59 protein-coding genes, 1 tRNA gene and 2 pseudogenes are annotated in these 55,692 nt (G+C 66.7%); 34 read left to right on the forward strand and 28 right to left on the reverse strand.

Going from position 1 to position 55,692, the window contains the following annotated elements; all coding sequences use genetic code 11:
- A partial coding sequence (locus NL1_RS25550) for an LLM class flavin-dependent oxidoreductase (RefSeq protein WP_156095038.1) occupies positions 1-464 on the reverse strand: 464 nt, incomplete at its 3' end.
- Positions 465-668: 204 nt separating this feature from the next.
- On the opposite strand from NL1_RS25550, the pseudogene NL1_RS36820 reads away from it, so the two are divergent.
- Positions 669-929, forward strand: a pseudogene (locus NL1_RS36820) (DJ-1/PfpI family protein); the annotation flags it as partial.
- Positions 930-994: 65 nt separating this feature from the next.
- Here the strand turns inward: NL1_RS36820 and NL1_RS25555 are convergent.
- Both NL1_RS25555 and NL1_RS25560 read right to left on the reverse strand, forming a co-directional pair.
- On the reverse strand, positions 995-1,966 hold the full coding sequence (locus tag NL1_RS25555) for an NAD(P)-dependent alcohol dehydrogenase (RefSeq protein ID WP_067844404.1): 972 nt from the start codon (positions 1,964-1,966) through the stop codon (positions 995-997).
- 61 nt (positions 1,967-2,027) lie between these two features.
- Positions 2,028-2,630, reverse strand: coding sequence for a TetR/AcrR family transcriptional regulator (locus tag NL1_RS25560; protein ID WP_067844407.1), 603 nt, complete (start codon positions 2,628-2,630; stop codon positions 2,028-2,030).
- Positions 2,631-2,736: 106 nt separating this feature from the next.
- Here NL1_RS25560 and NL1_RS25565 point away from each other — a divergent pair, with 106 nt between their 5' ends.
- The 4 genes from NL1_RS25565 to NL1_RS25580 all read left to right on the forward strand — a co-directional run bounded on the left by NL1_RS25565 (position 2,737) and on the right by NL1_RS25580 (position 7,676).
- A complete protein-coding gene (locus NL1_RS25565) occupies positions 2,737-4,023 on the forward strand; it encodes an NADH:flavin oxidoreductase/NADH oxidase family protein (protein WP_067844410.1) in 1,287 nt (428 codons plus the stop codon).
- 205 nt (positions 4,024-4,228) lie between these two features.
- The gene (locus tag NL1_RS25570; RefSeq protein ID WP_067844413.1) at positions 4,229-4,942 is read left to right on the forward strand and encodes a type 1 glutamine amidotransferase domain-containing protein; all 714 of its coding nucleotides are present in this window, start codon (positions 4,229-4,231) and stop codon (positions 4,940-4,942) included.
- A gap of 152 nt (positions 4,943-5,094) precedes the next feature.
- Positions 5,095-6,006, forward strand: a complete 912-nt coding sequence (locus NL1_RS25575) for an acetoacetate decarboxylase family protein (RefSeq protein WP_067844416.1) — start codon at positions 5,095-5,097, stop codon at positions 6,004-6,006.
- Between the two features lie 80 nt (positions 6,007-6,086).
- Positions 6,087-7,676 (forward strand): succinic semialdehyde dehydrogenase, encoded by a 1,590-nt coding sequence (locus tag NL1_RS25580; RefSeq protein WP_067844419.1) that lies wholly within the window; start codon positions 6,087-6,089, stop codon positions 7,674-7,676.
- A gap of 49 nt (positions 7,677-7,725) precedes the next feature.
- On the opposite strand, the gene NL1_RS25585 is transcribed toward NL1_RS25580, so the two are convergent.
- From NL1_RS25585 to NL1_RS25605, 5 genes are all read right to left on the reverse strand, one after another.
- Positions 7,726-8,253: a RipA family octameric membrane protein gene (locus NL1_RS25585; protein ID WP_067844421.1), complete on the reverse strand. Its 528-nt coding sequence runs from the start codon at positions 8,251-8,253 to the stop codon at positions 7,726-7,728.
- A gap of 21 nt (positions 8,254-8,274) precedes the next feature.
- Positions 8,275-11,061: a TIR domain-containing protein gene (locus tag NL1_RS25590; protein ID WP_067844423.1), complete on the reverse strand. Its 2,787-nt coding sequence runs from the start codon at positions 11,059-11,061 to the stop codon at positions 8,275-8,277.
- A gap of 145 nt (positions 11,062-11,206) precedes the next feature.
- Positions 11,207-12,145, reverse strand: coding sequence for an oxidoreductase (locus NL1_RS25595; protein ID WP_067844426.1), 939 nt, complete (start codon positions 12,143-12,145; stop codon positions 11,207-11,209).
- A 151-nt stretch (positions 12,146-12,296) separates the two neighbouring features.
- Complete coding sequence (locus NL1_RS25600; RefSeq protein ID WP_067844429.1) at positions 12,297-13,244, reverse strand: sterol desaturase family protein; 948 nt, start codon at positions 13,242-13,244, stop codon at positions 12,297-12,299.
- A gap of 43 nt (positions 13,245-13,287) precedes the next feature.
- The gene (locus NL1_RS25605; RefSeq protein ID WP_067844433.1) at positions 13,288-14,037 is read right to left on the reverse strand and encodes an AraC family transcriptional regulator; all 750 of its coding nucleotides are present in this window, start codon (positions 14,035-14,037) and stop codon (positions 13,288-13,290) included.
- A gap of 210 nt (positions 14,038-14,247) precedes the next feature.
- Between NL1_RS25605 and NL1_RS25610 the strand changes: the two genes are divergently transcribed.
- Positions 14,248-14,577: a PadR family transcriptional regulator gene (locus tag NL1_RS25610; RefSeq protein WP_067844436.1), complete on the forward strand. Its 330-nt coding sequence runs from the start codon at positions 14,248-14,250 to the stop codon at positions 14,575-14,577.
- A 2-nt stretch (positions 14,578-14,579) separates the two neighbouring features.
- Positions 14,580-14,960 (forward strand): DUF1048 domain-containing protein, encoded by a 381-nt coding sequence (locus tag NL1_RS25615; protein WP_067844439.1) that lies wholly within the window; start codon positions 14,580-14,582, stop codon positions 14,958-14,960.
- On the opposite strand, the gene NL1_RS25620 is transcribed toward NL1_RS25615, so the two are convergent.
- The gene (locus tag NL1_RS25620) at positions 14,932-16,059 is read right to left on the reverse strand and encodes a metallophosphoesterase (RefSeq protein ID WP_245673525.1); all 1,128 of its coding nucleotides are present in this window, start codon (positions 16,057-16,059) and stop codon (positions 14,932-14,934) included. The two genes, NL1_RS25615 and NL1_RS25620, sit on opposite strands and share 29 nt — an antisense overlap.
- A gap of 77 nt (positions 16,060-16,136) precedes the next feature.
- A complete protein-coding gene (gene trpB / locus NL1_RS25625; protein WP_067844514.1) occupies positions 16,137-17,378 on the reverse strand; it encodes a tryptophan synthase subunit beta in 1,242 nt (413 codons plus the stop codon).
- Between the two features lie 230 nt (positions 17,379-17,608).
- Here trpB and NL1_RS25630 point away from each other — a divergent pair, with 230 nt between their 5' ends.
- The gene (locus NL1_RS25630; RefSeq protein ID WP_067844444.1) at positions 17,609-19,495 is read left to right on the forward strand and encodes a S9 family peptidase; all 1,887 of its coding nucleotides are present in this window, start codon (positions 17,609-17,611) and stop codon (positions 19,493-19,495) included.
- A gap of 103 nt (positions 19,496-19,598) precedes the next feature.
- Complete coding sequence (locus NL1_RS25635; protein WP_067844446.1) at positions 19,599-20,342, forward strand: MerR family transcriptional regulator; 744 nt, start codon at positions 19,599-19,601, stop codon at positions 20,340-20,342.
- Between the two features lie 118 nt (positions 20,343-20,460).
- Here the strand turns inward: NL1_RS25635 and NL1_RS25640 are convergent, their stop codons facing one another.
- The 3 genes from NL1_RS25640 to NL1_RS25650 are packed head-to-tail and all read right to left on the reverse strand — an operon-like array spanning position 20,461 to position 22,658.
- Positions 20,461-21,483: an alpha/beta fold hydrolase gene (locus NL1_RS25640; protein WP_067844447.1), complete on the reverse strand. Its 1,023-nt coding sequence runs from the start codon at positions 21,481-21,483 to the stop codon at positions 20,461-20,463.
- Positions 21,484-21,513: 30 nt separating this feature from the next.
- Entirely contained in the window at positions 21,514-22,005 is a 492-nt protein-coding gene (locus tag NL1_RS25645) for a DinB family protein (protein WP_067844449.1), read from the reverse strand.
- A gap of 26 nt (positions 22,006-22,031) precedes the next feature.
- Positions 22,032-22,658 (reverse strand): class I SAM-dependent methyltransferase, encoded by a 627-nt coding sequence (locus tag NL1_RS25650; RefSeq protein ID WP_067844451.1) that lies wholly within the window; start codon positions 22,656-22,658, stop codon positions 22,032-22,034.
- Positions 22,659-22,745: 87 nt separating this feature from the next.
- On the opposite strand from NL1_RS25650, the gene NL1_RS25655 reads away from it, so the two are divergent.
- A complete protein-coding gene (locus NL1_RS25655) occupies positions 22,746-23,348 on the forward strand; it encodes a helix-turn-helix domain-containing protein (protein ID WP_067844453.1) in 603 nt (200 codons plus the stop codon).
- Between the two features lie 17 nt (positions 23,349-23,365).
- Here NL1_RS25655 and NL1_RS25660 read toward each other — a convergent pair whose 3' ends face one another.
- Complete coding sequence (locus NL1_RS25660) at positions 23,366-24,037, reverse strand: nitroreductase family protein (protein WP_067844455.1); 672 nt, start codon at positions 24,035-24,037, stop codon at positions 23,366-23,368.
- Between the two features lie 69 nt (positions 24,038-24,106).
- Here NL1_RS25660 and NL1_RS25665 point away from each other — a divergent pair, with 69 nt between their 5' ends.
- A complete protein-coding gene (locus NL1_RS25665; RefSeq protein ID WP_084510943.1) occupies positions 24,107-24,508 on the forward strand; it encodes a winged helix-turn-helix transcriptional regulator in 402 nt (133 codons plus the stop codon).
- 52 nt (positions 24,509-24,560) lie between these two features.
- Here NL1_RS25665 and NL1_RS40300 read toward each other — a convergent pair whose 3' ends face one another.
- Complete coding sequence (locus NL1_RS40300) at positions 24,561-26,045, reverse strand: TerD family protein (protein WP_067844457.1); 1,485 nt, start codon at positions 26,043-26,045, stop codon at positions 24,561-24,563.
- 200 nt (positions 26,046-26,245) lie between these two features.
- Positions 26,246-27,217 (reverse strand): NAD(P)-dependent alcohol dehydrogenase, encoded by a 972-nt coding sequence (locus NL1_RS25675; RefSeq protein WP_067844459.1) that lies wholly within the window; start codon positions 27,215-27,217, stop codon positions 26,246-26,248.
- 182 nt (positions 27,218-27,399) lie between these two features.
- Between NL1_RS25675 and NL1_RS25680 the strand changes: the two genes are divergently transcribed.
- The gene (locus tag NL1_RS25680) at positions 27,400-27,675 is read left to right on the forward strand and encodes a hypothetical protein (protein ID WP_174553468.1); all 276 of its coding nucleotides are present in this window, start codon (positions 27,400-27,402) and stop codon (positions 27,673-27,675) included.
- A 7-nt stretch (positions 27,676-27,682) separates the two neighbouring features.
- Here NL1_RS25680 and NL1_RS39690 read toward each other — a convergent pair.
- From NL1_RS39690 to NL1_RS25690, 3 genes and pseudogenes are all read right to left on the reverse strand, one after another.
- Positions 27,683-27,787 (reverse strand): annotated as a pseudogene (locus tag NL1_RS39690) (DUF302 domain-containing protein); the annotation flags it as partial.
- 1 nt (position 27,788) lies between these two features.
- Positions 27,789-28,058, reverse strand: coding sequence for a metal-sensitive transcriptional regulator (locus NL1_RS25685; protein WP_067844461.1), 270 nt, complete (start codon positions 28,056-28,058; stop codon positions 27,789-27,791).
- A gap of 87 nt (positions 28,059-28,145) precedes the next feature.
- The gene (locus NL1_RS25690) at positions 28,146-30,302 is read right to left on the reverse strand and encodes an MMPL family transporter (RefSeq protein ID WP_084510948.1); all 2,157 of its coding nucleotides are present in this window, start codon (positions 30,300-30,302) and stop codon (positions 28,146-28,148) included.
- A 283-nt stretch (positions 30,303-30,585) separates the two neighbouring features.
- Between NL1_RS25690 and NL1_RS25695 the strand changes: the two genes are divergently transcribed.
- Together NL1_RS25695 and NL1_RS40510 are read left to right on the forward strand one after the other, a co-directional pair.
- Complete coding sequence (locus NL1_RS25695; RefSeq protein ID WP_067844465.1) at positions 30,586-32,214, forward strand: FAD-dependent oxidoreductase; 1,629 nt, start codon at positions 30,586-30,588, stop codon at positions 32,212-32,214.
- Positions 32,215-32,252: 38 nt separating this feature from the next.
- Positions 32,253-32,408: a DUF8730 family Cys-rich protein gene (locus tag NL1_RS40510; protein WP_507763277.1), complete on the forward strand. Its 156-nt coding sequence runs from the start codon at positions 32,253-32,255 to the stop codon at positions 32,406-32,408.
- Positions 32,409-32,569: 161 nt separating this feature from the next.
- On the opposite strand, the gene NL1_RS25700 is transcribed toward NL1_RS40510, so the two are convergent.
- From NL1_RS25700 to NL1_RS25710, 3 genes are all read right to left on the reverse strand, one after another.
- Positions 32,570-33,067 carry an IclR family transcriptional regulator gene (locus NL1_RS25700; RefSeq protein WP_067844467.1) on the reverse strand — a complete coding sequence of 166 codons (498 nt, stop codon included), beginning with the start codon at positions 33,065-33,067 and terminating at the stop codon, positions 32,570-32,572.
- Positions 33,068-33,263: 196 nt separating this feature from the next.
- On the reverse strand, positions 33,264-34,301 hold the full coding sequence (locus NL1_RS40445) for a medium chain dehydrogenase/reductase family protein (protein WP_156095039.1): 1,038 nt from the start codon (positions 34,299-34,301) through the stop codon (positions 33,264-33,266).
- 88 nt (positions 34,302-34,389) lie between these two features.
- Positions 34,390-34,959 carry a TetR/AcrR family transcriptional regulator gene (locus NL1_RS25710; RefSeq protein WP_067844469.1) on the reverse strand — a complete coding sequence of 190 codons (570 nt, stop codon included), beginning with the start codon at positions 34,957-34,959 and terminating at the stop codon, positions 34,390-34,392.
- Between the two features lie 372 nt (positions 34,960-35,331).
- Here NL1_RS25710 and NL1_RS25715 point away from each other — a divergent pair, with 372 nt between their 5' ends.
- From NL1_RS25715 to NL1_RS25725, 3 genes are read left to right on the forward strand one after another with little or no spacing between them, the layout of a single operon-like run.
- Positions 35,332-36,501, forward strand: a complete 1,170-nt coding sequence (locus NL1_RS25715) for an MFS transporter (protein WP_067844471.1) — start codon at positions 35,332-35,334, stop codon at positions 36,499-36,501.
- On the forward strand, positions 36,498-36,914 hold the full coding sequence (locus NL1_RS25720) for a Dabb family protein (RefSeq protein ID WP_067844473.1): 417 nt from the start codon (positions 36,498-36,500) through the stop codon (positions 36,912-36,914). Before NL1_RS25715 ends, NL1_RS25720 begins: the two co-directional genes overlap by 4 nt.
- Positions 36,915-36,921: 7 nt before the next feature.
- On the forward strand, positions 36,922-37,335 hold the full coding sequence (locus tag NL1_RS25725; RefSeq protein WP_067844475.1) for an ester cyclase: 414 nt from the start codon (positions 36,922-36,924) through the stop codon (positions 37,333-37,335).
- Here the strand turns inward: NL1_RS25725 and NL1_RS25730 are convergent.
- The gene (locus tag NL1_RS25730; protein WP_067844477.1) at positions 37,329-39,962 is read right to left on the reverse strand and encodes an AAA family ATPase; all 2,634 of its coding nucleotides are present in this window, start codon (positions 39,960-39,962) and stop codon (positions 37,329-37,331) included. The genes NL1_RS25725 and NL1_RS25730 overlap by 7 nt on opposite strands.
- A gap of 403 nt (positions 39,963-40,365) precedes the next feature.
- Between NL1_RS25730 and NL1_RS25735 the strand changes: the two genes are divergently transcribed.
- Positions 40,366-41,271 carry a DUF6630 family protein gene (locus NL1_RS25735; protein WP_067844479.1) on the forward strand — a complete coding sequence of 302 codons (906 nt, stop codon included), beginning with the start codon at positions 40,366-40,368 and terminating at the stop codon, positions 41,269-41,271.
- Between the two features lie 176 nt (positions 41,272-41,447).
- Positions 41,448-41,521: transfer RNA gene (locus NL1_RS25740), tRNA-Pro, on the forward strand.
- Positions 41,522-41,621: 100 nt separating this feature from the next.
- Here the strand turns inward: NL1_RS25740 and NL1_RS25745 are convergent.
- The gene (locus tag NL1_RS25745) at positions 41,622-42,872 is read right to left on the reverse strand and encodes a site-specific integrase (RefSeq protein WP_067844481.1); all 1,251 of its coding nucleotides are present in this window, start codon (positions 42,870-42,872) and stop codon (positions 41,622-41,624) included.
- Between the two features lie 172 nt (positions 42,873-43,044).
- Complete coding sequence (locus tag NL1_RS25750) at positions 43,045-43,404, reverse strand: helix-turn-helix domain-containing protein (protein WP_067844483.1); 360 nt, start codon at positions 43,402-43,404, stop codon at positions 43,045-43,047.
- A gap of 239 nt (positions 43,405-43,643) precedes the next feature.
- On the opposite strand from NL1_RS25750, the gene NL1_RS25755 reads away from it, so the two are divergent.
- The 15 genes from NL1_RS25755 (at position 43,644) to NL1_RS25820 (ending at position 53,574) form a co-directional block, all read left to right on the forward strand.
- Positions 43,644-43,871 carry a hypothetical protein gene (locus tag NL1_RS25755; protein WP_156095042.1) on the forward strand — a complete coding sequence of 76 codons (228 nt, stop codon included), beginning with the start codon at positions 43,644-43,646 and terminating at the stop codon, positions 43,869-43,871.
- Positions 43,872-44,044: 173 nt separating this feature from the next.
- Positions 44,045-44,998 (forward strand): ATP-binding protein, encoded by a 954-nt coding sequence (locus NL1_RS25760; RefSeq protein WP_067844519.1) that lies wholly within the window; start codon positions 44,045-44,047, stop codon positions 44,996-44,998.
- Positions 44,999-45,005: 7 nt separating this feature from the next.
- Positions 45,006-45,239: a hypothetical protein gene (locus tag NL1_RS25765; RefSeq protein ID WP_156095043.1), complete on the forward strand. Its 234-nt coding sequence runs from the start codon at positions 45,006-45,008 to the stop codon at positions 45,237-45,239.
- A complete protein-coding gene (locus tag NL1_RS25770) occupies positions 45,236-45,640 on the forward strand; it encodes a hypothetical protein (protein ID WP_067844489.1) in 405 nt (134 codons plus the stop codon). Before NL1_RS25765 ends, NL1_RS25770 begins: the two co-directional genes overlap by 4 nt.
- Positions 45,637-45,879: a hypothetical protein gene (locus tag NL1_RS25775; RefSeq protein ID WP_067844491.1), complete on the forward strand. Its 243-nt coding sequence runs from the start codon at positions 45,637-45,639 to the stop codon at positions 45,877-45,879. The genes NL1_RS25770 and NL1_RS25775 overlap by 4 nt, the downstream gene beginning before the upstream one ends.
- Positions 45,860-47,479, forward strand: a complete 1,620-nt coding sequence (locus tag NL1_RS37850) for a hypothetical protein (RefSeq protein ID WP_156095044.1) — start codon at positions 45,860-45,862, stop codon at positions 47,477-47,479. Before NL1_RS25775 ends, NL1_RS37850 begins: the two co-directional genes overlap by 20 nt.
- Entirely contained in the window at positions 47,476-48,831 is a 1,356-nt protein-coding gene (locus tag NL1_RS25785) for an AAA family ATPase (protein WP_067844495.1), read from the forward strand. Before NL1_RS37850 ends, NL1_RS25785 begins: the two co-directional genes overlap by 4 nt.
- Positions 48,832-48,980: 149 nt before the next feature.
- Entirely contained in the window at positions 48,981-49,280 is a 300-nt protein-coding gene (locus NL1_RS25790; protein WP_067844497.1) for a hypothetical protein, read from the forward strand.
- The gene (locus NL1_RS25795) at positions 49,277-49,747 is read left to right on the forward strand and encodes a hypothetical protein (RefSeq protein WP_067844499.1); all 471 of its coding nucleotides are present in this window, start codon (positions 49,277-49,279) and stop codon (positions 49,745-49,747) included. The genes NL1_RS25790 and NL1_RS25795 overlap by 4 nt, the downstream gene beginning before the upstream one ends.
- Positions 49,744-50,133: a hypothetical protein gene (locus tag NL1_RS25800; protein ID WP_067844500.1), complete on the forward strand. Its 390-nt coding sequence runs from the start codon at positions 49,744-49,746 to the stop codon at positions 50,131-50,133. The genes NL1_RS25795 and NL1_RS25800 overlap by 4 nt, the downstream gene beginning before the upstream one ends.
- On the forward strand, positions 50,130-50,336 hold the full coding sequence (locus NL1_RS37855; protein ID WP_156095045.1) for a hypothetical protein: 207 nt from the start codon (positions 50,130-50,132) through the stop codon (positions 50,334-50,336). The genes NL1_RS25800 and NL1_RS37855 overlap by 4 nt, the downstream gene beginning before the upstream one ends.
- Positions 50,336-51,151: a hypothetical protein gene (locus NL1_RS25805; protein WP_067844502.1), complete on the forward strand. Its 816-nt coding sequence runs from the start codon at positions 50,336-50,338 to the stop codon at positions 51,149-51,151. Before NL1_RS37855 ends, NL1_RS25805 begins: the two co-directional genes overlap by 1 nt.
- A gap of 82 nt (positions 51,152-51,233) precedes the next feature.
- On the forward strand, positions 51,234-52,232 hold the full coding sequence (locus NL1_RS25810; RefSeq protein ID WP_067844504.1) for a GAF domain-containing protein: 999 nt from the start codon (positions 51,234-51,236) through the stop codon (positions 52,230-52,232).
- A 226-nt stretch (positions 52,233-52,458) separates the two neighbouring features.
- Positions 52,459-52,839 (forward strand): hypothetical protein, encoded by a 381-nt coding sequence (locus NL1_RS25815; protein WP_067844506.1) that lies wholly within the window; start codon positions 52,459-52,461, stop codon positions 52,837-52,839.
- Between the two features lie 96 nt (positions 52,840-52,935).
- The gene (locus NL1_RS25820; protein WP_067844508.1) at positions 52,936-53,574 is read left to right on the forward strand and encodes a DUF7341 domain-containing protein; all 639 of its coding nucleotides are present in this window, start codon (positions 52,936-52,938) and stop codon (positions 53,572-53,574) included.
- Positions 53,575-53,644: 70 nt separating this feature from the next.
- On the opposite strand, the gene NL1_RS25825 is transcribed toward NL1_RS25820, so the two are convergent.
- From NL1_RS25825 to NL1_RS25835, 3 genes are all read right to left on the reverse strand, one after another.
- Positions 53,645-54,484: a hypothetical protein gene (locus NL1_RS25825; protein WP_156095046.1), complete on the reverse strand. Its 840-nt coding sequence runs from the start codon at positions 54,482-54,484 to the stop codon at positions 53,645-53,647.
- Between the two features lie 199 nt (positions 54,485-54,683).
- Complete coding sequence (locus NL1_RS25830; protein WP_067844512.1) at positions 54,684-54,977, reverse strand: hypothetical protein; 294 nt, start codon at positions 54,975-54,977, stop codon at positions 54,684-54,686.
- A 431-nt stretch (positions 54,978-55,408) separates the two neighbouring features.
- Positions 55,409-55,692, reverse strand: a 284-nt coding sequence (locus NL1_RS25835) for a tetratricopeptide repeat protein (RefSeq protein ID WP_156095047.1), incomplete at its 5' end; no start/stop codon positions are given.

The raw sequence follows: 55,692 nt of genomic DNA on the forward strand, positions 1-55,692 counted from the left end.
AGCTTCAACGGCTTGCCCAGACCGGTGCCCTCGCCCTCGGGCAGCGGGATCCGGTAATGCTTGCCCTGATACTCCAGCCGTTCCCGGCGCCACACCTTGCGGCAGATCTCCACCAACTCCCGGGTGCGTCCGATCGGCGCGTCGTAGGCCACCCCGTGGAAACCCTCGATCACCTGCGGGCCCGACGCACCCAACCCGAGCAGGAACCGGCCCTCGGACACGAAATCCAGACCCGCTGCCGTCATCGCCGTCAGGCTCGGGGTGCGGGTGTAGATCTGCAGGATCCCCGACGCCAACTGCACCCGCTCGGTCCTGGCCGCCAGATACCCCAACGCACTGACCGCATCGAAGGAATACGCCTCGGGCACGAACACCGTGTCCAGCCCGGCCCGCTCCAGGTCGGCCACTTCCGCCGCGGCTTCCTTGAAACCACCCGAGTAGTTGATACCCAATCCGATACGCATGATATGCACCTCATTTCATATGCAACTGGTTGCACACTACCTCGCGTTCCTCCGCATGGCACCCGCGGTCGCGATGCGGGCTGCACGCACCGGGCGTACAGGGCTACGCAGAGCAGCCGCTTCCGCCCAGCTTGCGCACTCGGCAGCCATCGACCTGGCAGGGGCTGATGCCGCCTTCGAGATGGGCCTACCCGCTGTCGGCTGGTGTCATACCGCCGGGTCTCGACGTCGCGCCCGACCGGGACGTGCTCGTCTATCCCGGCGGGGCGAGGCGCTCGTCCGTTGCCGCTGGATCCCGACCATCTCGCATGGGTTCGGGCGCAACGCGGGACGACGCCCCTGATCACCAGTGCGTGCACCGGCGCCCTGGTCCTCGCCGCCGCCGGTCTGCTCGCCGGGCGGTCGGCTACCACCCGTTGGCGCTCGCTGGACCGGCTCGCCGCGTTGGATCCGACGATCGAGGTCCGTTGTGGCGAACGATTTGTCGACGACGGCGACATCGTCACCGCCGCAGGGGTTTCCGCCGGATCTCAGGGCTCCAGGATCAGCTTGCCGGTCATGCGGCTGGTCCGGCTGAGCCGGTGCGCCTCCTCGGCGCTGGTGAGCGGCAGCTTCTCGGCGATGCTCACCCGCAGTTTGCCTGCGGCGACGGCGGCCACCAGCGGCTCCAGTCGCTCACCGGTGGGCTTGCCCAGAATGGTTTTGGACTTGAACGGCGACACCAGCATTTGCACGACGGCGGCGGGGCTGTCGCCGGCCACCATGATGTGGCGCCCGCGCGAGGACAGGAGGGCTCGGCAGTCGGCGCCGGAGTAGTTGCCCACGCAGTCGATGACGATGTGGAAGGGGGCATGCGCCCTGGCTTGGGTGAGTGCATCGCCCTGGGTGTAGTCGAGGACCACGTCGGCCCCCAGGTCGGTGACCATCTCCACGTTCTTCGTCGAGCAGACACCGGCTACGAAGGCGCCCTCTGATTCGGCGATCTGCACCGCAAGCTGACCTACGCCGCCGGAGGCGCCCAGCACCAAGACGCGGCGGTCGGCGGGCTGTGCTTGGCGGATGCGGCCCAGGTCGACCACCGCCATCCGGGCGGTGACGCCGCTGATGGGCAGAGCGGCGGCCGCGGCGATGTCCACCGAATCCGGGATACGGCAGAGCTGGTCCTCGCGGACCAGCACGGTGTCGGCGTAAGAGCCGCGCTGGCCGCGCGAGAAGTTGGTGCCGCCCACCACCCGGTCGCCCGGGACGGCGCGCGTCACCCCCGGGCCGACGGCCTCGACCACCCCGGCGAAGTCCACCCCCACCACGACCGGTGGCCTCGGCCCCAGCAGGCGGGCCGCCAGACGCAGGGGACCGTAGCTACGCATCTTCCAGTCGACCGGATTGACCCCGATGGCCTGGACCCGCACCCGGACCTCGTGCTTGCGCGGCTCGGGCGTGGGCAGCTCCAGGAGTTCCAGCGGCTCTCCGGTCTTCCAGGTGCGCTGTGCCATGGCTTTCATGACCCAGAGCGTAGGGCAAACGAGCCGTCCACCGGCCAGCTCGAGTAGGCGGGGCCGCGCCTCAGGTGCGCGGCGAGACCGGTACCTGACCTGTCGCCCCGAGTACCGCGTCTACTGCCTTGCGGACCCGATCGGCAACGGCCTCGGAGGACGAGGCGTCGAACTTGCCGTCGAGGTGCAAGAAGGCAAGGCCATGAACCAGCGCCCACACGGCTGCTGCCATCGCATCCGGGTCGGCAGTTGGAAAGGCTTGCCGCACAATCGATTTGACGTACTCATTGATCGCCTCCGCCGCGGCCACCCGCTCGGGGCTGTTCGGATCGCAAGGCTCGGCGAACATCGCTCGAAACATTCCCGGTCGCGTCAGCGCGAATTGGACGTAGGCGACCGCGGTGGCGGCGAGGCCTTCGGCCGTGGCCGGTGCGGGATGCGCCGAGGCCAGAGAGGTGGCCAGTTCGCGATAGCCCACCGCGGCGACGGCGGACAGCAGCGCATTGCGGTCGGCGAAATGCCGGTACGGCGCCGCGGTGGACACGCCGGCGCGCCGTGCTGCGGCACGGAGCGACAGCTCGGCCGCGCCGCCTTCCTCGAGAAGCTCCACGGCTGCGCGCACCAGCGCATTGGGTAGATCGCCGTGGTGATACGACGTGGTCGACGTTGCCATGGTCCCAACCTAACAAGCGTTGACATCGCTTACATCTCCCTCTAATGTTAGCACTGCGCACATGATGTGAGCACTGCAAACATTCGAGCTCGAAGGGAGGTCCACAATGACGAGCGGTTCAGCACTGGACGGGTTGTTCTCGCCTCTTCAGTTGCGGTCCGGCCAGGTATTGCGCAACAGGATCGCGAAGGCGGCCATGGAAGAGGGGATGGCGGGGCGGGCGCAACTGCCCGACGAGCGCCTGATCGCGTTGTATCGACGGTGGGGCGCGGGCGGTGCGGGCCTGCTGATCACGGGAAACGTGATGGTGCACGCCGAAGCGCTGACCGGGCCGGGCGGCATCGTCCTGGACGCCGACGCGCCGTTGGAGCCCTTCGTGGCGTGGGCACAGGCGGGCAAGGCCGCGGGTGCGGCCATGTGGATGCAGATCAGCCATCCCGGCCGTCAGGTTCAGGCGCGCATGCCCGGAGTCGTCTGGGGGCCTTCGGATATCGCGGTCGATGTGGGCCGTCACTCCAAGCGGTTCGGCCGGCCGGTCGCGATGACTTCCGAGCAGATCCAGGCAACGATCGCCCGGTTCGTCACCACCGCCCAGCGTGCCGAGCTGGCCGGGTTCGACGGGGTCGAGGTCCACGCCGCGCACGGCTATCTGCTGTCGCAGTTCCTGTCTCCGCTGGTCAACACGCGCACCGACGAATGGGGAGGCTCGCTCGAGAACCGCGCGCGGCTGTTGCTCGAGATCGTGCGCGCCATCCGCGCCGCGGTGTCGCCGAGTTTCGCCGTCGCGGTGAAACTGAATTCCGCGGACTTCCAGCGCGGCGGCTTCGACGCCGATGACGCGCACAGGGTGATCGGCATGCTCGCGTCGCTGGGTGTCGACCTCGTCGAGGTATCCGGCGGCAGTTACGAAAGTCCCGCCATGTCCGGTCGCCCCACCGATGGGCGCACCGCCGCCCGCGAGGCCTACTTCCTGGAACTTGCCACGGAACTGGCCGAGACCAGTGCGCTACCCCTGATGCTGACCGGCGGGATCTCTCGCCGGGAGACCGCCGAACGAGTGCTGGCCAACAACGTCGCGGTGGTCGGCATGGGAACGGCGCTTTCGGTCACCCCCGATCTGCCCAACCGCTGGCGCGAGGGTTTGGCGGCGACCGGAACCATGAAGCCGGTGACCTGGTCGGACAAGTCGCTTGCCTCCCTCGCCGAAATGGCGCGTGTCCGCTACCAGATGCGGCGGATGGCCGCGGGGAACAACCCTGCGCTCGGTGTCAGTCCGGTGTTCGCGCTGATCGCGGACCAGCGAGTGCAGAGTCGCGCACTGCGTCGCTACGCGCGATGGCTCGCGTCGAGGGAACGGCAGGGCGCTCGTAAGCCGAGCGTGGCGGCGCTCTGAGTCGCGGGGCAGGCGTTGGCTTCCAGTGATCGGCAACGCGTCGTCCGCGTTGACGGCCAGCACCGCAGTCACTAATGTAAGCGGTGAATACATTTGGCGAAGGTCCGCGTTTCTCCGACTTTCGGCGCCAAGGTGTCAGTTTTCGCGATGTCGCACGGACCTCGCCGTATTCGTCTTCGCATGACCGCATGAGAGGAATAAGACGATGACGAAGGTTCTGTTCGTGATCTCCGCGGCAGATCGCTGGACGCTGAACGATGGTTCGGTGCACCCCTCGGGCTACTGGGCCGAAGAGGTCGCGGTGCCGCACCGGATCTTCTCCGAGGCGGGCTGGGATATCGCCGTTGCGACCCCGGGTGGCAAGGCTCCGACCCTCGATCGGCTCAGCCTCGGACTCGCCGGTGGAATGCCGTGGAAGCGTGGCGCGGTCAAGAGCTACCTGGACGGCATCGAGCCTGTGCTGGCTACACCGGTGGCGCTGGAAACCGTCGACCCGGATGCGTTCGACGTGGTGTTCTACCCGGGCGGGCACGGTCCCATGGAGGATCTCGCCTACGACAAGACCTCCGGCGCGCTGCTGGCCAATCGGCTGGCGTCGGGCAAGCCGCTCGCGCTGCTGTGTCATGCGCCTGCGGCGATCCTGGCCGCGGCCGCGCCCGACGGCACGTCACCGTTCGCGGGCTACCGGATGACCGGGCTGTCCAACCGGGAGGAGCTGTTCAACCGGTTCGCGAGAAAGGCGCCGTGGCTGCTGGAGGACAAGTTGAAGGAGGCGGGTGTCGAGTACTCCAAGGCGCGAATTCCGCTGCGGCCCTTCATCGTTGTCGACAGGAATCTGTACACGGGGCAGAATCCGCAATCCTCGGAGGAGCTGGCAGGGCGGCTCGTCGCCGACGTCGGCGCCCAGTCCTCGAAGTGAGCCTTTCTCGGCCTGGGCGGCAGTCGATCCTCGCCGCCCAGGGCATCGCAGAGTCCTTGGGTCAGATCACACCCCCGCATTGTTGACAGCGCTTACATAGCGGAATAACCTCATGTTTGCACTGTATACATTAGAGCGAGGGAGAGACGCCGATGTCATCGACCGATCAGGACACAGTCGAGGTCGACCTGGGTGGCCGCACGGTCACGGTTCCGAAAGGCGGACTGTACGACCGGTATCGGATGAACACCGATCTGGACGAAGTCGCCCGCGATCCCCGCGTCAGTAGCGTGGACTTCTTCCGGCGGCTGCCGAAAACCAAGGTCGACTCGCGGATCGGTCCGACGCTGACTCCGAACTTCTACTACCGCGTCTCGACCGCCCGGCTGACGATGCTGGCCCGCTCCCGCACGATCCGTACCCGTCTGCCCGGGGAATTGGCGCCGCTGGAAATAGCGCCGGGTCTGGGGCTGGTCTCGGTGATGTTCTTTCGCTACGACGTGTGCGACATCGACTTCTACACCGAGGCCGCCGTCGGGGTCGCGGTCAGACCGGCACGGCACGGCCGCCTCGGGTTCGTCGATCTCGTCACGGGCCTGAAGAACGACCACCTCGATTCCTACGTGCTGTCCCTGCCGGTCAGCACCGATATCGCCCAGGTGCGCGGTCACGACGGCTACGGCTTCCCCAAATGGGTCACCGAGCTCGAGGTCGACATCGATGCCGGTCGAACCATCGCGCGAGTGGCGAACGATGTCGGCGAGACGGACCTGTCGCTCTCGGTGGCCACGCCCGCCCAGACCACATATCCGACCGGCGAGCGGGTCTCGACACTCACCTCGTACACGTCGATCGACGGCGCGTGGCATTCGACCCTCAGCCAGACCAACGTGCTCTCGGCCGGAAGTGCGTTGCTGCCGCGCAACGTCGACCTCCGGATCGGGCAGGGCCGTATGGCAGACGACCTGCGATCGCTCGAACCGATCAAGACCGTTCGGCTCGATGTGACGACCGAAGGCCAACTCGCCCTGCACATGCCGGTCCCCACCTCGGTCCGCAGCTGACCGACGGCGGGCCACCGATCGCGGCGAAGCCGACCTCCACCTCCAACCCGCCGCCCGCGACAACATCACGGAGCTCTGCCATGCCAACTGACCACGCCACCCTCACCCGCAGCTCGGGTCTGCCTCCCTCGCTGAACCCGGCCCTGCTCGAGCGACTGACCGCACGAGTCGCGGCCACGGCGGACGCCGTACGGGTCACCACCAATGCCCCGTACACCGGTGGGCCGCTGGCCGACCTGCCGGTATCGACGCCGACGGATGTCGAGACAGCATTCGTGCGCGCCCGCGCCGCCCAGGGGGCCTGGGCCGCGACGTCCATGCGTGAGCGAAAAGAGATCATGCTGCGTTTCCACGATCTCGTTCTCGACCGCCGCAACGAGGTGCTCGATCTGATGCAGGCCGAAAGCGGCAAGACCCGTCGTGACGCGTTCCTGGAAATCACCGACATCGCCATCACCGCACGGTATTACGCGCGCAGTGCCGCCAAACTGCTCGCGCCCCAACGCCGCCGTGGTGCGATCCCGCTGCTGACCCACACCACCGAACTGCGCCACCCCAAGGGCGTCGTCGCCGTTGTCTCGCCGTGGAATTACCCCCTGAGCATGGCCGCGGGCGACGCCATTCCGGCGCTCATGGCAGGCAACGCCGTGGTCCAGAAGCCCGATACCCAGACCGCGCTCACCGCGCTGTGGGCCCTCGACCTGATGCACGAGGCCGGTTTGCCGACCGGTGTGTGGCAGATGGTGGTAGGCCGGGGCAGCTCCATCGGCGGCGCGCTGATGGACAACGCCGACTACATGATGTTCACCGGCTCCACCGCCAGCGGACGCCAGATCGCCCGCGACGCAGGCGAACGCCTCATCGGCGCATCCCTGGAACTGGGCGGAAAGAACGCCATGCTCGTCCTCGACGACGCCGACATCGACCGCGCGGCCGACGGCGCGATCGCCGCGTGCTTCCCCTCGACCGGCCAGCTCTGCGTCTCCATCGAGCGCATGTACGTGGCCGAGACCATCCACGACGAATTCGTCGCCGCGTTCGTCGACCGCACCAGGAAACTCCAGATAGGCGCCGCCTACGACTACAGCCGCGACGTCGGCAGCCTCACCAACCCGGCCCAGCTGGACACCGTCACCGCGCACGTCGAGGACGCCGTCGCCAAGGGCGCGACCGTGCTGGCCGGCGGTAAGGCACGACCCGATCTCGGGCCGCTGTTCTACGAACCGACCATCCTCACCGACGTCACCCCCGACATGACGCTCTACGAGCACGAGACCTTCGGCCCCGTCGTCTCGATCTACCCCTACCGCGATGTCGACGACGCGATCGCGCGGGTCAACGCCACGCCGTACGGTCTCAACGCCAGCGTCTGGACCCGCGACGGCGCCAAGGGCCGGGCCGTCGCCGCCCGACTGCACGCCGGAACGGTCAACGTCAACGACGCCTTCGCCGCCGCATGGGGAAGCATCGACTCACCGATGGGCGGCATGGGTGACTCGGGACTCGGTCGCCGCCACGGCGCCGACGGCATCCTCAAATACACCGAGCCGCAAACCGTTGCCCACCAACGCCTCCTGGGGTTCGACGCACCTGCGGGCGTCTCGCACCGAACCTGGGCCACCATCCTGACCGCCACGTTGAAGGTCCTGAAGGGAATCGGCGCTCGCTGAGGCGCAGCGCCTGCCACAACCTCCCACGCACGCACGGACCGGCGCGGATTCAGGCGAGAACAGTGGCGAGGAACCCCGAGATATAGGCGAGAGCGAAGAGGAGGGGGATCCACTGCTCGATGTGGGAGAGGGGCCAGTATCGTGCCCTGTCCTTACCTTCACCTAGCGCCCACCATTCGGCGCGGCAGAAGGGGGAGGCGGGGAGTCGTTCTTCGAGGGCGCCGACGACCTCGTATTTTGCGCTGTTCAGGAGCCGGTAGCTGCGGACCAGGTAGAGCCAGGCGACACATTGGCCGAGGATCGCGGCCAGGGGGATCGCCAGCCATCCTTCCTTGCCGTCCTGTGGGGTCTTCCCGAAGGCGGCGACGAGCGTGAAGATGCCCGTATTGAGGGTGAGGAAGAAGGAGTTGGTCAGGCCCCGTCGTGCGCTCACCCGATCGGCCATCTCCACATAGAGCCGGTACTGGTCGAGCACCGCGGTCTCGTAGGTGGCGGTGCGGCCGTCGGGTTCGGTCCCTTCTTGCGGGTCGTTCCAGAGACGGTGGCGAAGCTCGGATCGGCGATCGTTGTGGTGCACCGTCCACCTCCTGCGGTATCGCTACTCCGAATATCGACATGTCGGTTCCCAGCTGGACGGCATGTATTCCTGTAGCTGGGTTCGGGTCACGTAGGGAGCAGCAAGATCACATGCCGCGTCGGCGTCCCAGAGTCGATCCCACACCCGCACTGTCTTGTCGTAGCTGGCGGAGGCCAGCCGGGCACCGTCCCGGCTGAACGCCATTGCATTCACCCAGCCGGTGTGTCCGGTGAGCGGTGCGCCGATCGGCCGCCCGGTGGCCGGGTCCCACACCCGCACCGTTTTGTCGAAGCCTCCGGAGGTCAGTCGGCCGTCCGGGCTGAACGCTACCGAGAACACTCCGTTGGTGTGGCCGGTGAGCGATTCGCCGACCTGATCGCCGGTGGCCGGGTTCCACAATCGCACGGTGTTGTCCCGGCTGGCGGTGGCGAGACGGGTGCCGTCTGGGCTGAACACCACGACGTTCACCCCGTTGGTGTGGCCGGTGAGCGGCTCGCCGATCGGGCGCCCGGTGGCCGGATCCCACAATCGCACGGTCTGATCGGCGCCGGTGGAGGCCAGTCGGGTGCCGTCCGGGCTGAACGCTATCGAGTACACCCCGTCGGTGTGTCCGGTGAGCGGTGCGCCGACTTGCTCGCCGGTGGCCGGGTTCCACAATCGCACGGTGTTGTCTCGGCTGGCGGTGGCCAGTCGGGCGCCGCCCGGGCTGAACGCTACCGAGTACACCCAGCCGGTGTGTCCGCTGAGCGGTTCACCGACCTGCTCGCCGGTGGCCGGGTTCCACAATCGCACGGTGTTGTCTCGGCTGGCGGTGGCCAGCCGGGTGCCGTCCGGGCTGAACGCTACCGAGTACACCCAGTCGGTGTGTCCGGTGAGCGGTTCACCGACCTGCTCGCCGCTGGTCGGGTCCCACAGCCGCGCAGTCTGATCGGCGCCGGCCGAGGCCAGTCGGGTACCGTCCGGGCTGAACGCCACCGAGAACACCCAGCCGGTGTGACCGGTGAGCAGGTCGCTTACGGGTCGGCCGGAGATCAGATCCCACAACCTCACGGTCTGATCGGTGCCGCCGGTGGCCAGTCTGGCCCCATCCGAGCTGAACGCTACCGAGTGCACCGCGTTGGTGTGGCCGGTGAGTGGTTCGCCGACTTGCTCGCCGGTGGCGGGGTCCCATAGCCGCACTGTTTTGTCGAGACCGGCGGTGGCCAGCCGGGTGCCGTCCGGGCTGAACGCCACCGAGTGCACCCCGTCAGTGTGGCCGGTGAGTGGTTCGCCGACTTGCTCGCCGGTGGCGGGGTCCCATAGCCGCACTGTTTTGTCGAAACTGGCGGTGGCCAGCCGGGTGCCGTTCTGGCCGAACGCTACCGAGTACACCCAGTCGGTGTGTCCGGTGAGCGGTTCGCCGATCGGCCGCCCGGTGGCCCGGTCCCACAACCTCACGGTCTGATCGGTGCCGCCGGTGGCCAGTCGGGTGCCGTCCGAGCTGAACGCTACCGAGTACACCCAGCCGGTGTGACCGATGAGTGGGGTGCCCACGGGCCGGCCGGACATCAGATCCCACAACCGCACGGTCTGATCGGCGCCGGCGGTGGCCAGCTGGCTGCCGTCCGGGCTGAACGCTACCGAGTGCACCCCATCGGTGTGGCCGGTGAGTGGTTCGCCGACTTGCTCGCCGGTGGCCGCATCCCAGACCCGCACCGTTTTGTCGAAACCGGCTGTGGCCAGCCGGGTGCCGTCCGGACTGAACGCCACCGAGTACACCCCGCGGGTGTGGCCCATGAGTGGTTCGCCGACTTGCTCGCCGGTGGCCGCATCCCACACCCGCACTGTTTTGTCGAGGCCGGCCGTGGCCAGTCGGGTGCCGTTCGGACTGAACGCCACCGCGGTCACCGAGTCCGTGTGTCCGGTGAGCGGGGCACGAACCTGCTGAGCATTGCGGTGGCTGAAGGCGATGCGGGCGTTGACCAATGCGTTGGTGGCCTGCCAGAGCGGCGCCGGGGTTGCCAGGCTGCTCTCGGCGGCGAGCGCGAGAGCGGCCGCGGCATTGCCGGTGGCATCGCGGGAGGCCGCGGTCAGGGCGAGAGCGACCGCGTCGTTGCGTTGGCGTACCGCCTCTCGCTCTTTCGCGATCGCGATCGTTGCCGCGGCGATCGCGAGAACGGTCAATAGGACCAGCCCCGCGACGGCGGTGCGCCGCAACCGCCGGAAACGGCGTTGCTCGCGTAGATCCTCGCTGGCCAGTTCATATTTGGGTTTGCCGTGGATCGGGGCTGCGAGGTCGGTGACCTTCTCCCGGAATATCGCAGCGCGCGGGTCCCATGGCGTGTCCTCGGAGACGTCGACGTAGAACGGTTCGGTGGCCAGGGCCCCGGGTTGCGTCAGCACCGGCAGGGCCACGTCGGATCGGTCCGGATCGAATCGTCCGGTGTCTTCGTCCCAGGTCAGGTGTCCGTTGGCGACGACGAAAAGCAGCTGGTCCGGTCCGTGCCGCTGCAGCCAGTGGGTGACTTCCTTGTTGACCCAGCCGGAAGCTGCCGCGTCGCGGGAGAGGACCACGATCAGGTAGCGGGCGCGGTCCATTGCCTCGGTGACTCGGCCCCACAGGTTGGGGCTGGCGGTGAGGTCGGTGGCGTCGCGGAAGACCCGCAGAGCGTGCAGGTGGCCCATGCGTCGGCCGATGCGATGCAGACCCTTCTGGATTCCCGCGGCGACCGGCCGATCATCGTGGGCGTAGGAGATGAAGGCGTCGTAATCGAACGACTCCCTGCTCCCGCGAGCCTGCCCCGGAACCTCCGGGGCCTGAGCACACATGGGTTGACTCCCTGCTCTCCAGCCGAGGTGCATGACCTGGACTGTCCGAGCATGACGCGCACGAGTTCGGACGTCGCGCGTAGTTTGCTACTCGCTTTCGCAGGAAGTCGTGGAGTGGCGCGCAGGGCGTCGAGTTCGGCGGCAGTTACCTGCCTGCCGGGGTGGACACGTCGATCGGCACTCCGGTCTCGCGCTCGGAGACCTCCCACAGTTTGGCGATGGCGCCGCTCATGCCGATCTTGCGGAAGATCGGTTTGCGCACCGGCGGTCCGTTGTTGACGAACAGCGGGCCGTAGAACTCACCGCCGTTCGCGGCCGGGTCGGTCGCTGCGCGCAGCTGTGGCAGCGCCCCGTCGGATGCGGACATACCCGTGTGCACAGCGGCCCAGTGACTGAACCGCTGTGTCGCGCCGCCGCCGGATTCCTGCACACTGACCGCTTGGAGGTTGGTGTTCGACAAGCCCGGATGCGCGAGGAGGCTCGCCGCGCCCACGCCCGCCCGCTCGAACTCGCGCTGCAGTCCCAGGCCGAAATGGAAGTTGGCGAGCTTGGCCTGGCCGTACGCGCGCCACGGCCCGTAGCGGCCTTCGAGGTGCGGGTTGGCCGGATCGACGGCGCGGCCCATGTGATGGGCCGTGCTCGTCACGGTGACCACCCGGGCGTGCGCACCGCGCAGCAGCGCGGGCATCAGCAGCGCGGTCAGGGTCCAATGCCCCAGGTGGTCCACACCGAACTGCATCTCGAAACCGTCGACGGTCTTCGACTCGACGGTCGCCATCACTCCGGCGTTGTTGATCAGCAGGTCGATGCGCGGATGTGCGGCGAGGATCTGTTCGCTCGCCGTGTGGACGGATGCCTGCGCGGCGAGGTCGAGCGCCACCAATTCCAGGGAGGCGTCCGGCGCCGTCGCGCGGATGCTTTCGATCGCGGCCGCGGCCTTGTTCTGATTGCGCACCGCCATCACGACATGCGCGCCCTTCGCCGCCAGTTGCCGCGCCGTCTCCAGCCCGAGCCCGCTGTTGGCCCCGGTCACCACCGCAGTCCGGCCGCGCTGATCAGGGATTTCGGACGTGTTCCAGAACATCGCGAACCTCCTGGCCGAATGGTTCGTTCGGTCACGAAATCTACCAAAACTAGTTCGGAAGAGCGGCGGTTCGGAAGCTGAACCGGAGAACTACTGATCAACCCACTGAACCTCGTCACTCGACCGCTCACCGCGCAATCCGAGGTCGCTTTCAGCCGATCGGCTGGATGGTCTCCCGGTCACGGCCGACCGCCGTTGCGTCGGAAGAGTTTTCGGTGCTATTGCCGGAGGTGGCGGTGCAGGCGCCGTGGCGGGTGAAGGGCTCGGCGAGCTGAGCCAGGTAGCCGACGGGGTAGTCGGGTTTGGCGGCCATCCCGAGGTCGGCGCTGGTGAAGCGGCGGGCGGGGTCGTAGCTGTAGGTGCGCAGCAGGTGATCCCAGAGGAGGGTGAACAACCCGAAGTTGACGTCGCCGATGCCCGCCCATTTGAGGTGGTGGAAGCGGTGGCCTTCGTTGAGCGCCAGGACGTATTTGAACGGGCCGACGCGGTAGTCGGCGTTGGAGTGTTGCAGCAGCAGCTGCACCGCGACCGCCAGCGACAACGCCGCCGCGACCGGCACCGGGATCCCGGCCAACAGCAGTGGGGTGACGCCTGCGGTCATCTCGAGGGTTTGGTGCAGGGGATGTTTCATCAGGCCGTTGAGGCCGTAGAAGCGGGTCACGCTGTGGTGCACAGCGTGAAACCGCCATAGCAGACCGATCTTGTGACTGGCGTAGTGCGTCAGAGTGATGCCGAAATCGGCGACCAGAATGGCGATCAGAACCTGAACGACGAAAGGCCAACCGGTAGGCCAGATCCCGTCACCGGGGACGAGCGCGGCCAAGGCCGGGATGGCGGCGACGCTGGTGAGAATGAGTGTTTCGTTGACGAAGGTATGCGCGGTATCGCGCCCCGCATCGCCGTGGGAGCTGTTCCAGACACTCCGATACGGCAGCAGGCGTTCGACGGCGAACGACAATGCGATAGCGGCAATCAGCAGAGCGAGCAGCCAGGCTTTGTTGGCTCCGCCTGCGGCCAAGGCGATTCCGGCGCCGTTGATACCGAGCAGCATGAGCGGTGCGTAGCCGTAGCGAATGAGGGGTCGAACGATTGTGGACATGGATTCAGCGTCGCCGCCGCACCCCGGTGCGGGCTTGTAGAAATCAGCTGAGCTGCGCGGCCGGTGGAGGTCGCCAGCCGGTCGCGATGAGAGCTTCGGTGGGGGTGATGCCGAACAGGTCGCGACAGGTTTTGGTGAGATGGGCGCTGTCGGTGAAACCCGTAGCGTGTGCGGCCTCGGTCAGCGAGCCGCCCGCGCGCACGGTGCCGACCGCCAGTTGCAGCCGAGTCCAACGCCGCCACGCCGCATACGGCAGCCCTACCTGCTCGGTGAACAGATGCGACAGGCGACTCGGCGACATCGCCACGGCGGCCGCGAGATCGCCCAGCGACGGTGGCCCGCCCGCGGAAGCCGCTGCCACGCGCAGCGCCTCGGCAACCACCGGGTGCGTGGACCGCCACGACGGACGCGACACCGAATTCTGCTGCGGCGCTATCGATGTGGTGCGCGGGATCGCCGCGGTGATCCAGCTGGTGACGTGATCGGCAGGCAGGCAACGCAATCGAGTGAGGGCGGCGCGACCGACGGTGCCCGCGGAGTCGAGGTAGGCGATGAAGCCCTTGGTGGCCGGGGCGGCGCGCACTTCGTGACGCACGCCAGGCGGGATGATCGCCACTTCGGCGTTCGCGGAGCGTCCGGCGGCGTCGATCAGGGTCACCTCGCCCGCGGTGACGAGCAGGACTTGGACGGCGGCATGGGAATGGGCTCCGGTGTCACCGATGTCGCCGGTGAAGGCCATCAGACCGGGGGTGAACACGACCCCGCCGAGCCAGCGCGGCATCGTCACGGTCACCGCGATGAGCTGTGGACGGGCAGGCGAACCGCGATGAGCACAGCGAAGGCTGCGCTGATCGCTGCGCAGACCGAAAACACCGACGACATCGCGTGAGTGTAGGCGACCCCGGCCGCGTCCAGCAGCATCACTAAGTGTTGCTAAGTACCGGTAGTCAACGTTACTATGTACTAGTAGTCAGCAACACTGAATAGTCGAGGGAGGTGCTCCATGGGCAAGCAGGTGACGGAGATGCTCAAGGGGACGCTGGAAGGCATCGTCCTTGCGATCCTGTCCCGCCGGCCCGCCTACGGCTACGAGATCACGGCGTGGCTGCGGGATCAGGGCTTCTCCGATATCGCCGAGGGCACCATCTATGCGCTGCTGGTCAGGATCGAGCAGCGCGGCCTCGTCGACGTGGAGAAGGTCCCGTCCGAGAAGGGGCCGCCGCGCAAGGTGTACTCCCTCAACGCTCAGGGACGGGAATATCTCGAAGAGTTCTGGAGGACTTGGAGCTTCCTCGCCGAACGGCTCGAGCAGCTCCACGAAGGAGGTAAGTAACCATGTCCGATGTCGAAAAGGGCGGCTTCATCGCAAAGGTGATCGGGCCCAAGCGGCGATGGCGGCAGTACAAGGCGCGCGCGAGAGAGCTTCCGCCGAACTACCGCGGGGCGATCGAAGCGATCGAGCGTTACCTGATGCACTTCGTGCCGATCGACGGCGACAGCAATGCGTCGATGTTCGAAGACCTCGCCGACCTGTTCGAACGCGCCGCGGCGGACGGAACGCCGATCCGCGAGATCGTCGGAGAGGACCCGGTGGTGTTCGTCGAGGCGTTCGTCCAGAACTACTCGGAGGGTGGCTACGTTCCCGCCCGTGCGCGGAAGCAGCTGACCGACGCCCTCGCGCGCTCCGCTACTGCGGACGCAGGACCAGCACGGTGATTTCGCTCGGTGCGAAGACCCGCAGTTGCGGCCCCCAGAAGCCGGTTCCCCGGCTGGTGTAGAGCTGGGTGCCGCCGTGGCGGCTCAGTCCGGCGACGACCGGCTGGTCGAGGCGGACGAGATAGTGGAAGGGCCAGATCTGGCCGCCGTGGGTGTGGCCGGAGATCTGTAGTGCCACACCGGCGGCCGCGGCGTCGGTGATCTGCTTGGGTTGGTGGGCGAGCAGCACGACCGGTGCGCCCGGGTCCGCACCGGCGAGCGCGGCGGGAAGGTCCGGGCCATGACCGGCCAGGCCGATGCCCGTCGGGTCGTCGATGCCCGCGATCACCAGGTGGTCGTCGCCGCGGCGCACTGCCACGTGCTGGTTGTGCAGCGGTTGCCAGCCGAGCGACCTCATGTGGTCGATCCAGCCTTGCGCGTCGCCGAAGTACTCGTGGTTGCCGGTGATGTAGAACCGGCCGAGCTCGGCCTCGACCTTGCCGAGCGGATCGACCTGCGCGCGCCGCTTCGCCACCGAGCCGTCCGCGAGATCACCTGCGTGGCAGGCGATATCGGGACGTTGCGCGTTGACCACCTCGACGACGCGTTCCGACCAGCGCAGTCGGTTCAGCGCGGCGAAATGGGTGTCGGTGACGACTACCAACCGCAGGCCGTCCAGCGCCGGGCCGAGCCCGGGGATGGATACCTCGACGGTGCGAACACGCGGTACCCGCCGTGCTTCGATCACGCCCCATACGACGAGCGCGGTTGCGGCGGCGAGCACGCCCGCGGCGACGATCCGGGAGCGGGCAGGATCACCGACACCGGCCACGGCGAGTCCGAGGCGCGCAACGTTGCCGAACACCGACCAGCTGAACACCACCCACATCACGCCGAGCAGCGTGTCGCCGACGATCGAGGCGGCATCCGACTGCGCGGGCCCGTGGCCGAGATACATCGAGGCGGGCAGACAGCAGAACGCCAGCGCGAACAGCGCCGAACCGAGCCAGAACAGCGAGCCGGTTCCCTGCGTGGGCGCCGCCACCAACGTCCACCACGGCAGCAAGATCAGTACAGCGGGGATCGCCAGGAACATGACCAAGCGGGGTACATATCTCAAGAGGGTTCGTCCTCGCGCGCGGGTGTAGCGCGCGGTCCCTCACCCGGCGCCATGAACACTCCCGACGATAGCAGCGGTTATCCCACGCCGAGGCGGTCGGCGGCGACGGCGAGATCCTTGTCACCGCGACCCGACAGGCACAGCACGACGACGGAGTTCTCGACAACCTCGCCGCGGTCGGCCATCTCCAGCAGATGCCCGACGGCGTGGGCCGATTCGAGCGCGGCGAGGATGCCTTCGGTGTGACTGAGCGCCTGCATCCCGCGCAGTGCGACGGCGTCGGTGGCCGCGCGATAGCTCACCCGGCCACTGTCTTTCAGATGGCTGAGTTCGGGGCCGACGCCCGGATAGTCGAGTCCGGCCGCGATGCTGTGGGTTCGCGCAATCTGGCCGTCCTCGTCCTGGAGCAGGTAACTGTAGGAGCCGTCGATCTCACCCGGGCTTCCCATGCTCAGCGTCGCCGCGTGCGCGCCGGTGTCGACGCCGAGCCCGGCCGCCTCGACGCCGATCAGCCGCACCTGCGGATCGTCGGTGAACGGGTGGAAGACACCGATGGCGTTGCTGCCGCCGCCCACGCAGGCGAGAACGCAGTCGGGCAGTCTGCCTTCGGCACGCATGATCTGGTGTCTGGTCTCCGCGCCGATCACCGTCTGGAAATCCCGCACGATCCGCGGATACGGCGCGGGCCCTGCCGCGGTGCCGAACAGGTAGTGGGTGGTGTCCAGGTTCGCCACCCAGTCGCGGACCGCCTCGCTGATGGCATCTTTGAGGCGGCGCGATCCGCTGTCGACCGGTCGCACCTCGGCGCCGAGCAGATTCATCCGGACCACGTTCGACGCCTGGCGCCGCATGTCGTCGGTCCCCATGTAGACCACACAGGTCAGGCCGAGCATCGCGCACACCGTCGCCACGGCCACGCCGTGCTGGCCCGCGCCGGTCTCGGCGACGATCCGTCGTTTGCCCATCCGCCGCGCCAGCAGCGCCTGCCCGAGCGCATTGTTGATCTTGTGAGCGCCGGTGTGGGCCATGTCCTCGCGCTTGAGATAGACCCGCACGTCCGGCACGCCGAGCAACTCGGCGAACCGCCGCGCCTGATGCAGCAACGTGGGCCTGCCGACGCGGTCGCGCAGTAGTTCCCGGTACTCCGCCTCGAAGCTCGAATCGGCTTGTGCCAGAAGGTAGGCCGCCTCGAGATCCAGCAGCGCGGCCATCAGTCCTTCGGGCACGAATCTGCCGCCGAAAACGCCGAATCGTCCGCGCTCGTCGGGAAGCGTCTCGCGCCGGAACCCGCTCGCCGCCATGTCGTGATCAATCCTCATCAACACCAACGCTTTCACCGCCACCGATCCGACGGCTCAGTCTGTTCCGCTCGCACCAGCGCAATCCCACAGACCGGCAACAAGCGAGTTAACAGACTCGATCTTTCGGATGGTCGAGAACTTCTGTTGCGTCGAGATGTGATGTGGCTCATGCCGATATGGCATTGACTGTGCCGTTACGGCCAACGATGTCCTGGGTTCCGAATCGCACACCACACGGAAGGATCGACATGGCAGCGCCGGAATTCATTTCTGTAGAGGACTTTTTCAGACCGCCGACGAGTGCGGCGCCGTCGATTTCGCCGGACGGCACCAGGATCGCCTACCTGGCGCCGCGGAACAACCGGTTGAACGTGTGGATCAAGGACCTCGACTCCAACGAGGAAGCACGCTGTGTGACCGCGGAGGAGAACCGCGGTGTGCACGACTTCCGCTGGACCGGCGATTCGCGGTGGCTGCTCTACACCCAGGACGGCAACGGCGACGAGAAATGGCACCTGTATCGAGTCGATCTCGACAACCCGGGTGCGGAGGCGATCGACCTCACGCCGTTCCCCGGAGCGACAGTCGTCCACTTCGAGCTGCCCGGTGAACGGCCAGGAAAGGCGCTGCTGCACCTGAACAGCAGGGACATCGAAGTGTTCGACCTCTGCGAGCTCGACATCGCTACCGGTGCCATCACGGTGCTGGCCGAGAATCCCGGACATGTCGCCTTCTGGATGTGCGGTCCCGACGGCGACTTGTTCGCTCGCACCCTGACCTCCGCGGGCGATATCGAGATCTCACGATGGGACGTCGATGCTGCCACGTTGCACCCTATCGCGGTGTACGACGGTGCCGACTATCCGATGGGCGTGCTGCCGGTCCGGCTCACCCCGGACGGGTCAGGGGTGTGGATCGGTTCCAACCGCGGCACCGACCGGACCCGGCTGGTCCGGCTCGATCTGACCACCGGTGCGGAGACCGAGGTCGACAGTCACCCGACGTTCGACCTCGATACCCGCGGCGCCGTCTCTCCGGTGCTTCTGTCGCCACTGATTCTCGACCGCCGCACGGGGGAGTTGATCGGGGCCCGCTACCTCGGCGAACGACAGGTCGTCCACGCACTGGATCCACATTTCGCCGCGGTGCTGGAGAACCTGCAGAAGCTCTCCGACGGAGACCTGGCCGCTGTGTCCTCCGACGACACCGGGCAACGCTGGGTCGTCACCTTCACTCACGACCGCGACCCCGGTGTCGCGTACTACTACGACCATTCCACCGGCGCGCATCGGCTGCTGTTCCGGCCGTACCCGCATGTGGATCCCGAATCGCTGGCCCCGATGAGTCCGGTAACGATCCCGGCGCGAGACGGACTGAGCCTGCCCTCGTATCTGACGCTGCCCGTCGGCATCGAGCCGGTCGGGTTGCCGATGGTTCTGATGGTCCACGGCGGCCCGTGGTACCGCGACAGCTGGGAGTTCGACCCCGCCGCACAACTGTTCGCCAACCGCGGCTATGCGGTGTTGCAGGTCAACTTCCGCGGATCGACCGGGTACGGAAAAGCATTCGTCAAGGCGGCGATCGGAGAGTTCGCAGGCAAGATGCACGACGACCTCATCGATGCCGTGCACTGGGCCGTCGAGCAGGGCTACGCCGATCCGGACCGGGTTGCGATCTTCGGCGCGTCCTACGGTGGCTACGCGAGCCTCGTCGGCGTCACCTTCACTCCCGACGTCTTCGCGGCCGCTATCGACTATGTCGGCATCTCCGACTTGACGAACTTCCTGCGCACGATCCCCTCGTTCGCCAAGCCCCACACGGCCAACAATTGGCATCTCTTCGTCGGCGACCCCGACGACCCGGAGCAGAAGGCCGACATGCTCGCACGCTCGCCGATCACCCACGTGGACCGGATTCGCACACCACTGCTGGTGATCCAGGGCGCCAACGATGTCCGGGTGGTGCGCGCCGAGTCCGACAACCTCGTGAAAGCGCTCCTCGAGCGCGGAGTCGAGGTCGAGTACATGGTCAAGGACGACGAAGGACACGGCTTCGCGAACCCGGAAAACCAGATCGACATGTTCCATGCGATCGAGCGCTTCCTCGCTCGGCACCTCGGTGGGCGACGGGAATGATCGAATTCAGTCGCGCTTGACCATGCCGTAGCGGCATGGTTTTGACTGGTATCGATGTCGGCACTCGCGTGCCGGGCAGATCCGGTCGATGAGGAGGTGTGGCGTGGCGTGGAGCACCCGTGAACTCGCCGAGCTCGCAGGCACGAGCGTGCGTGCGGTGCGGCACTATCACGATGTCGGTCTGCTCGACGTGCCCGAGCGCGGTGCCAACGGCTACAAGCGCTACGGCGTGGCTCATCTGGTGCGCCTGCTGCGGATCAAACGCCTGACCGACCTGGGGTTCTCCCTTGCCAGGATCGCCGCGATGGGTGAGGCGGACGAACATCCCGAACAGGCACTGCGCACCTTGGACGCCGAGCTCGCCGCGACCATCGAACGCCTGCAACGGATCCGTGTCGAGCTCGCCATGACGCTGCGCAAACCCACACCGACCGACCTGCCGCCCGAGCTGGCCGTGGCCACCGCCGACGCGGATCTGCCCGACACCGACCGTGCGCTCCTCGTCGTGCTGACTCGCGTGCTCGGGTCCTCGACACTGCGCGCCTACGCCGAGGCGCTGCGGGGCTACTACGCGCAACCCGGGGTCCTCGAGTTCGACCAGTTGCCCGCGGACGCCGACGAGCGGACCCGCCGCGAGATGGCCGAACACCTGGTGCCCGCCACCCGGACGCTGCTCACCGGCCACCCGGAACTTCAAGATCTCACCGCCGACGCACCACGCGGTGCGCGCTTCGCCGAACGCGCAATCGGCGTGGCCCTGAACGATCTTTACAACTCCGCCCAGATCGACGTGCTCCGGCGCATGGGAAAACTGCTGGGCGGACCACCCGGCTCCGAGCAGGCTTGACCGGTTCGCCGACCAGCGATGCGCACGAGCCGGTGGCTCTCGAGGCGGCTTTCGGGTGCCGACCAGCCGCTTGGATGACTACCGCGGCGTGGTCGGCACCGATAGGACGAGGGACGGATCAACTGTCGAGGAACCGCAGCAACTCCGTGGTGACGAAGGCAGGGTTCTCCTCGACGAGCCAGTGCCCCGCATTCGGCACGTCCACTGCGCGCACGATGTTTGCCATGCGCGGCGCGATGGTGGCCCGGACCGGGTCGACCTGCCCCTGCGCGGTCATGAGCAGGGTCGGGACATTGATCGGTGCTGTCGCCGTGGTGTCGCGGACGTCCTTGTCGAGGGCGCGGTAGAGCTCGAAGCCGCCCGAGAGGACCTCGGGCCGACGGTATGTCCGCGCGTACTCGTCGATCTCGGCGTCGGTGAACGGGGATCGATCCGAGGTGCCGCCGAATGCCGTTCCGCCGAACGAAACCTGCGGGTAGAACAGTGCCAGGTAGTCGCGGACGTCGTCACCGACCACCGCCTCGGGGACTCGACGCTGGGCGTGGAAGGCGATGTGCCAGCTCAGTGAGCGGTATGTGGACGCATCGATCCCGGGCCCGGGGAGCGGCAAGTCGAGGTAGGCGAGGCGTGCGGTGTCGGAGGGGAACTGGGCGGCGTACTGGAACGCCACCGCGGCGCCGAAGTCGTGCCCGACGACGCGGGCGTCACGCACCCCGAGCCGATCGGCGAGCAAGGTGTGGACGTACCGCGCCAGGGTGGCCTTGTCGTAGCCGGTCGGGGAGCCGGTACTGTCGCCCAGCCCGGGGAGGTCGATGGAGTAGACGGTGTAGTTCTCGGCGAGCGCGGGCATGATCGGCCACCAGCCGTACCAGGTCTGCGGCCAGCCGTGAATCAGCACCACCGCCGGGCCGCTTCCGCCGGTCACGTAGTGCATCCGGACGCCGTCGACGTCGGCGAACTCGTGCCGGAAGGTGCTGTCGAACTGGGGGTCGCTCTGTGTGGCGACGGCGTAAGGGGGAACGTCCTCGGCGGCTGGTGTGGAGCAGCCCGCGAGAAAGATCGTCAGCAGCAGGGCGAATACGGTGGTCGCCCCCTTGTGCGCGGATCGGCGGAAGCGGCGCGGCCGCGCAGCGGTGATCATGGGTTCGGTCTCCTCGATTCGAAAAAGGGGTCAGCGCCCGGTCGCGCTGTCGATCAGTTCGCGGAGGATGTCCGCGTGGCCGGCGTGGCGGCCGGTTTCCTCGATCATGTGGGTGAGTGCCCAGCGGATACTGGGCGCGCGGCGTCCCGGCTGCGGCCGGGGGACAGGTGCGCCGAGGTCGGTGCAGCCGTCGAGAACTTCGTTCGCACGCTCGACCGTCGTGCGGTAGCGGTCGACGACATCGGCCACGCTGTCGGCCGGTGCGGCATGAAACGTCGTCTTCCAGTTGGTGACTTCCTCTCCGAGGAACGTCGCGCGCTCGACGAAGGTGAGGTGCTCGAGCAGGCCGAGCAGGTTCGTGCCCGACGGCACTGCCGGCGTTCGGACCTGCGGTTCGGGAGCGCCGTCGACCTTCGCGGCGATCGCGCTCCGTACGTAGTCGAGGAAACCGCGCAGGACCTCGATCTCGCTGTTTCCGGCCCGGGGCGGCGGGGTGTCGCGGCGGCGGGAGGTGGTATCCATCAAGGTCTCCTTCGGGGAAGAACGGATCAGGTAGTGCGCCGGATGACGAGGACGTGGTCGGTGACCTCGGCGGTACGCCCGCCCGGTCCGGTGGCGATCCGGCGGGGTGCGCCTGCCCGCTCGACCGTCCACGTCGCCGGGTCCAGATCGAGGCCCGTGGCGACCTCCCGCGGGGTCGGATACCGGACGTCGGGATCCTGATTCCATGACCACGGCGCGGTCGAGCCGTGGTCGACGACCAGCAGCCGCCCGCCCGAGCGCAGCGCGTGCGCGGCCCGGCGCAGAACGGCTGCCTTGTCCAGGTCGAAGGGGGTGTGCAGATAGTGGGCGCAGATCAGGTCGAACCGGCCCTTGGGGAACGAGTCGCGTAGGTCGTGCCGCTCGGCGACGACCCGGTCACCCAGGCCGCGCGCACGGGCAATGCCGGTAAGTCGCTCGACCGCCACGGCCGAGATGTCGACGGCGGTGACATGCCACCCCCGGTGGGCGAGCCACAGCGCGTCGCCACCGTTGCCGCACCCGAGATCCACAACGTCGCCGGGCGGCAGGCCCGTAACCGTTTTGGGGAGAAGGTAATTCGGCTGCGGGTCGGTGGCTGTCGGTCGGCCCGAGTAGACGCCGTCCCAGAATGTGCTCGCATCGGTCGTGCTCATCGAAGCTCCTTTCTCGGGGACCTGCTCAGTCTCGCGAGACCCACTTCGATCTGGCACGAATTCTTGCGGTTCCGGCAAGATGGGCCCATGGACCGTGAAACGGACGACGTGCTCAACACGGTGGGGCCGAGGCTGCGTGCGCTGCGCCGCGACCGCGGCATCACCCTCGCCGATCTCGCGGCGACGACCGGGGTGTCGGAGAGCACCCTGTCCCGGCTGGAGAGCGGGCAGCGGCGGGCGACCCTGGAATTGCTGCTGCCGCTGGCCCGTACCTACGACGTTCCGCTGGACGACCTCGTCGGCGCCCCGCGCACCGGTGACCCTCGGCTCCATCTGAAGCCGATCCGGCGGTTCGGAATGGTCTTCATTCCACTGTCCCGGCGGCCCGGCGGTGTGCAGGCGTTCAAGATGATCATCCCCGCGCGGCCGGAACCGCTCGAACCGACACCGCAGACTCACGAAGGCTTCGAATGGCTGTACGTGCTCAACGGTCGCCTGCGGCTGGTGCTCGGCGACCGCGACCTGACATTGCCGCCCGGTGAGGCAGCCGAGTTCGATACATCCTTGCCGCACTGGCTGGGCAGCGCCGACGGCGGTGTGGTCGAGCTTCTCATCCTGTTCGGCCTGCAAGGGGTGCGTGCGCACGTGCGCGCCGACCCGCACCGGTCATCTCGCGGCGGGAGCCTTTGACGAGATGCGTTCGGACATCACAGGAAAGGCCAGGGCGCAGTCGCCGTGGCGTCATAGCCGCCGCGGAAGACGGTGCGGTCCAACGACCGCCGCCCCGGGTGGATCCGTTCCTCGGCGGCGTAGCCGATGGACATGAGCAGGGCAATGGCGAGGTCGGCGCGGTCCTCGATGCCGATCACCTTCTTCACCTCGTCCTCGTCCCAGCCGTTCATGGGCGAGGTGGCCAGCCCGAGTTCGGTGGCGGCGAGCATGACGTAGGTCGCGGCGATCATGGCGTCCTTCACCGCGTACTCACGCTCGAGACCGCGGTCGGCCAGTCCCTGCTGGAATTCGGTGGCGGCAGCGGAGAATCCGGTAATGAACTCCTCGCTCCATGCCCCGGTGTGGCGCGCCTGTTCGTAGACATCGGATCTGTCCGCCCGCCACGCGTGCGGCTCGGCGACGAAGACGAGCATGACCGGCGCCTCCTGCGGCTGCGGCTGACCACCGGTGGCCCAGGTCAGGCCCTCTCGTCCTGCGGTGTCGGTGACCACCACGATGGACCGGTCCTGCAGGTTCCAGCTCGACGGCGCTTGCATCGCCAAGTCGAGGAGGGTGTCGAGATGAGCGGCGGGCACCGGATCGGGGAGGTAGTGGCGGACGGTGCGGCGGGTGCGGATCGCGTCGGCGACCGAAAGCGTCTTGGTCATGAAACTAACTATCGGAGAGTGACTCTCTATCGGGAAGAGGGCACTCATTAGTGCGTTACTCTCCTTGGTGTGACGATCGTGGAATCCTCGGGCCTGCCCGCCGACGTGTACTCCGCCAAGTGCCCCACCCGGCAGGTCCTCGATCACATCGCAGGCAAGTGGACGGTGCTGGTGATCGACTCCCTCCTCCAGCAGGGCACCATGCGCTACACCGACCTGTCGCGCCGTATCGGCGGTGTCTCCCAGAAGATGCTCACCCAAACCCTGCGCAGTCTGGAAAGCGACGGATTCCTCACCCGCACAGTGCATCCCACCATCCCTCCACGCGTCGACTACGAACTCACCGACCTCGGCCGCAGCCTGGCGGAACCCGTCAGCGCCCTGCGCCAGTGGGCCGAGCGGCACATCAACGACATCGAACGGGCTCGCCAGGCGGCTGCCCAAGAACCCACATCACATCGAGGCGCATGATGGGGGTCGGTGTCAGGGCCCGGTCCGAGGGTGACCGGGGTAGGCATAGAGGTCAGGTGACAGGACGTATCGGCGGAAGTGGGGTGAGCAGCGATCGCAAAGGTGTCAGATCGTATGACAGTGGATCCGGCAGCACGGACCGAAGGGGCGGAATGGTGACCGGTGGCCCGGACAGAACGTCCGAAGTCGCCTCATTGGCTTTGACCGCGTCGATGCGGACCTTTGCGGCAACGGCCGAACCCTTGATGTCGCCCCGGCAGGCGGCGACGAGCCCCTGTTGATGCAGGTGCCGGATCATCGGCAGAAAGCGCAGGCTCATCTGCGGAGTGAGCTGACCGACCCGCTGATCATCGATACGTACCTCGACATGAGGCTTCGCGCGACCGCTTTCGGGAACGTTCTCGTGCAGAGTTGCGAACAGCAGGCCGTATCCCGCCGCGGGCACGAAGTCGAGTAGTACGTCGAAGTGTTCGTCTTCCTTGGTGACCTGCACAAACGCCGATCTCGGCAGCATCGTGTACGGAACGGTGGGTGGTTCGTTCACCGGGAGCGCTTCGCTGGGTTCGCCGAGGGCTATGTGCACGTATGCACTGAATTCGACACCGTCCCAGCCGTCGTACTCGCGTGCCCAGATGCGGCTGGCGGTCGTGGGAACGAATCCGGAAGCGACGATGCGCCGGACGACATCAGCCCATTGCGGTGCCTCCTCTGCACCGATGTAGCCGATCGTTCGTCCTCGTGCGCGGACCGAGATGGCCCAGGGGCCTCGCGTCCCGTCCGGCTCCGGAACCAGTTCGACGTCAGGGTTCAGTTCTGCGCTGCCGTCGAGGAAATCTTGTGGCAGCAGACTCCGAATCGCCGGCAGATGCTCGTTGTCGACGGCGAGTTCGTAGTCGCACCACCTTCGTGCTTGGCTCCACAGCCGATATGACGAGCCGACCGAAGCGGCAGCGGTGCTGAGACCCATGTCGGCGTCGCCATCGTCGTCGATGTCGACCCCGAAATCCGTTGCCAGACCGGCCAGGCCGGACGCCCAGCCCTGACCGACCGCTCGAATCTTCCATCTGCCGTCCCGGCGGTAGATCTCGCCGAACAGAAACGCCGATTCCGAGGCGGCGTCGCCGGCCGCGTACAGGGCCAGCGAATGCCCGGCACGGTCATCGACCCGGAATGTGAGTTCGCCGAGCTGCCCGAAACTTCCGGTAGCGACGCTACCGGCCAACGCCACAGTCTGTACTGGGGCTGGAATCGTGGACAGGTCGACGGCGATCCGCGCCTGTGCACCGTGCTCAGTCGCGCGGACGCCGAGGAATCGCACCGCACCGTTCGGTGACTCCGGCTGATTGTAGAAGACGAAATCACCATCGGCACCAACCTTTCCATCGGCACCGAGTAGCAGCGCGGAAGCATCGACCTCGATCTCCGACCTCGCCCACCCGATGACGACGTCGATACCGGCTACGCCAGCCGGCAACGGAAGGTTCTGGCCTTTCGACAGCTTCAGCAAACTCACGGCCTCGCTCTCACGATTCGACATGCACGGTCACCAAAGATCCCGACCCAGCTGGCGAAGACCCCCGACCCAGCCACGTCGACGCAGGACATCGTCTGCATTGCAGTAGCTATTCGAGCCCGGCGCCGATCTTGTTACGTGTGGCCGAGACCCACTACCTCGACATCCCCGAGACCCGTGCCTGACAACCGCGAGGTGCTCGAGAGACAGCCCGGGCGGTTGTGTCAGACCGTGAGGACGACTTTCGCTCGCGCGTGCTCGGTTTCGAGGTAGTGGATGGCCGTGGCGGCCTCGCTGAGCGGGTAGGTCCGGTCGATCACCGGCGTGAGCTTCCCGGCTTCGGCCAGCTCGCCGAGCGTGGTCAGATTGTCGGCGCGCGGCACTACCTGGAGGACGTCCACCCAGCGGGCGAAGCGCGCCAACACCATTCCCGTCACCATGAGCGCCATCGGCCCGACAACCGAGCCGCCGCGGTAGATGCCGCCACCGGACAGGACAACCTTTCCACCCGGTGCCAGCACTCGCCGCAACTCGGTCAGCGAGTGATTGCCGACGAGGTCGAAGATCACGTCGTAACGGGCTGCGCCGCTGGTGAAGTCGTCCCTGGTGTAGTCGATGACGCGGTCCGCGCCGAGCGACCGCGTCTGCTCGACGTTCTTGGTGCTGCACACACCGGTGACGTCCGCGCCGAAGGCCTTGGCGATCTGCACGGCGAACGTGCCGACGCCGCCGGACGCACCGTTGATCAGTACTCGATGCCCCGGCTGGACTTGCCCGAGGTCCCGCAGTCCCATCAGTGCGGTGTTGCCCGCTACGGGAATCGCGGCCGCCTGCTCGAAGGTCAGGCGAGCCGGTTTGTGCTCGACCACGCTTTCCGGGGCGGCCACGTACTCGGCGAAGGCGCCATCGGCCTCGCCGAACACCTCGTCACCGGCCTTGAACCGCTTCACGTTTCGCCCAACGGACTCGACCCGGCCCGCGAAATCGCGGCCGCGGATCTTCGCCCGCGGCCTGCGCAGTCCCATCATCGGCCGGGCCAGGTACGGATCGCCCCGCATCACATGCCAGTCGAGGGCGTTGACCGCAGCCGCGTGCACCCGGACCAGCACCTCGTCGTCACCGGGCACCGGTGTGGAGACGTCCCTGAACTCGAGGGCCTCCGGTGATCCGTACCGGTCCTGCATGATCGCCTTCATCGGTTCTCCATTCGCGCTACCGCTATCGCCGAAACGGTAGATCGACATGCCGGGGCCGGATATCAGGGAAGCCCCTGAGACCAGCACTGATTTCGTGCCTGCCCTTCGAGAACCAGGCCCCCTGGAAAACCCCCTACGACCGGGAAGTCGCGGCTTGGGCCCGACTGACATCCACCGTCACCATGGGAGCCGCCGCCGGTGCGATTGTCGGCGCCGTCGGCGCCGGTGCCATCGGCTGTCTTCTCGGCGGCGTCACCGCTGGCGTCGCGACCGGGCCCCTGGCCATGCTGTTCGGCGCGGGACCACTCGCAGGCTGCCTCATCGGCGCAGCCGCACTCGCCCCCCTCGGAGTACTTGGCGGAGCGATCTTCGTCGGCGCCCCGATCGCCACCGCAGCGGTCATCCAATACCTCACAACGGTCAACTCGCCCTTCCCCGCACCCGCCGCCCCCAAGTAGGACACTCCCGCCGGTCCGCTTCGACGGCGCGATGCGCAAGTGGAGGATTGCAGGCACCGAGGATGTGGTAATCCTCCATGTCCGCACCGAGTTTCGCCTCGAGGGTGGCTTTCTCAGGCGAGAGCGAGGAAGAGCTTCTCGAGTTCGGCTTCGGACATCGGTTCGGAGCCGTCGGCGGTGTCTCCGGTCAGGCATTCGCGCAAGCCGGTCGCGACGATCTTGAAACCTGCGCGATCGAGCGCTCGGGAGACCGCGGCGAGTTGGGTCACCACGTCCTTGCAGTCGCGGCCCTGTTCGATCATGGAGATCACACCGGCGAGCTGACCGTGTGCGCGACGCAGCCGGTTGAGCACCTGGTTGATGGTCTCTTCGTTGCCGACCATGGCGTGTTCCTTTCGTCGTTGGCCTCACCGAGCATACCCCTCGGGGTATCCCCGGGCTCGGCTCGAGCCGAGCCCGGGGATGTGATTTCAGTGGTGCGCGAAGCTGATAGAGGGCAGTCGCTTACGCAGCCAGGCGGGCGACCACCACGCGCCGTGGCCGGTCAGGCGCAGCAACACCGGCAGCAGCACTAGCCGGACCGCGAACGCGTCGAGCAGCACCGCGACGCCCAGAATGATGCCCATCTCCTTGGGCGGGAGCGGGTCGGCCAGGGCGAAGGTGAAGAAGACCGCGACCATGACCGCAGCCGCGGCGAAGATCACGCGCCCGGAGTGGGCCATACCGTCGATCTGCGCGGACTTCGGGTCGTTGGAGTGTTCGTAGTGTTCCTTGGCCGTGGCCAGCAGGAACACCGTGTAGTCCATGGCGATGGCGAAGATCATGGCGAAGAAGAACACCGGTCCCCACCCGTCCAGGAAGCCCTGCGGGGTGAAGCCGAGCAGGCTCGCGCCGTGTCCGTCCTGGAAGATCAGTTTCGCCACACCGAAGGCCGCGGCGGTCGACAGCAGGCTGACCACGGTGCCCAGGGCGGCGATCAGCGGCGCCTGCAAGGCGATCAGCAGCAACGCGAATCCCAACACCAGGATGATCCCCGCGATCAGGGGCAGGTAGTCGTTCAACGCCTGTTGCAGGTCCAGGTTTTCCGCTGGTGCGCCGCCGACCAGTGCATCGGAGGGGAGGGTGCGGCGCAGATCGTCGAGGATTTCGCCCATGCGCCCATCGGACGGATCGACATCGGGCAGCGCTTGCATCATCACCAGGCCGCTGTCGACGTCGGCCGGTTGGGCGGGGGTGACCATACTGATGCCGTCGACCGTCATGGCGGTCTGGGCGAGCCGGTTCGATTCGGCTGCCGGCGCGATGATCTGCAGCATGCCCGGCGCGCCCTTGCCCATCTGGGCTTGGACCAGCTCGTAGCCTTGGCGCACGGGTGCGTCGGTCGGGACGACCTGAATCGAGGGCATCGCCACCTTCAGTCCGAACACCGGCACGGACAGCCCGATCAACACGATCAGCGCGCCGATGGCGAACGGCCACGGCTTGTCGTGCAGCAGTCGGCCCCATGCGGCGAATCGCGGCGACCGGTGCTGCTGCCGCTTGGCGTGCGGAAGGGCGCCGGCATTGATCTTGCTGCCCAGCGCTCCCAGCGCGGCGGGCAGCAAAGTCATCGTGGCCAGCAGGACGAAGGCGACCGCGAACGTGATGCCGACCGCCATGGTCCGCACTGCGGGCGCGGGCACGATCAACACGGCCGACAGGCTCACCAGAACGGTCAGCCCGGACAGTGCAACGGCCTTCCCGGCGGTGTCCATCGTCTCGGCAACTGCTGATCTGCCATCGGGGGCACTGGTCAACGCGTCCCGGAATCGGGCCACGATGAACAGCGCGTAGTCGATGCCCAGTGCCAGCGCGAACATCATCGCGAAGTTCATGGCCCACACCGAAATCGGGGTGATCTCGTTCAACAGCACGAGCCCACCGGCCGAGGCCACCAAACCTGCCAAGGTCAACAGCAGCGGCAGCCCGGCCGCGACCAGCGACCCGAACGCCAGCACCATGATCGCCAAAGTGACCGGCCAGGAGAACATCTCGGCCTTGATCATGGCGTCGTGGTTGGCCTTGTTGAAGTCGCTCCACAACGCCGAGGCGCCGGTGGGGTAGACCTCGATTCCATCGCCGGACAAATCCGTCAGCGACTCTTTGTGCTCGTCGACCGCCTTGACCATGTCGTCGGTGGAGGCATTGGCTCCCGCGATGAGAATGCCGGTGTGCCCATCCGGGCTGATCGACATCCCCGGCTGCGGCGGGACCACGTCACCGAAGCGCGTATCGCCTGCGAAGACACCGGTGATCTCACCGACCACCTGCTGCACGCGCGGGCTGTCGATCGTCGCGGTGTCGGAATGAACCACCACCTGCACCGCCGCCGAGGAGTTCCCGCCGAAATGCTGCTGCGCCAGTTCGCGGACGCGGACCGACTCCGAGCCGTTGGCCTGCCAGCCCGCCCCGGCGAGCGAGGTGAACACGTTCGGTGCGGCCGCGCCTAGCGCGATCAACACCAGCAGCCATGCGCCGAACACGATCCAGGAGCGCTCGGCCATCGTGACGCCGAGCCTGCCGAGCACGCCACCGGTTCTCGGTGGCGAGGTGTCGTGAGCTGGGGGAGCGGCCAAAGAGTCGGTCATCACAGTCTCCTTCATACCCCTGGGGGTATATCGGTCTGGGCTCTAACATACCCCCAGGGGTATCTTGTGTGAAGAGTGTTGTACGGCACGGGGTGGCGTCGGGCTGTTGAGGTCGCGAGACGGAAGCGATGGTCATCGACTGAGTGACCTGCGCAAAAGAGGTGGTTGTCACAACACCCTGGCATACCCTAGGGGGTATAGTGACCCCATGTAATATACCCCGTGGGGTATTCAGAAAGATGGTCTCTGGCACACGCTGCTGCGGCCCGCTGGGAGGTGCGGAATGAAGGTTGTGATCGTCGGTGGTGTAGCTGGTGGTATGTCGGCTGCCACCCGGTTGCGCCGGCTGATTGAATCGGCGGAGATCGTCGTTCTAGAACGGGGCGATCATGTGTCGTTCGCCAATTGCGGTCTGCCGTATTACCTCGGCGGGGTGATCCAGAAGCGAGAAGCGTTGTTGCTGCAGACTCCGGAGTCGCTCGCGGAGCGGTTCCGGCTGGACGTACGGGTGCGGCACGAAGTGGTGGCGCTGGACCCGGCGGGGCGCAGCCTCACCGTCCGTGAGCTGGACTCGGGTCGAGAGTATGTCGAGTCCTTCGACGAACTGATCCTGAGCACCGGTGCTGCCGCGATCGTCCCACTGTTGCCGGGGGTCGAGCGGGCCCTGGTGCTGCGAGATGTCGCCGATATGGACCGCGTGGCCGAGGCGCTCGGCGGTGCGCGGTCGGCAGTAGTGGCCGGGGCGGGTTTCATCGGCGTGGAAATGGCCGAAAATCTTGTGCGACGGCAGATTTCGACCACCGTCGTGCAGCGCGGTGTGCAGGTGTTGTCGCCGATGGATGTCGAAATGGCCGCCCCTGTCGCGGCGGAGATGCGTGAACATGGGGTCCGGCTGGAATTGGGTGCGGAGCTGAGTCGCATCGACGCCGATACGGTGACCCTTTCCGATCGGCGCGTGATCCCGGCCGATGTGGTGGTGATGGCGGTCGGGGTGCGGCCGGAAAGCGTGCTCGCCCGCGAAGCCGGTCTCGAGATCGGTTCCGGCGGTGGCATTGTCGTCGATGATCGGCTGCGCACATCAGTGCCGCACATCTACGCCGTCGGTGACGTAGTGGAGAAGAGGGACGCGGTGAGCGGTCGGTCGATGCTCGTCCCGTTGGCCAATGCGGCGAATCGGCAGGGGCGGTTGGTCGCGGACGTGATAGCCGGACTGCCTGCCATCGACCCGCCCGCCCAGGGCACCGCAATCCTGGGCGTCTTCGATCTCACCGTGGCGATGACCGGATGGAGCGAGAAGCGCCTGCGCGCCGCGGGACGCCCGTTCCGCGTTCTGCATTCGCATCCGCTAGCCCACGCCGGCTACTACCCGGATGCGCGCACGATGTCGGTGAAACTGCTCGTCGATCCCGTCACCGACGAGATCCTCGGCGCGCAGGCGGTGGGCGGAGACGGAGTCGACAAACGCATCGACGTGCTGGCCACCGCCATGGCAGGCGGCATCCCAGCCTCCCGATTGATGGACCTGGAGTTGGCCTACGCCCCGCAGTTCGGTTCGGCCAAGGATCCGGTGAACATGCTCGGCTACATGGCCGACAACCTGCGCACCGGAGCAATCCGCACCGTGCAGTGGCATGAAATCAATGACGCGATTGTCGCAGGCGCCCATGCGGTCGACGTACGATCACCGGAAGAGTTCGCCGCCGGATCCATACCCGGTGCGCTCAACATCCCTCTGGACGAATTGCGCGATCGAGCGGGCGAGATCCCGGCTGGTCCGGTTCTGGTGTTCTGCCAAGTGGGTCAGCGCGGCAACACTGCGACGCGATTGCTGACCCAACTCGGCCGAGATGCGGTCAACCTCGACGGTGGCTATCGAACCTGGCGCGACGCAACAACGGCCGAGGTCCGGTAGTCCAAGCCCTGAGCTTTTCGAAGAAAGGAAACAGCACAATGTGCCAACGAATTGTCTGCCGACAGTGCGGCAAGCCCGGCTACAGCGGATGCGGCGAACACGTCGAGCAAGTACTCGGCGATGTACCGAAGGCGCAACGGTGTTCGTGCACCGACCAGACGCGACCACGCAAGCGGTGGTTCTTCGGCGGTTGATCGGCCAGGTTTGTCGCGAGTCGGGAAAATCCGTTGGTGTCGAAGCGCTCCCCATCAGACCGTCGACCGTGCAGTGGTTCTTCTGCGCATGAACACGTGCGGTGGGACACCTGGAACTCGTTGACGGGGCGGCCGAACTGGGTGCGCTGCGATGGGCTCTGTCAAGCAATCACGCGCGTCTGAGCCATGGCACCGAACATGCGGGAGATGCCCCGGCCTGCCGCATGCAGAGCCGGAACCGCGGTCCGGGCCGACGCCTCGTTGGGGACGACGACCGACAGCGCCGCCACGATCCGCCCGCCCGCCGCGCGGACCGGCACCGCGATACCGGTGGCGCACTCGTCGACGAACCCGGGGCAATAGGCCAGGCCGGTGCGCCGGATCTCGCCCAGCGTCGTGCGCAGCAGATCGGGGTTGGTGATCGTGTATGGCGTCAGCGCACGCAGCGGGCCCGACAGCACCGATTCCTGGAGCTCGCGAGGTCCGTGCGCGAGCAGTACCAACCCGCTCGAGGTCGCGTGGAGCGGGAGCCGCCCGGCGACGCGGACCCGGTTGCGGACGGCTTGTGGCGCGGAGAGCCGTTCGATGTAGAGCACCTCACGGTCCTGCAGCACGCCCAATTGCACGTGGTGCCCGACCACGGCATGCAGATCGGCCATCACCGCCCCGTCGAACTCACAGCGCGGTGCGCTCACGGGCAAGGCCGGTTCGGCAGTCGACTACAACGAATACCCCGGCCTCGACCACGAAAGCGTCGTCGCCCGCGGCGCCGAGGGCTTCCCGTCGTGGGCAGCCGATCGCTTCGCAGGCAAGCAGGCACCGAGCAACTGCCCCGCCTGACCGCACGGCCCGGTTTCAGGCATCGAGGCTCTGGACGAGCACGACCTTGCCGGTGACCGTGCCGGACTCGGCAAGTGCCATCGCACGGGCGGCTTCGGTCAGCGGAATGCGGGCAGCGACCTGGGGGCGCAGTGTTCCGTGCACGGCGAGCGCGAACACCGACCCCAGGTCTTCGGCGATCCGGTGACGGAAGCGGCCTGCGTTGCGCTTGCCCGCCCAGATGTTGAAGAAGTGGGCATGGCGGCGGTTGGGCAGCGCGTTCCACCACAGCAGCCGGGCGAACAGCTTCAGTACCGGCAGGCGTGAGTCGCCCGCATCATCACGGGTCGAGGCGGTGCCATAGGAGACGAGGGTGCCGCCGGGGGCGAGCAGCCGGAACGAGTCCACGATGCCCGGGCCGCCGATATGGTCGAACACGGCATCGACCCCGCCCGGGGCCAGCGCACGGACCTCGGCGGCCACGTCGCCGCGGTAGTCGATCCAGCTCGCGCCGAGCGCTTCGACCGCGGCACGGTTGCGCGGCGAGGCCGTGCCGAGGACCCGGATCCCCGCCGCACGGGCCAACTGCACCAGTGTCGAGCCGACGCCCCCGTTGGCGCCGTGGACCAGAATCGTCGCGCCACGGGGCACCGCGGCGGTGCGGTGCAGCATCTGCCAGGCCGTGATCCCGTTCACCACAAGCGTTTCCGCTTCGGCGGCGCCCAGGCCGACAGGCACCGGGACCACGTCCGCGGCGTCGAGAAGGATGTGGCTGGACCAGCCCCCGATCTTGGTCAGCGCGGCGACTCGCTGCCCGATCAGCGCGGGGTCGACCGACGCACCCGCCGCGGCGACGATGCCGACCAGGTCGTAGCCCGGCACGAACGGGAACGGCGGCTGGTCGTAGTACTTGCCCCGCCGCATCTGCTGCTCGGCGAAGGAAACGCCGGAGGCCTCCACCGTGACGAGCACCTGCCCCGCGGCGGGTGCGGGCAATTCGCGTGTGGTGATGAGCAATCCGTCGGGATCGACGGTGCCGGGGAGAACGATCTCGGTGGCGTGCACGGTGGACATAGGTGAAACCTCCTTGGTGATGAGTGACTGTTCACTCACTTCGAGTGTCAAAGAAAGGCCCCCGAAGGGGCGGTGCGGTCGTGCCGGCTCAGCGGGCGGCCGGATGGCGGATGCCAGCGGCCAGAAGGGTGGCCCAGTCGCTGGTGTCGCCGTCCAGTCCCAGGGTGGTGATGAGATGGCAGAGCTGGCCGTAGGCCATGAAACGCTGCACCTGCTCGTCGGTGGCGCCGGATCGTTGCTTGGCGAATTGCGTCGTGCGGGCCAGGCCGCGGCGCATCGCGTCGGCGACCTCGGGGATGTCGGCCGCGGACTGAGCGTGCACCTGCAGCATCAGCAGGTTCTTGTCGCTGATCAATTCGGCATAGGCACCACCCATCTCGTGCAGGATCTGCTCCGGGCTCGCCTCTCCGGCGCGGGTGGCCCCGGCCGACAGTGCCTTCTCGACGAGTTCGAAGCAGCGGTCCAGGGCGGCGACGAAGAGTGTGGTTTTGCCGGGGAACAGCTTGAACACATAAGCCTGCGAGATCCCCGCCTTGGTGGCTACCGCGTTGGTCGGCGTGCCGTGGAATCCGGCACGGGCGAATTCCACGATCGCCGCGTCGATCACCACGTCGCGCCGGGCATCCGAGGTCGAGAGGGTGGCACCGGTCTTCGTCATGTGAGTGACTGTACACTCACTCTCGCTCGGTGTCCAGCCGTCAGTCACACGCGGCCGCGTGGCCCGAAACCCCGATTCAGTTGTGGGCGTACACCAATAGACCCGGCTAGTGCCGCGTCCAGAATGGTCGGTGCGGTGACCGACCGAAGGCCCCCTTCATCCCGCCAGACCGACTAACGGTGACCTTTTGGTCGGATTGCGTGTCCAACCTTTGTGACCGGGGCACTAGCTCGAATTCGGCGGGTCGATCACTCGCGTCGGTGAGAACTACCTATGTGGTCTCCTGCGAGGCGAATAGGTAGTTTTCGCCGACGCGAAACACACTGTGCCGCTGGAAGTCTCCTTCTCGTCGACGAACGACGAGGAGGAACGATGACCACCGCCCGGCACGCACCCCCGCGGGTGGCCCAGGCGACGCTGCTGGCCGCGGCCACGCTGACCATCATGGCCGCGGCCATCATCGCGCCGAGTCTGCCCGCGATGACCGAGGTCTTCGACACGGCAGATGTATTGGTCAGGCTGACCCTGACGGTCACGTCGCTGGCGATCGCGATCAGTGCTCCGCTGAGCGGCACCGTCGCCGACCGAGTCGGGCGGCGACCGTTGCTCATCGGCAGCTTGGCGCTCTACGCGGTGGCGGGCACCGCAGGCTATTTCGTCTCCGATCTTGCCGTGTTGCTGGCCACCCGGGCACTGCTCGGTGTCGCGGTCGGCGGGATCATGACCGCGGTCAGTGCGTTGATCACCGACTGGTTCGACGGACCACGGCGTGCTTCGTTCCTCGGGATGCAGCAGGCAGCGGCGAGCCTCGGGGGAGTGGTGTTCCTGCCACTGGCCGGTGTACTGGCCGGCCTGGACTGGAAACTGCCGTTCTGGATCTACGCCGTGTCCGCACTGATCTTGCCCTTCGCCGTGCTGACGATCGGTGAGCCCGCCCGCGCCGCCACACCCACCGCCGCGTCCGGCGGGTCACGGAACTCGTTGCGCATCTACGGAATCTACGCACTCGCACTGGTCGCGACACTCGCGTTCTTCATGGCACCGACCCAATTGCCGTTCCTGCTCACCGATTTCCACGTCGGGCCCGCGGTCACCGGAATCGTGGTCGCCGGGAGCACACTGACCGGTGTCGTTGGTGCGCTGGCCTTTCCGGCCCTGCGCAACAGGCTCGCACCCACCACGATCACCACCATCAGCATCGGCCTGCTGGGGCTGGGCTGGCTGGTGATCGGCACCGCGGGATCTGTCGCGCTGATCCTGGCCGGACTGCTCGTCGGCGGCATCGGCGTCGGCCTCGTTGTGCCCAACCTGAACCTGCGCCTTGCCGACCTGGCAGCCCCGGACCGGCGCGGCCAAGTCCTCAGCGGACTCGTCACCGGGATATTCCTCGGCCAGTTCCTCTCGCCGCTGGCCGTGCAACCACTCATCCAGACCATCGGCGTCGCCGACACTTTCGCGCTCAGCGGTGTCGCGATGACCGTGGGCGCGGCCCTGGCCGCGCTGCCCACCCTGCCACAGAACAAGAACAGGAAAGTCGCATGATCTACCACGGCAACCGATTCACCATCAAGGCCTCCGCCACCCCCGAACAGGTCGAAGAGGCGCTCGAGAGCCTGCGCAACCAAGGCCGGGTCATCCCGTCGGTGAAGTCCTTCGTCGTCGGCCCCGACTACGGCGGCGAATACCACTACGGCGCGGTGTTCGCCATCGAGGACCTCGAGGGCTACTGGGAATACCTCGTGCATCCGGCCCACCTCAACACCGACCGGGTTGGACTGCCCCTGGTGGACAAGTTCGTGTCGTTCGACATCACCGACGACGAGGACCCGCAGCTGGCCGACAAGATCGCCGAGCTGCACCAGCGCCGCTACGACACCATGCCCGACATCACCAAGCTCGTCTCCAAGCTCGGCGAATACACCGGCAGTGCTGCCCCCGGCCAGCACGGCGAATAGGAGCACAATGTCCTACGACAAGATCGCGCAGGCCTGGGTCGACATATGGAACGGTGACCTGTCGCTGGTCGAAGGCACCGTCCACCCGGATTTCGTCTCCCATGCCGCACCGCTGCTGGGCGGACCTCCCGCGGACACGACAGGCCGCGACAACCTCGGCACCTGGGTCGGCGGCATCCGGGCAGCTGTCCCCGACCTCCGCTTCACCGTTCAGGTCGGTCCACTGGTCGACGATCCCTACCTGGTGCTGCGCTGGCTCGGTCGCGGGACGTACCAGTCCGGTTTACCCGGTGCAGCGCCCGGACCGACTCCGATCGAGTTCTTCGGCACCGACATCCTGAAGGTGACCGACAACCTGATCAGCGAGTACTGGGCCAACGCCGACAGCATGTGGGTCGCCCAGCAACTGGGCATTCACTGAGGCTGCAGGTCGGGCAACTCCCGCAGCTGTCTGCGGGAGGTGATGCCCAGCTTGCGGAAGATGTTGCGCAGGTGGGCATCGATCGTGCGAGGGCTGAGGAAGAGCCGGTCGGCGACCTCTTTGGTCGTCGAACCGGCGGCCACGAGCCGCGCGATATGCATTTCCTGCATGGTCAGCTCGTCGTGGGTGCGGGTGGAACGGCTGCCCGCCTGGGCTCCGGTGGCCCGCAGTTCGTCTGCGGCACGACGGGCGAACGCTTCCATCCCCAACTCCGACAGCCGGTTGTGCGCACTGCGGAGCCGCTGGCGTGCATCCAGCTTGCGGTTCTGGCGGCGCAACCATTCCCCGTACAGCAGCTCGGTCCGAGCAAGGTACGGCGTGAGCCGGGTTCCGTCGAACAGGTCGATGGCCTCCAGATAGGCCGGTTCGTCCCCGGTGACGAGGGCGCGGGCGCACGCGGTGACTCCGGCAGCCCACACCGTGCCGCTCGGCTGGGTGCGTTCGGTCAGTGCCGCCAGCGCGGCCTCGGCTTCGGTGCTGCGGCCGCAGTGCACCGCGGCCTCGATCAGCTCCGGCAGGGCGATACCCGCGAGGAACAGGTCACCACCGGCTGCGGCCCGCTGCGCGGCGGCCAGCGCCGCCGGATAGTCGGCCAGACCGTTGCCCAGCACCGATTGGGCCCAGTGGATGTTGGCGATGAGCTGCCCGGCGCCGCGGGCGTCAGCCGCCGCTGTCGCCGTGTCGAAGAGTTCGCGCGCTTCCTGCTGACGGCCGCGGATGGCGGCCAGGTGCAACCGCGGGTACATCGTCGGTGGTGCGCCGACGGCATCGGCGATCGCTTCCTCTTCCGCGATCGCCGACATCGCCGTGGCGAAGCCACCGGTGTGCACGGCGCCGGAGGCCACCTGGGCAAGACCGAGCCGCAGCATGACCGGCGAGCCGGAACTACGACCGGTTTTCATGATCCACTCGGTGATCACGTTGTGCGCGTCGATGTCCCACAGTTCGCCCGCGACCATCGTGGCCAGTGCGGGACGGGCAGCGAACACGCCGACATCGGTGACGATCGACCGCAGCAAGGGCGCCGCCGCCCGGTGCCCCCGGGTGGTCAGCGTGAGCAGTGCGTCCAGGATGTCCGGTGATGCCGGAGCCTGTGGGGCAGAACCGGATGCACGGATCACCCGGTCCATCACCCCGCTGGCGCGGCCGACAGCCAACGCCATTTCCAGCGCGTCGAGGTAGCAGTCGCGCGACCATGCCGGATCCAGGGCGGCCAGCCGCTGCGCGGCGCGGAGCACGAACGACGGGCCGTCCCCGTCGCCGTGCCGACCGAACGCGATCTGCCCGCGTAGCAAGTCGATTCGAGCGAGCACCTCGTCGTCCAAGCCGCTGGTGTCCACGGTGGTCAGCAGATCCGAGGCTGCTTCGACAGCACCTGCTTCCACCGTGACCCGTACGGCAGCGAGTGTGCGTCCTGTGCGTTTGGCCGGGTCCAGCGACAGCGCCGCGGCGCGTTCGAGGAACGCTGCCGCGGCCGCGACGCCGCACCGGGCCTGGGCCCGTGACGCGGATGCCTCCAGTTCGGCGGCAACGGCTTCGTTCGGCCCGGCACCGGCATGAGCTCGGTGCCAGGCGCGGCGGTCGGCGTCGGTGACCGGATCGGTTACCTCGGCCAGCGCTCGGTGCACGGCATGCAGCTCCGTTGCGTCAGCAGCCCGGTAGACAGCCGACCTCGCCAGCGGATGACAGAACCGCACCCGCGTGCCGAACTCGATCAGGCCCGACACTTCCGCAGCGCCGCTCACCTCGACATCGACGCCGAGTTCGCGGGCCGCCGCCCACAACAGGGCCGGGTCGCCGGTCGGCTCGGCACTGGCGAGAGTCAACAGCAACCGCACCCGGGCGGGCAATGCCGCCAGCCTGGCCTGGAATCCACGCTCCACCCGGTTCGCCACCGACGACGTCTGGGGGAGAGCGAATCCATCGGTGTGCGGCAACTCCAGCAACGCCAGCGGGTTACCGCGCGCCTCGGCGAGGATCCGGTCACGCACCCGAGGATCGAGCGTGGACTGCAACAGCCCACGCGCCTCGTCGTCGGTCAGACCCTCCAGTTCCATACCGGGAAGCTCATCGAGCCCCTGGCGAGCCGCGAAGACCATCGCGACCGGTTCCGAAGCGATCCGGCGGGCAAGAAACATCAACGCCTTCGTCGACGCATCGTCGAGCCAATGCGCGTCATCGATCACACACAGCACAGGGCGATTTCGCGCAGCCCCGCTGAGCAACTCCAGGACCGCCAACCCGATCCGAAACATCTCCGGCGCCCCGGTGGCCTGTCCGAACGCAACGCGCAGTGGCTCCGGCATCTCATCCACACGCCCCAACACCGGCACACACAGCTGATGCAGTGCAGCGAAAGGCAACTCGGACTCGAACTCCGACCCGGACGCCCGCAGCACCAGGAACCCAGGCGCTCGGCCGACCTGCTCGAGCAGGGCGCTCTTGCCGATGCCCGCTTCCCCCCGCAGTACCAGCGCACCGCCCCGGCCCTCGGCAGCCGAGTGTGTAAGTCCCTCCAGTCGGCCGATCTCGTCCTGCCTACCGACCAACGACGAACCATTCTGCACAGCGCGCAACCGTACTCGACGCTCATGAATCAGCACACTCAACGCTGGAAGCGCCCCGGGAAAGGAAACGCTCAGCCGCACAACAAGATGAGTGTCGGAGGCGTCCGATTGATCGCCTATCCGGCTGGCGGCTCTTCTTCCTGTCGTCACAGTGAATGCCGTTCCCGCCGAACAGGACCCACTGCACCGGCGGCGCGTAGCGCAGCCGATGGCGGCCGCAGATTCCAGAGCTGATGGCTCGGATGGGGCCCGGCCGGTACTTGTCGGGTTCTCGGGTAGAGCCACGCGGCCGAAGGCTACGCCTCAGGTAATCCGTTATGGCGGAAAGATATTCGCCTTGGCCTGTCGGTGTCCGATGTAAGTATGTTGCGCGACGAGAACGCTACGGAGTGAGGGGATTTCGATGGTCGAACGTGAGTGGGAGAGGTTCGTTGCCGACCTGTCCGGGGTATTGGATCGCAGTCCCGAGGAGACGGTCCTGAGCCTCGAATTCGCCGACGACGGGTTCGTGTCCTTCATCAAGACGCCGGACTCGCTGGGAGTAGACGTATCCGACAGCCTCGACGAGCCGGGACAGCAATACCTTCTCGAAGCGGGCTGGACCCGTCCACGCCCGGACTTCCCGACCTGGCATCGCGAGATCAGCCGACCAGGGTCGCAAGCCTGTCGCGAGATCGCGACGGAGGCGGTGCACACCATCCGAGAACTGTTCTCGGTTCGTTCACCGGAGGAAGTGTACCCCCGGGGATGGGTAGACGGCCCCGGCGAAGTTCACTTCGGCCAGCTCCGTCCGGGTGCATCGATTCCTGCGGTCGGCGAGGTCGCGACGCTGGTATCCATCGCCGAACTGCTCATACCCGATCAGCCCTGGCTCGTCGCCACCGTCCGCCACCGCTTGGAAGATCCCGAACAAGCCCACCACTTCGGGCCGTGGCGTGGCTTGCTCTCCGCGCTCGGAGAGCCCTACTTCGGTGGTCTCGGCGTGCTCGCGCAATTCGATTGGCAGGAAGACACCGACGCGATGTGCAAGGCCTTGCAGCAGCTCCCGTCGTGCCCGAAAGCACTGTCGTGGGACTGGTATCCCGCGTTCGCAGCGATGACGAAGGGGCGGCACAGCGGCGACGCCGCGGAATCGTTCCTGAAACGCGTGGCCGAAATCTGCCGCCCAACCGAGTTCGCTTTCGTTTCCCTCCAAAACCGCAGCGACGATTACGCGGTCACCTTCCTTCCGCGCAATCGACTGGACCGACTCCGCGCTCTGACTGCCCAAGCCGGCGAGGATGCGATCGAGCTACCGTTTCGCCGATAGCCGCCCAGCGCGAACGCGAAGTGCGGCGAACTCCCGCCCGGTGGTGCCCAGCACGAACGACACGGTGGATTCCGTGACCGGCTGCGGGCGGCAGGAGCCACCCCGTTTGACCAGCCGATTAGCTCTCCCGACACACACTGTTGTAATCTCTTCAAGCGCCCCAAGCGGGCGCACCACGGGCTGTGGCGCAGTTTGGTAGCGCACTTGACTGGGGGTCAAGTGGTCGCAGGTTCAAATCCTGTCAGCCCGACAAGCAAAACCCCTTCCGACCAGGTCGGAAGGGGTTTTCTGTTGCTAATACCACCGCTGTGATTCGAGACCACTCCACAGTTAAGTCACATTTTGGCTGCTCACGAGCCTCTTGCCCATCGTTCGAGCACGTCCCTGTTGTCGGGCACGGTCTCGGGGATGTCGATGTAGTGCTTGCGGGCGACCGCTTCGGTGTTGCCCAGTTGGCGGGCTGCCCGGCGCGGGTCGTCGTAGGCATGGTCGACCTCGGTACCGGCACCGCGCCGGAAGGTTCGTGGGGTCACCCACTCGAACTCGGTGCCCCGGGCCGCGCGCCAGATCCTGCCGAAGTTCGTCGGGCTTCGCGGTGTCCCCACACGCGATGGAAACAGCAGCCTCATCGGATTGGGCCTGCCGGACGCCTCCAGATCGGCAACAGTGTCGGTGATCGCTTCGACAGAGTGCGGGGGCAGCAGGACGCGGCGCCAGCTGTTGTCGGTCTTGGGTACCGGCTTGCGCTCCCATCCGCCGCGGCCTTTCCCGCGCACCTCGATGAGCGTTCCGGTGACATCGAGGTAGGGATCGGGAGCCGACATGTCCACCTCGTCGAGCAGCAGGGCAAAGGTTTCGTGCGGGCGCATTCCGGTGCCGGTGATGACGTCGATGACCCATACCAGCGTCCAGTCTCGTTTGGGCCCCGATCTGTAGGCCGGGGTGCCGGGGATCGCTTCCCCGCGCGCCCAGGTGCGAACTTGCGCTCTGAAGGCGGGCAAGGCCCGCTGGTCCTTGACTTTGCCGCGGGCCTGGTTCTTGCGCCTGGTGAACGGAGCGACTCCATCGATGGGATTGGTTTCGAGTGCGCCGTGCCTGACCGCGATTGCCATCATCGCTCTCAGGATGATTTTGTGCTGCTTGGCTTTTCGGCGCAGCTTCAGCGCGACGAGCCGCTTGAGGTGCCTATCCAGTTCGCCGGTTGTGGCTTGCCAGACCTGCAGATGCCCGACGGAGTTCTCGATCTTGATGGTTTTGGGGTTTGCCCGTTTGTCGGTCGACACATAGATCTCGCGGCGATAGTCCTCGATGTTCCCTTCGGTGTAGGAGTCGTCGTTTGCGAGTTCTGCGAGTAGTTCGGCGGCGAGGTCGATCAGTTTGGTATTGCGCGTGATTCGCGCCCCGCCATGGACTTCTTGGTAGTCCCTCATCGCCTCGGCGAGCTTGTTGCGAGCGTCGTCAGCGCTGTCGCCGAACCTCGCGATCTGCTTGGCTCCAGTTGCGCCGTAGTAGCGCACCGTGGCGCGGAACGTGCCGTTCTTCTGTTTCTTGGGTTCAGTTGGTTTGCCGAAGGTGCCGATCGGTTTGGGTAGTCTGCTCACCGATCGGCACCGTTGATCGTCGTTGACGGACCGTTGAGGGCATGGTTGTGCCGCACTGTTTCTCCCGTAGATGTTTCAACCGGGTGCTAGCCGGAGTTGTCACACCAATTCTACTGGGAGGCAATGTCTTACGGCATCAAGAATTCAGCTGTGAATGAATAACCGCTACGGGCTATTTATTCGGAGTCTCGGTGGAGAGCACCATTACTCCGGTTGTCTGAATTTTCAAGGGAGGCCGGGGGTGTCGGTTCGTGGCGGCCAATGCACGGATGAGGTCGCAGACAAGCTTGCGCTGATCGCGGCCCAGCATCGCCGCCTCCGGTGGGGCGACGAACGGCTCGTCGAGCTCGAGCGCGATCCCGGACCAGTGTGCGACGTCGCGGACATCGAGCTTGAGGGCTTCGGCGACGGCTCGGATGGTGTCGAGTGATGAGGGGTGTTCGGGGTTGTCGATCAGGCGGCTGACGGTGGTTGCGTGGATGCCGGCGGTGTCGGCGAGTTCGTTGCGGCTGTTGATACCCGCGGCGGCCATGGCGGAGGCCCATGGTTCGGGTATGGCTCGCTTGCGTGGCATGTCCACAAGGGTAGGGCATGGAGCTGCACCCACCTACCGATTGGTGCGGAATGTGCGAACACTGTGCAGTTTTAACAACACGTCAAGTGCTACTAGCTGCGGAAATGATTGATGCACAAGTCCATTCGGGTAGACACCGATGGGTTCTGTGGTTACTGTTTGGGCAGGGGTAGGAGAACCACAGGAGGGAAGCCAGGATGTCTTATCGGGCGAGGTTGAAGTCCCGGACGGCGCTGCGAGATGCGATGCAGGCCAAGGAGATTCCGATCCGCGTCCTGGCCGGGCGCGCCGGATGCGGCAAGAGCATCGTCGGGCTGCTGCGGTCGGGAGCGCGGACCTCGTGCAGCCCGGCGCTGGCCGCGAAACTCGCTGCCGCACTGGACATCCCGGCCGAGAACATCTTTCGGATCGAGGAGAAGGAGTAGCCGAAGGCCCAAGCAGGGATTCATCTACGGGAGACATAAGTTGACCCGGCAGGGCTAGCACCCCCGCCGGGTCGGCGCACATCTACGGGAGTAGTTATGCGATACCAGTTTAACCCGGCCGCCGCCGAGATGGTGGCCGGGCTCGTCGGCGATCCACCGGGCAGGTGGTGGTGATGGCGATCGAGTTCAAGCCCGCGGTCCGGCGAAAGAGCAAAGCGCGCATGGCGCTGGCCGGGCCGTCGGGCTCAGGCAAGACCTACACCGCCCTCGCGTTGGCCTCGGAATGGGCTCAGCGTGAGGGCGGAGTCGTCGGGATGGTCGATACCGAGCACGGCAGCGCCAGCAAGTACCAGGGCCTCAACGGCTGGCAGTGGCAGAAGGTCGAACCCGACCGGTTCTCACCGGCCAGCCTGGTGGAAATCCTCGGCGTGGCTGCCGGGCACGGTTTCTCCACGCTGATCATCGACTCGTGGTCGCACTATTGGATGGGCCAGGACGGGATGCTCGAGCAGGTCGACCGCCGCAAGGCCGGGAACAACAGCTTCTCGGGGTGGAAGGAAGTCAACCCCGACGAGCGCCGGATGGTCGAGGCGATGCTCACCTTCCCTGGGCATCTGATCGTCACGATGCGCACCAAGACCGAGTACGTCGTCGACGAGGACGGCAAAGGAAGATCGGTGCCGCGCAAGGTCGGCACCCGGCCCGTGCAGCGTGAAGGGCTGGAGTTCGAGTTCGACATCGTCGCCGACCTCGATCTGAGCAACAACCTGCACATCTCCAAGACCCGGCTGCCGTTCCTGACCAACCAGGTCATCGCCCAACCCGGCGCCGAGTTGGCCTCTCAGATCGCCGACTGGCTCGACGGCGGCGAAGAGGTCCCCACGGTCTCCGAATTCCGGCAGCGGATCCTCGATGTCACCGATGAGGACCAACTGCGTGCGCTGTGGAGCGAGATCAACTCCTACCGGATGCTCGGCGCACCGACAGTCGACCTGGAGGGGACACCGACCACGCTGCGGGATCTGATCGTGGCGGTCAAAGAAGCCATGGAGGCGGTCGCGGCCAAACTGGCCAGGCAACGCGCCTCCACCGAAACCTCCGACAACTCCGACCAGGAGAGGGGGTGAGAACGAAATGACGAAACAGTGTGACGCACCCGGGTGTGAGCACGGGTTGCTCGACACCGCCGAGATCGCGGCACGACTGCGCGTGACCAAGCAGCTGGTGTTGCAGTGGCGCGCCCAAGCCAAACCACACGCACTGGCGGACAAGGGCTTCCGGCTCAACGGTGATTCCGGGCCGCTGCGGTGGCGCGAATGCCACTACCACCAGTACCTCGATGACCTCGACCACCCGAGGTCAGCATGACGGCCCGCCGCGGGCGTTCTCAGCTCAGCGCCGCACGCATCGCCGCTGAGGACGCCCGCCGGATCTTCATCGAGGAATACCGATTCCTCCGGGGTTCGCTGATGTCGCACGAGTCCATCGCCCGTCACCTCGGTATCAGCCTGGCCACCCTGCAAACGCGAGTGATGCGCTATGACTGCCTGATCCTCACCGCCGCCGAGCAACGCATCTCCGATCGGCTCGACGCGCTCATCGAGGCCGGGGAACCGTTCACCCTCGAGCAGGTCAGTGCGCTCGATGATGGGACCGCCCAGTGGCTGATCAGCACCGCGCTCGGTCGCGGTCGTATTCGCTCCTCGCAGACGGGATCTGGCAGGCCGAGACGTCCCTCGACGTATATCCCTGTCAGGGGCGCACCGTGAGCGGCCACGAGACCGCGAACGCGAGCGCACCGGTGCCGCTGTCGGGCGAGGGTGATCCTTTCGGGGACGGTCAGAGCTGGTTCATCCTCGACCAGGACCGCGATGAGCACGGCCAGATCGTGCGGGTCTTGTATGAGTGCCGGTACCTCATCGAGAGCGGCGATCGCCGTGCGTGGGTGACCGAACGACGCTGGCACGACGGCGAACACGAGTCCCGTGATGTCGAACCTCTCGGCTGACCCCGGCGCCGACGGGATAGCGCGGCCGGACGCCTTTGCGGTGTCGGGCTGGGGCGATCCCGTCGATGCCCGCAGGGATCGGCGCGGGTTCATCCGGTTGAGTGTGGACTTTCTGGAGAACCGTCGCACCGGCCCTTTGTCGCCGGTGGCGAAGCTGACGTTGATCGGGTTGTGGATCTACTGCGCGCGTAACCGCACCGACGGCATCGTGCCCGCCGCTTACGCGCGCCGCACGGTGCCCAAACGGCTGCGTGAGGCGCTCACCGCGGCCGGATGCTGGCACCCGCTCACGTGCACCACGACCTCACCGTGCCACCACGGCACGTGCACGACGGCGGCATCGTGCGGGCAAGAGGCGTTGGTGATGCGCGACTACGGCCGCCATCAGCCGCTGTACCGCAACCCCGATGCACCGGGCACCGACCACCGCCCCTACCTCAAGTTGTCGGTCGATTTCCTCGAGAACCACCGCACCGGGCCGCTGTCACCGGTGGCGAAACTGACGTTGATCGAGCTGTGGATCTACTGCCACCGCAACCGAACCAACGGCATCGTCTCGCTCGCAGCGTTCCGCAAGATCGCGCCATCACGCATTCGTGACGCACTCATCGCGGCCGGATCATGCCGCCCTCATGTCTGCACCACGGCGGCACCATGCCACCACGGTGCGTGCACGACGTCGGCGCCATGCGGTCATGGCGTCGTCATCATGCACGACTACCACCGCCACCAAACCACCCACATCGACCCCCAACGGAGGAGGGAGCAGGCCAGGTCAGCAGGCAAATCCGGCGGGCTGGCGAAAGCGGCGAAAACCCGCCGACCGGCTAGCGGACCTGCCAGCGGAACCGCGCGAGATCCGGCGACCAACGCACGCGCGTCTCAGAAGTTAGAAGTAAAAGATGTCTCTAGTTCTGTAGATAACTCCCCGCCAGTAAGAAACGCGCGGGGGAAGAACGGAAACGGTGCACCGCCAACACCGCCGCTGCCACCGCCGACGGCAGCGGGGCCGACGGTGCCGCGGGCTCGTCACGGCGGTGACGACGTGGCCGACCGGCTCAACGCCGCCGCCCCGGAGGTTCCCGCGACCTCGGCGATGCGCCGGCGCGTCCTGGCTCGGTTGGTCCCCGACGCGGTCGCGGTGCTCGCCGACCCCGCCACCGGTCCCATTCGCCGCGCCCAGGCCCAGGCCGAGCTCGACCGCGCCGAGGCGGTCATCGACGCCCGCGCCGAGTACCTGGCCAGCGGCGATGTCGCCGAAAACCCCGAGAAGGACCGGCTTTTCGACCCGCACGGCGACTCGGGATATGCCCGGCGAATGGCCGCCGCGCACCGCCCGCTGCCGGTGCCGGACCCGATCACCGCCGGCGAGCGGCGCGCGCTGGCGTTCCGGCTGGCCCGCGACCACCTCGACGCAGTGTCACGCCAGGGCGCAAACCCGCCGGGCGGTGCCCGCGAAGCGCTGCGCGCCGAACTCGAAGCCCTCCTCGACGGCGGCGTGCACCAGGACGTGCTGCGCGCTGAACTCGCCGAGATGCGCGAGGCCGGGCTGTGGGCGGCCTCGAAGCTGCGTCAACGGGTTCAACAGGTCCGAACATGACTCATCCCGGACCGGACTGGGACGCCCCGGAGATGTGCGATGTCGAGGCCGAGCAGCAGGTATTGGGCGCGGCGCTGTACGCCGAAGGCAACCTCGAGGTCGCCGAACAGGTCGCCGCCATCGCCACCGAGGCGTTCTACCGGCCCAACCACCAGCTGTTGCACGCCACCCTGGGCGAGGTCCTGCGCGAAGGCCAAGTCCCCGACCCGGCCGTCATCATCGATCGCGCCGCGCGCCGGGGCGAAGTCGGCGGCAACGCCGATCGGCTACGCCGCGTGGGCCTGGAGCTGCTCGGCAAAGGCATTCCCGCGTCGGTGCCCTACTTCGCCGACCGGATCACCACGCTGTGGCACGCCCGCACGGCCGTCACCGAGGCGACCCGCATGATCCAGCAACTACACGCGTTGCACCGGTCGGGGGACCTGGAATTCACTGGTGAAGTCCTTGCGCGTGCGCGCGAGGCCCTGGACCTGGATTTGTCCGACCCCGCCGCGCCCGATGCTTCGGCGCTGCCGCCCTCGGTCGCTGAGATCCTGGCCGGTTCGGATTCCTACGACTGGTTGATCCCGCAGTTGTTCGAGTACGGGGACCGCATGATCCTCACCGGCATCGAGGGACTCGGGAAATCCACGCTGCTGGGGCAGATCGCGGTCGCGGTCACCGCCGGTCTGCACCCGTTCTTGGCGGCCCCGATCACCGGGGCCGGTGCGCCGAGGAGGGCCTCGCATCGGGTGTTGGTGATCGATGCGGAGAACCTGCCGGGCCAGTTGCGTCGCCGCTACCGCGATCTGGTGGGCCGGGTGAACGTGGTCTGTGATCGACAGTCACACCCGCGGCCGGACTGGGGCGATGAGCTGCGCATCGAGGCCCGCCCGGAAGGCGTGCGTCTCGAGGACCCGCGCGAGCTTCGGCGTATCGAGGCCGCGATCGCCGCCCATCAACCCGCCCTGGTGGTGGCGGGTCCGTTGTATCGGCTCAACGCCCTGGACACCGAGGCCGCCGATGGGGCACGGGAATTGGTGCGGATTCTGGACCGGCTGCGGGTGAAGTACCGGTTCACTCTCATCCTCGAAGGTCACATCCCGCACGCCGCCGACGGGCGCTCGCGGTCGGTGCGCCCGATCGGGTCGTCGCTGTTGTTGCGCTGGCCCGAGTTCGGGTACGGGATCGTGCCCGCGCGGGGGCACGAGGACGACGAACACCCCTCGGTGGTGAACCTGCGCCAGTGGCGCTACGCGCGTGATGAACGCCTGTTCCCGCGCGAGCTGTACCACGCCTCGAGCGGGTTCCCCTGGACACCGGCGGGTGGATATTTCCAGCTGTGCCGCACGAAAGGAGTTTTCGACGGCTGACTATCGAAATATGTTGCAGCCCAATCGATATTATGCGTTGATGATCGATTGTTGCTGAAATATACTGGTGTGCAGGGAATTTCACATGGTGACTAGCACTCACCGAGATTCCCTGTGTGAATTGAATACCGCATCTACGGGAGAAAACGATGAAAATCGTCATGGAACTGCACTGCCCAGATGGGCACGACAGTGCTGAAGAATCCGACCTTTCGATCACGGCTCGGATCGTGTCGCGGCTGGCGCGCACGCTGTCGGGACAGCGCTGCCCGGCCTGCCCCACCCACACCTTGGAATCGGGTCTCACCCTGGTCGACGGACGCGACCGGCTCACCGGTTTTTGTCCCTGCTGCGGGGCGACCTGGCTGCCCGGTCAGCGGATGCGGCTGCTCGCCGCGGGACGGCTGATCGGTGTCGAGCCCGCCGCGCGGCGGGGGGTCCGGTCATGATCCGTCGACCCACCCCCGATATCCGCTTCGCCCGCCGTGTGCTCGGCACGATCCGCAGCCTGCCCGACCATTCCCGTTATCCCGGTCTGGGGTGGGACCAGTGGGTCTACCGCGTGGTCGATGTCCGCAATGTTGTTCACGCCGAGGACGGCACCCCGGTGTGCCGGACCACGATGTGTTTCGCGGGCTGGGTTGTCGAACTCGACCGTGATGTCGACTGGGCCTACGACTCGGTGACCCTGCGCACCCTGTTCCTCAACGACGACACCGTCAGCCCGCCGATCCAGTTGAGCCCGGACCTGACCACCGCCCGCGACCTCACCACTGGCGCCAACCTCACCGCCCACGAGTACGCCGAACGCCGTCTCGGGCTCACCGCACGCCAGTCGGTGGAACTGTTCTTGGCCACCAGCTCCCTCGACGATCTCGCCGAGGCCCTCGACCGCATCGAACGGGGGACGCTGTGAACGCCACGATCACCGCGACCGCCCTGGTCACCAAGGTCCGCGAACTCGCCGCGGTCACACCGGATGCCGTCACCCCCACCAGCAGCGAGCACCCCCACGGCGACCGCTACGTCATCCGCGACGCCGACGGGCGCTGGCAGGGCTCGCGGCTCATCGGTCGCGCGTTGCTCGACCTGGGCGCCGATCCCGACGCCCTGGCCGAGCACGACGCCCACGCCCTCAGCGCCGCCAGCACCGTCATGCACTTCGTGTGCTTCGGAGTGTGGGGCCAAGACCTGTTGTGGCTCAACGTCGTCCAATCCTACGAAGGCAGAGGCCGCGCCTGGTCGGACGCCATTTTGATCGCGGATATGCGCATCCACGGTGTCCTCGGGAGCAGCCGATGAAACCCCTGCTGCAGCCTGGGACCTCGAATCCCATCACCACAGTGGAACTGCCCACCCAGCCTGGGCGGCCGCGGCAGTGGGCAGCCAGCGCCGTCTACCGCGACCACGCCGGTCGCATCCGCCACCTGCGCACCATCCACACCGATCCCGACGCCGCCGCGAACGCGCTCGAGGACCGACTAGACGAACTCGGAATCCACTGATGCCACACCACAACAAGACCCCCGACCGGATGCTGGTCGATGAGATCGACGCCCTGGTCGACGAACAGCTGGCCACCCGACCCGACAGCGGGAAATCGGAATCGTGCCCGCACTGCCCCGACGAATGGCATTCCCTGCCCATTCGCAAGGATCTGCTGCTGCTACGGCTGATGTACTGCGGGTGCGAGGACTGCGACAGACTCCTCGACGCCTACGACTACGCCCAAGACGACAGCCCCATCATCTGCCCTGGATCGACCTTCCACGGACCCGTCGAACCACTACCGGCCCGCATGGCACGCCACGGGATCGAGATCGTCGCCCTCGAACCCGTCCCCGTCGCTGTCCCACGGCCTCGGCCCGCCACGGTGCCACCACCGCCGCAGGCGATACCGCCGGATGGCTGCGCGCTGCGCTTCCCCTTTCCCGAGTCCGAGCACTACCGCGGACCGATCTGGGCCTACAAGCTCTCACGCACCTGGCGTGGCACCGACTACGTCGTCGTCGTGCACATCGAACGCGACACCACCGGCACCAGGTCGGCAGTCATCGCGGAGACTGTGCTGTTCCGCTACTTCCCGCCAGGGCTCCCACAGCCAGCGGTTCGTGAAACCTACGAGATGGCAGGACAATTCCTGTCGATCCTCGACGACGACAGCGACGCCGACGGATACCGAGCCGCCATCGACAGCCACGGGGTCAACGTCGAGATCGACGCCACCATGACCGCCCGCCACCGCGCCGACGGCCACGTCAACCCCGACGTGTTCGTGCAGATGATCACCGGGCAGATGGTCGTCGGAGTCATCGAATAGAGCAACCACCCGTGCAACGGCGGGCTCGGTACCGACAACGTCACGGTGCCGAGCCCGCCGTTTGCTATTACCTTGGGGACACATGCTGGGGGAATGGCTATTGATCGAATGCATCACCGCCGAGCCGACAGTCATGGCCATCGGACGCAAACCCATACGCCTGCAACCCTTCCACAAGGTGCTGCGTCGAGAGTCCTTGCGAGCGGCGCGGCGCCTGACCAACCAAGTGCGCCGCAGCGGGCACCGCTGGGAAGAGACCTCTCACGACCGCGACGAACACCTCATCGCCGAACCAATCCTCAACGCAGCCGGGAACATTCACGGAGTCCGTATCTGGGTTGGGCGTCCATGGACCGAGGTCCCGCCGCCGCCGCGATCCGGTGCCTGGGACTGGAACCTCGACAAGATGACCGCCCTGTATACCGACGAGGTCTACGACCTCCACCAAGTTCCGCCCGAGCGGCGGCGCACCGAGATCACCCGGATGTCGGCCATGCGCCACCTCGCTTTCGCCGAGGACGAAGGTGTCGCACTCGCGATGGCCGTGCATGCCGATGAGTCGACGGTGTTCCAGGACTCGTGGCGCATCATCCGCGACGACGGCATACCGCGGGAGATGAACTTCTGCGCCCGCGGCGCCCGAGTCGATGGCCAACGGTTCGTCCACGGCCTGATCATCGACATCAGCGACGGCATCGACGAGCCCGCCCCGCCACCGCCGCTGACGTTCTCCCAGGCCGTGATGCAGGCCGAACTCAGCGTGCCCGGCGTCTACCACGCCCTGGTCGACCTCGAGACCCTCACCGCACACCGCTGGCTCGGAACCGAGATGCCCGGCATCGCTTGGGAACTCACTGGCGACCCCGAGCGTGATCCGGCCCTGCACCCTGACGACATCGCTACCGCGCGCCGCGTGTCCCGAACCCTGGACACCGGCCCAGCCACCGCGGTCCTGCGGATCCGAAACGTGGACGGAGGGTGGACGCCGGTCCGGATAGAAGCCAAACGTGTTCTCCTGACCCGCAATCCCGACATCGCGGCAGCGCTGGTGAGCGTGTCGCACGACACAGCCAGCCAATAGCCGGAAGCCCTTCCTTCATAATGGATCTCACGTTTACGATCTTCTGTTCGGGGTATGGCCCCCCTGTCCCTGGCTGACCCCGCCCCTGAGAACCATCGCCCATAGACCGACTCGCCACGCCTGCAACCGCTCGCCGCCGCGCGGCCGCAGACGAGTCGATGGATCCACGGCCGAAACCCGTTCGGCCGATTGGGGGTTTCGTCGTGCTGTCAGCCCGGAGGTTTCAGTGCCTACCGTCCTGAACCTGCCGCTCGCCAACGCCGTACTTCGCACCTTGCGCGCCGTGCCGCACCTGCACGACCACACCGTGTGGGCCCAGCGGCGACCCGAAGGCACCGCCCACAGCATCGCCGGATGGACAGTCACGCTCGCAGGCGCGCAGTGGACCGAGTATCACGAAATGGTCTGCTACCGCGGCAAAATCCGCTCGGTGCCGATGCTCGCCCAGGAACTACTCGGCCTGACCTACAACCAGGCGCGAACCCTGTTCTACCACTGCGACGAACAGCAAGCGATCAACCTGCTCACCAGCCTGGTCGGCCAAGCAACGTGCATGCAGGCATTCCAGCTGATGATCTACGCCGCGCAATTCCACCAGGCCGGCTGAGGACACAGTTCGCCAGACCGCCGAACTATTCTCTACCGCTGCACGCTATGGTAGAGACATGGTGACCGTCGCTGCGACACAACCGAACTCACGCTCATGACCCGCACCACACCCAACGCCGCCGTCTCCGACGAGCTCGACGACGCCGTCCACACCCTGATCGGCTACCGGCTGCACCGCCACACCGACACCGACGGCAAAACTCACAGCGGCTACCGCGAATCCGTCTACGGCGAAATTCGCGCCGAACTCGCCGCCCGGCAAGGTGAAGGCGGGACGCTGCGGCCACGCAGCCTGCCACCAGCCTGGGTCGAAGGACTGGACTGGCTCACCGACGTCGACACCACCATCGCCGCTTGGTGGCCCGGAGCGAGCCCAACCGAAGGTCAACCCGAGACCGTGTGCCGCCTCAACGAACTCGCCGCCACCGCGTGGGCACCAGAGGACCAGCAGTTCGTGCGTGAATGGATCAACCAGCTGGTGCGGTGGAGCGAAACCGGCAAGGCGCTGCTCGAGCCGGTGCGCCGTTGGGAACTCGTCGCGGCCTGCCCTGCCTGCGGAGTCCGCACCGTGCACCGGCCTGACACCTCCGGGGAGCCAGTCCGTCAAGCAGCCCTCCAAATCACCACCGCGGGGTGTACCTGCCAGTCCTGCCACACCGTATGGGCGCCGACCCACTACCGGCTCCTTGCCGCCGCCCTGGGCTGCCAGATCCCCGCGGGGGTTCTCGAATAGCCGAAGGCGCGCTGTGGCCGCGGACCGCCGCGTGCGGACACCACTGCGCAGCGTTGGCACGCGGTGGCTCTCACCGCCCATAGGGCGGCGTGGGGCAGTACGAAGGCCTGAACTCCTCGGTCCTCCAACATTCGGCGGGAACCGGCTTCTTCGTGTCCTCCTCCATGAAACTGGCGGCCGCGCTCACGCCAAACACGAGTACCGCCACGGCGGCAAGGCAGGCTGCTCCATAGATGACCAGACCTGCCCATAGCCTGGTTTGAAGAATCAACGACTTAGTTCGTTGGAACGAGACGTCGGGTATGCGCGTTGTTCTCAGCCAATCGCCAATTGTCTGATTGAAAATCCCTAAAGCTCGCTCGCCGACATTAGTGGGGTAGGCGAAGATCTTGTTGACACCATGTGCTGCCGCAGTCGGCGCGTCCGATCGGGCCACACTGTTCGCCGTTACAACCAGCACATGGTAAAGGGGTCCGATCGCGATGGCGCCGCTGAAAATCACCCAGTAGATGAAGCGTCCAGTCGATTCACCCGCGCTGACTATACCTTGCATGATGATACCCAGCGCAGAGCCGATGATTGCCCACACAAACACCCACGTCTGGCTGAACGCGCCCGTGAGCACGAGATGCTTCGCCTGACTCAGCAATTCCTCGCGTGCGGCGCTCAGTGTCGGGCCGACGTAGTCACCGTCCTTCAGGTACGGTAGCAACTGGTCTAGGGGTTGGGCGACGATGTTGCCATCGGGGACTTCTGAATGAATCCAGCGGGCGTTATCGTCGGCCGAGGCCACTGTCAGAGCCCGCAAGATGCCCCGCTCGATTTTGGATTCCCCCAATTGTTCGCGACCTGCTGCGAGAGTCGCACGATACGAATTCGCCAAAGCGCTAACTTCTGTTTGATTCACCATGACAACCACCCCTGGTCAGACCCCGACCCACAATTGCTAAATTTCATCGTATGCCTGCATAGTCCAGCCGGATTGGCCAGGCGGCGTAACGATTGCGCCTCTACCAGCCCGTATGCTCTCACCCGCACCCCATGATCAGCCGCACCCGCAGGCTTCCCACATGGACGGACACGTATTGGAGCTGCCGAGTGCGCTTCAATCAGACCTGGACGGACCCACTGCAGCCGCACGGCCGCCCGTTTTCGAGCCGCCAGCCGCGGCTGACGAAGATCGGCACAAAATGCTGCGGAATGTACAGGCGGTCTTCTGGATTCAGGATCTCGAAGTACCGCTGTGCGGCGCGCAGCACCAGCATGCTGCCCTGCACGTGGACGCCGGTCGTGTCGCCGTCCGGGATGGATTGTTCCAGCGATTGCGGGCCGCCGCCGCTGGTGCGCCGGATGCCGGTCACAGATCGAGGGCGGTTCTTCACGGTGAAGAAGGCGTCGGACATGTCGTGCTCCCTATATCGATGGCAATTCGGACCCGCCCCCACGATTGTCAGGAACCATCCTCGACCGTTCCGCAGACGTCGACGCGAGTACTCGACTACGCGAATCGGAGATCGACCGACCCGATTCGGTGCCGAACAACTCGGCGGCGCTCGATGGGCGTCGAATGAGCCGCCGGGAAGGATATCGCGTTCGTAGGCGTGGGTCTACGCCACGCAGGAGATCACCATGTCAGGTCCCACCCCGTCCACCACGGTCACGATAACCGTCCTCCGCGTCGCCGAAGTTGCCCGATAACCAGAAATCGAACCGTGAGCGCCGGACGACGTCCGGCCAGCTCGCTGAACCGGATACTCAGCGAACTCGCTTGATAACCGTGGTTATCAGGCAACACGGGTGACTCGTGTGCTACCGCGCGGCCGTGGACACGGCCCTAGCCCTTCGAGCGGTATTCGTAAAGGGGGATGGCCTCCCACACTCGTCCTGCCGACTCGTAGGCACGGACGAGGTTGTTGCGGGTGGCCCGGGTGTCGGGGTGGTCGGGGCCGAGGATCCGCTCGGAGTCGGCGAGGGTGCGCTCGTAGAGCGAGATCTCCTCCCTCACCCGCCCTGCCGACCCGTAGGCGAGGGCGAGGTAGTGGCGGGAGGTCAGGGTGTCGGGGTGGTCGGGGCCGAGGATCCGCTCGGTGTCGGCGAGCTCCTGTTCATGCAGCGCGA

Origin of the sequence: Nocardia lijiangensis NBRC 108240 (assembly GCF_001613045.1) — a bacterium.
Classification (GTDB): Bacteria; Actinomycetota; Actinomycetes; order Mycobacteriales; family Mycobacteriaceae; genus Nocardia; species Nocardia lijiangensis.

Coding starts and splice junctions, on each gene's coding strand:
- NL1_RS25555 (WP_067844404.1), bottom strand. CDS start 1,966: ATGAAAGCCATGGCACAGCGCACCTGGAAGACCGGAGAGCCGCTGGAA.
- NL1_RS25560 (WP_067844407.1), bottom strand. CDS start 2,630: ATGGCAACGTCGACCACGTCGTATCACCACGGCGATCTACCCAATGCG.
- NL1_RS25565 (WP_067844410.1), top strand. CDS start 2,737: ATGACGAGCGGTTCAGCACTGGACGGGTTGTTCTCGCCTCTTCAGTTG.
- NL1_RS25570 (WP_067844413.1), top strand. CDS start 4,229: ATGACGAAGGTTCTGTTCGTGATCTCCGCGGCAGATCGCTGGACGCTG.
- NL1_RS25575 (WP_067844416.1), top strand. CDS start 5,095: ATGTCATCGACCGATCAGGACACAGTCGAGGTCGACCTGGGTGGCCGC.
- NL1_RS25580 (WP_067844419.1), top strand. CDS start 6,087: ATGCCAACTGACCACGCCACCCTCACCCGCAGCTCGGGTCTGCCTCCC.
- NL1_RS25590 (WP_067844423.1), bottom strand. CDS start 11,061: ATGTGTGCTCAGGCCCCGGAGGTTCCGGGGCAGGCTCGCGGGAGCAGG.
- NL1_RS25595 (WP_067844426.1), bottom strand. CDS start 12,145: ATGTTCTGGAACACGTCCGAAATCCCTGATCAGCGCGGCCGGACTGCG.
- NL1_RS25600 (WP_067844429.1), bottom strand. CDS start 13,244: ATGTCCACAATCGTTCGACCCCTCATTCGCTACGGCTACGCACCGCTC.
- NL1_RS25610 (WP_067844436.1), top strand. CDS start 14,248: ATGGGCAAGCAGGTGACGGAGATGCTCAAGGGGACGCTGGAAGGCATC.
- NL1_RS25615 (WP_067844439.1), top strand. CDS start 14,580: ATGTCCGATGTCGAAAAGGGCGGCTTCATCGCAAAGGTGATCGGGCCC.
- trpB (WP_067844514.1), bottom strand. CDS start 17,378: ATGAGGATTGATCACGACATGGCGGCGAGCGGGTTCCGGCGCGAGACG.
- NL1_RS25630 (WP_067844444.1), top strand. CDS start 17,609: ATGGCAGCGCCGGAATTCATTTCTGTAGAGGACTTTTTCAGACCGCCG.
- NL1_RS25640 (WP_067844447.1), bottom strand. CDS start 21,483: ATGATCACCGCTGCGCGGCCGCGCCGCTTCCGCCGATCCGCGCACAAG.
- NL1_RS25645 (WP_067844449.1), bottom strand. CDS start 22,005: ATGGATACCACCTCCCGCCGCCGCGACACCCCGCCGCCCCGGGCCGGA.
- NL1_RS25650 (WP_067844451.1), bottom strand. CDS start 22,658: ATGAGCACGACCGATGCGAGCACATTCTGGGACGGCGTCTACTCGGGC.
- NL1_RS25655 (WP_067844453.1), top strand. CDS start 22,746: ATGGACCGTGAAACGGACGACGTGCTCAACACGGTGGGGCCGAGGCTG.
- NL1_RS25660 (WP_067844455.1), bottom strand. CDS start 24,037: ATGACCAAGACGCTTTCGGTCGCCGACGCGATCCGCACCCGCCGCACC.
- NL1_RS40300 (WP_067844457.1), bottom strand. CDS start 26,045: ATGTCGAATCGTGAGAGCGAGGCCGTGAGTTTGCTGAAGCTGTCGAAA.
- NL1_RS25675 (WP_067844459.1), bottom strand. CDS start 27,217: ATGAAGGCGATCATGCAGGACCGGTACGGATCACCGGAGGCCCTCGAG.
- NL1_RS25680 (WP_174553468.1), top strand. CDS start 27,400: ATGGGAGCCGCCGCCGGTGCGATTGTCGGCGCCGTCGGCGCCGGTGCC.
- NL1_RS25685 (WP_067844461.1), bottom strand. CDS start 28,058: ATGGTCGGCAACGAAGAGACCATCAACCAGGTGCTCAACCGGCTGCGT.
- NL1_RS25690 (WP_084510948.1), bottom strand. CDS start 30,302: ATGACCGACTCTTTGGCCGCTCCCCCAGCTCACGACACCTCGCCACCG.
- NL1_RS25695 (WP_067844465.1), top strand. CDS start 30,586: ATGAAGGTTGTGATCGTCGGTGGTGTAGCTGGTGGTATGTCGGCTGCC.
- NL1_RS40510 (WP_507763277.1), top strand. CDS start 32,253: ATGTGCCAACGAATTGTCTGCCGACAGTGCGGCAAGCCCGGCTACAGC.
- NL1_RS25700 (WP_067844467.1), bottom strand. CDS start 33,067: ATGGCCGATCTGCATGCCGTGGTCGGGCACCACGTGCAATTGGGCGTG.
- NL1_RS40445 (WP_156095039.1), bottom strand. CDS start 34,301: ATGTCCACCGTGCACGCCACCGAGATCGTTCTCCCCGGCACCGTCGAT.
- NL1_RS25710 (WP_067844469.1), bottom strand. CDS start 34,959: ATGACGAAGACCGGTGCCACCCTCTCGACCTCGGATGCCCGGCGCGAC.
- NL1_RS25715 (WP_067844471.1), top strand. CDS start 35,332: ATGACCACCGCCCGGCACGCACCCCCGCGGGTGGCCCAGGCGACGCTG.
- NL1_RS25720 (WP_067844473.1), top strand. CDS start 36,498: ATGATCTACCACGGCAACCGATTCACCATCAAGGCCTCCGCCACCCCC.
- NL1_RS25725 (WP_067844475.1), top strand. CDS start 36,922: ATGTCCTACGACAAGATCGCGCAGGCCTGGGTCGACATATGGAACGGT.
- NL1_RS25735 (WP_067844479.1), top strand. CDS start 40,366: ATGGTCGAACGTGAGTGGGAGAGGTTCGTTGCCGACCTGTCCGGGGTA.
- NL1_RS25750 (WP_067844483.1), bottom strand. CDS start 43,404: ATGGCCGCCGCGGGTATCAACAGCCGCAACGAACTCGCCGACACCGCC.
- NL1_RS25755 (WP_156095042.1), top strand. CDS start 43,644: ATGTCTTATCGGGCGAGGTTGAAGTCCCGGACGGCGCTGCGAGATGCG.
- NL1_RS25760 (WP_067844519.1), top strand. CDS start 44,045: ATGGCGATCGAGTTCAAGCCCGCGGTCCGGCGAAAGAGCAAAGCGCGC.
- NL1_RS25765 (WP_156095043.1), top strand. CDS start 45,006: ATGACGAAACAGTGTGACGCACCCGGGTGTGAGCACGGGTTGCTCGAC.
- NL1_RS25770 (WP_067844489.1), top strand. CDS start 45,236: ATGACGGCCCGCCGCGGGCGTTCTCAGCTCAGCGCCGCACGCATCGCC.
- NL1_RS37850 (WP_156095044.1), top strand. CDS start 45,860: ATGTCGAACCTCTCGGCTGACCCCGGCGCCGACGGGATAGCGCGGCCG.
- NL1_RS25785 (WP_067844495.1), top strand. CDS start 47,476: ATGACTCATCCCGGACCGGACTGGGACGCCCCGGAGATGTGCGATGTC.
- NL1_RS25790 (WP_067844497.1), top strand. CDS start 48,981: ATGAAAATCGTCATGGAACTGCACTGCCCAGATGGGCACGACAGTGCT.
- NL1_RS25795 (WP_067844499.1), top strand. CDS start 49,277: ATGATCCGTCGACCCACCCCCGATATCCGCTTCGCCCGCCGTGTGCTC.
- NL1_RS37855 (WP_156095045.1), top strand. CDS start 50,130: ATGAAACCCCTGCTGCAGCCTGGGACCTCGAATCCCATCACCACAGTG.
- NL1_RS25805 (WP_067844502.1), top strand. CDS start 50,336: ATGCCACACCACAACAAGACCCCCGACCGGATGCTGGTCGATGAGATC.
- NL1_RS25810 (WP_067844504.1), top strand. CDS start 51,234: ATGCTGGGGGAATGGCTATTGATCGAATGCATCACCGCCGAGCCGACA.
- NL1_RS25820 (WP_067844508.1), top strand. CDS start 52,936: ATGACCCGCACCACACCCAACGCCGCCGTCTCCGACGAGCTCGACGAC.
- NL1_RS25825 (WP_156095046.1), bottom strand. CDS start 54,484: ATGGTGAATCAAACAGAAGTTAGCGCTTTGGCGAATTCGTATCGTGCG.
- NL1_RS25830 (WP_067844512.1), bottom strand. CDS start 54,977: ATGTCCGACGCCTTCTTCACCGTGAAGAACCGCCCTCGATCTGTGACC.